This is a genomic window from Chitinophaga tropicalis, assembly GCF_009758205.1.
Taxonomy (GTDB): Bacteria; Bacteroidota; Bacteroidia; order Chitinophagales; family Chitinophagaceae; genus Chitinophaga; species Chitinophaga tropicalis.
Map to the genome: position 1 here is coordinate 288,358 of NZ_WRXN01000004.1, position 57,671 is coordinate 346,028.

A 57,671-nucleotide genomic window follows, 5' to 3' on the forward strand; every position below is an offset into this window, starting at 1 on the left:
CTTTAATTCCGGCCAGATTGCATCATGCCGTTTACGGTATTCCTCTTTGCACCCTGGTTTCAGGCGCATTTTAAAAGCTATTTTCATAACATGGGCTTATTAACTGAGACTGGGTTATCCTATTAAAAAAACGGTAAGGCTTTTAGCGCCATGTGCACCCAGTACCAGCGATTGCTCAATATCTGCCGTCTTGGACGGACCGGCAATGAACACGCCGAAACCGGCTGATGGTGACCAGATACGGGCATAAGCATCATGCATGGTAGGCAGTATCTCTGTCCGCGGTAATACAATAGCCAGATGCTGGGTGATGAAAGGCAATACGCGCACTTCTATTTCCTGTTCGGTGATCCAGATGGCGCCATTCTCTGCCACTCCCAGCTGGCCTGGAATAATGGCCAGATCTACCTGTTCCAGCTGCCTGCCGTCTCCCTCCTGCCACCCGGTAATTGCGCCGGGAAAATATTCAGGTCTGATAGATACCACACGGGTAACATCTGTATAATGTTCTGCTACCAGCGGTTGTATTTCTGTGTATGATGTGATCTCGTATACCTGTCCGCCAAGTGTTTCCACTACTTTCCTGAAAGCGGCAGGATCGCCGGCTTCTGTATGCCTGAAGCTGTCCAGTACGGGCAGTTCCTGCTGTTCCGGCTGATTCCTTTTTATAGCGGCTAATATCTGTTCCCTGCTACTCATTATTTACTCCTGTTTTTCTTATACCAATCTGCAAAAGACTGTTTCGGTGCTTCCGGCATTTCCCTCTGTTTATACCAGGGGTTCAGCTTGTTATTGACCACTGCCGGCATAGCCCTCATTACCCAGCGGCCGGCGCCACCGGCGGCTTTGTAGAGACCCGGCCTGGACAGTACCATGTTCATAGCATGCATGCTGGCAGCTTTAGCCGGTTTGCTATGTCCTTCCTGTACTATTACCTGCCTCCATTTATACAGCTGCTGATGAATGTCGATCTTCACGGGGCATACGTTGGAACAGGAGCCGCATAAAGTAGAAGCAAACGGCAGGTCAGCATATTCTTTCATATCCAGGTTAGGCGCAAGGATAGCTCCTATAGGGCCTGCAATGGCGTTATGATAGCTATGTCCGCCGCTACGGCGATAAACCGGGCAGGTATTCATACATGCACCACAACGGATACATTTGAGAGAATTGCGGAAGTCGTCCCTATCCAGCTGTCTGCTGCGGCCATTATCTACCAGTACAATATGTAGCTGCTGTCCTGCTTTAGGCTTACGGAAATGGCTGCTGTAAGTGGTGATAGGTTGTCCGGTAGCGCTTCTTGCCAGTAAACGCAGGAAGACGCCCAGGTGATGGCGTTTGGGGATGATCTTCTCAATACCCATACAGGCGATGTGTACATCTGCCAGGTGAGCGCCCATATCGGCATTACCTTCATTGGTGCAGACCACCATCTCTCCTGTTTCAGCAACGGCGAAATTAACGCCCGTGATAGCTACGCGCGATTGTATAAATTCTTTTCGGAGATGCTGCCTGGCTGCTGCTGTCAGGAACTGGGGGTCGGCATTGCCGGCCGGTGTGCCCAGGTGTTCATGGAACAGCTCTCCAATTTCTTCTTTTTTCTTATGGATACAAGGCAGAACGATGTGACTTGGCGGTTCTTTTGCCAGCTGTACGATACGTTCTCCAAGATCTGTATCGATCACTTCAATACCGTTCTCTGCAAGGAAAGGGTTTAAATGACATTCTTCCGTGAGCATGGATTTACTTTTGACCATGCGTTTCACGCCCTGTTCTCTGAGCAGCTGCAGTACGATACGGTTATGCTCTTCTGCATTGGCAGCCCAGTGTACAACGGCACCGTTCTGTTGTGCGTTACGTTCAAACTCCACAAGGTAATCGTGCAGGTTGCCCAGTACATTATGTTTGATGCAGGAAGCGGCTTCACGAAGGGCTTCCCATTCGGGAAGGGTCCACGCCATCCTGTCCCGTTTCTGACGAACCCACCACAGTGTTTCATCATGCCAGTTCACACGGGGCTCGTTCCTGTTAAAATCTGCCGCAAGCAGTGAATGTTCTTTATGTTGGTGCTCGTTCATTATTCGTGGTTCAGGATCTCTGCAATGTGTAATACTTTTACGTTGCTGTTCTGACGGCGTAAAATACCTTCCAGGTGCATCAGGCAGCTCACATCATTCCCGGTAATATATTCGGCTCCATTATTCACGTGGTCGTCTATACGGTCCTTTCCCATCTTGACAGACACTGCTTCTTCAAATACGCAGAAAGTTCCGCCAAAGCCACAGCATTCATCTTTGCGCTTCAGTTCTACCAGTTCCAGTCCTTCTACCATATGCAGCAGCTGTTCCGGTTTGGAGAAGGGGGCAGCTACCAGTTCTGTCATCTGGGAGAGGTGCAAGCCCCGTTGTCCGTGGCAGCTTTGGTGTATACCTACTTTATGCGGGAATTTTGCCCGGAGGTTGTTTACTTTCAATACGTCTGTCAGGAACTCGGAGAGCTCATAGATACGCTGGCGTATATGTGTGGCTGCATCTTCCTTACCATCTACATGCAGATGGTCTTTGATATGCAGCACACAGCTTCCTGAGGGAGCTACTATATAGTCGTAATCCTGGAAATTCTTAACGAAAAGCTCATTGCAGCCGTGGGTCAGGTGTTCAAATCCAGAGTTGGCCATGGGTTGTCCGCAACAGGTTTGTCCCTGGGGATATACCACTTCACAGCCCAGTTTTTCCAGCAGTGATAATGTGGCGATGCCTACGTTAGGATAAAACTGGTCTATGTAACATGGTATGAAGAGTCCTACTTTCATCTTGTTCAAATATAAATCGAGCCGCAGCTATAATGTCTCATTTCCACAAGATCGGCCGGTAAGGGCTGGTTGTTCCAGTGCCGGTGAATGGCCAGGGCGGCGCCTACTGCTGTAGCCTGGGCTACAGAGGCTGCATAGACTTCCATTTGAGGGAAGGTTGCGGCCAGCAGGTGCATATACACCGTGTTCCTGCCAAATCCACCGTCTACGAAGATACGTTTAACGGCAGTGCCGGCAATCACCCGTTCTGAAGAGTGCTTTTGTGCGTCCATGATATCCATCATCAGGCGGTGATAGGCTATTTCATAGGTTTCAAAAGCACTCAGCGATCTTGCTGCAAAGCGGGAGGCTTCCGGGCTCACCGCCAGCAATTGAGCAAATATAGCAGGGTCGAAAACTACTTGCTGGTAGTAATTTACCGGTGTCTGATAATATTCTGCCAGCCTCTTTACTTCCTGTTCATGCTCATAACCGGCAAAGAGGCGGGCAGCTTTTACGGGCCGGCCATCGTAGGTAAGATAGCAGAGGCAGTCTTCCGCCAGCTCTTCCGGTGTAAGCGGCTGGCTGTTAAAAGGGTTCATGGTGATACACCAGGTACCGGTGGAAATGAGTACAAAGGGTTCCGTAAAACTTGCCAGGTAGGGTATCAGTGCGGCAGAGCTGTCATGCAGCCCTGCTCCGGAGAGACAGGTTTGTTTGCCGATCTGTGCGGGCAGAACACTGTTCCCCGGAAAAAGCGGCGGGAACTTCTCCGCCAGCCCCTCCAGGTGTACCCAGCTATGGTAGTTATTTTCCCTGAAGTTCCACAACATAGTATGGCAGCCTATACTGGTAATATCTGCCAGCGGCTTGCCGGTAACGAGATAGCTGATATACTGGGGCAGGTGCAGGGCGTATTTCACGCGGCTGTACAGGGCAGGCTGCTGGTGTTTGAGCCGGTAGAACTGCAGCCCGGAGTTGAGGCTACCCAGCGCCGGCGATGCTGTTTCGCTACACAGTTGTGATTGCTGGCCGTACTGGCTGTAAAAGCCGGCCGACAGGTCTTCAGGATAGGATTTCAGGTAATTGTATAAGGGAGTGAGCACCTGTCCGTCTGCATCAAGATATACCAGACTGGCGCCGTAAGTGCTGAAGTTCAGCGCCTTCACAGTATAACCGGGCAGATGAGTCAGCTCGTCCAGGCTTTCGCGCACCCAGCGCGTGAGCAGATGAATATCTTCGCAGGCATCGCCGTCTTCATCTGCCGTTTCTTCAAAACAGGCGCCTCTTTCCCAGACGATGCGGTAATGCTCGTCTACCAGGAACAGCTTCTTGTTTGTCTTGCCAATATCGAGAATAGCAATGCAGTCCATAGTATAGCAGATGATTTACAATCCAGTTGCAACGGTTTTCAATCCCCTTTCCTTAATCAGCTGCTCTCTTACCTTGAACTGCCTGTAGAAGGCTACAGGATCGGCTACGCCGCCGGACAACAAACGGGCCTGCGCTACCAGCGGACGTACATCTGTACGGAAGGCATGCTGCAATATTTCCTGTGCTGCTACAGCGTCGTTATTCAGCTGTGCCTGCTGTAAAGCTTTTGTGTCTACCAGTAATGCCTGCGCGTATGCGATCATGATGGCTTCTACTGATTGCAGCAGGTCTTCCAGCGGATCTTTCACGTTGTGAGATGCATCTATCATCCAGCCAAGATCGTTGGCATGGTTCATTCCGCGGGCGTCCATACCTTCTACCAGCTCATTGAAGATGAGGAAGAGCTGATATGGGTTGATGCTGCCTACAGTGAGATCGTCATCACCATACTTGGAATCATTGAAATGGAATCCTGCCAGCTTGCCTTCCATCAGCAACAGCGCTACTATCTGTTCTATGTTGGCATTAGGCAGGTGGTGCCCCAGGTCAACCAGGGTATAAGCCTTAGGGCCTAATTTGCTGGCAAAAAGGAGGGATTGGCCCCAGTCGCCTATAGTGGTGGAATAAAAATTAGGTTCGTAAGCTTTGTATTCGATGTACAGTTTCCATGCGTCCGGCAGGGCGGCATAGATTTCCTGCAGGCTTTCAAGCGTACGTTTGAAAGCCCCTCTGAAATTCAGCTGTCCGGGGAAGCAGGAACCGTCAGATAACCAGACGGTAAGTGATTCAGAGCCCAGTTCCATGCCATAGCGGATCACTTCGATGTTATGTTCTATGGCTTGTTTTCTGACTGCCTTATCTGTATGGTGCAGGGAGCCGAATTTATAGCTGAGCGCCTGATCCGGCTGGTCCTGGAATGTGTTGGAATTGACAGCATCGAAACGTATGTCGTGCTGCGCGGCCAATGCTTTGATAGCAGCTGCGTTTTCCGGGATATCCCAGGGGATGTGCAGGGAGATGGCGCCGCTGCTTTTGTTGAGGGCGTGCAGGAGGCCGATGTCTGCGATCTTTTCTTCCAGGTTGCGGGGTTCTCCGCTGCCGGAGAAGCGGCCGAAACGGGTACCGCCGGTGCCGAGGGCCCAGCTGGGAATGGCTACCTGGAAGTCCTGTAGTTTCTGAAGGATATCGTTGAGGTTGGGTATTTTTTCTGCTGTGTATTCAAAGCTGCGCTGGTGGTCTGACTGACGGGCGTTGTTGAATTCGGCTATCTGGAATTTTTCGATGTTCATAACGGGAGTTGTTTTGGAAGTTAGTGCTTTTTGTGATGGAAACGTCAGTATAGTTAAAAATGGGCTGAATCTATTTGGCTGGATTTCTATTTAGCTTTTTCAAATGTTTGAACGTGGTAGCTATATTTAGCGGTATCAAACGTTTGTCAAACAGATAAGGCCCATTTTTAACTATACTGACGTTTCGGTACTTCAGGCCGGCCGAGCAAAGCCGGGGTTATTGTTGTTGGTTGTTACTGAATATTATCGGACAAAAGCGGTGGCTACTCCTCCGTCGACGTTGATGACGTTTCCGGTGGATTTGTTGAGTAAGCCGCCGGTGATGACGAAGCAGGCGTTGGCAATGTCTTCCGGTAAGATGATCTGGTTAAGGAGGGTGCGTTTTGCGTAGTAGCCGGGCAGTTCTTCTACTGTGATGCCGTATGCTTTTGCACGTCCTGCGGCCCAGTCGCCCTCCCATATTTTGCTGTCTGCGATAACGGCGTCAGGGTTCACTACGTTTACACGGATACCGTCTTTGCCCAGTTCTGCAGCGTTGAGACGGCTGAGGTGTAACTGTGCGGCTTTTGCAGAGCCATAACCGGCGTTATTAGGTCCGCTCATGAGGGCGTTCTTGCTGACAATATTGATCACATCGCCTCCCAGTTCCTGTTTGCGCATTACTTCTACACCTTGCTGGGTAACGAGGAACTGGCCTTTTACCAGTACATCATATAAGAGGTCCCAATCTTTTTCGGTGTGTGCTTCGAGGGGCTTGGAGATGGAAAGGCCGGCGCAGTTCACTACCAGGTCTACTCCGCCGAAGGCGAGGCTGGCTACGTTAAACGCTTCATGTATATCGCCTGTTTTGGTAACGTCCAGGATGGCGGTGGCAAAAACGTCTTTACCGTATTGTTTTAAAAATTCTTCCCTGGCAGATTCCAGGCGGGAAGCGTCATTATCATTGATGATCACGCAGGCGCCTTCGTTGGCGAATTTTTTGGCGATAGCCTTGCCGATACCACCGGCGCTGCCAGTGATCAGGGCAATGCGGCCGGAAAGCGCTTTGGGCTTAGGCATACGCTGCAATTTTGCTTCTTCCAGCAGCCAGTATTCTATGTCAAAAGCTTCCTGTCTGGGTAAAGCTGTATATTCTGAAATGGCCTCCGCTCCTTTCATTACGTTGATAGCGTTGGTATAGAATTCTGCAGCTACCCTGGCGGTCTGTTTATCTTTTGAGAAAGCAAACATACCGATACCGGGATAGAGGATCACAACAGGGTTCGGGTCTCTGAGAGCCGGGCTGTTGGGATGGCGGCAGGTGTTGTAATAGTCGGTATACATCTGCCTGTATGCGGCGAATAATGGTTCCAGCTGTTGTTTCAGCGCCGGTACATCATCCAGGGATGCCTGAGGGTCCAGCGGCAATACCAGCGGGCTGATCTTGGTGCGCAGGAAGTGGTCGGGGCAGCTGGTGCCAAGGGGGGCCAGCCTGTCGAGATCGTTGGAGTTGATGAATTCCAGTACGCGGGGATCGTCAGTGAAATGTCCTACCATGCGGGTATGACCTGAACATAAGCCACGTAATACGGGAGCCAGGGCAGCGGCCTGTTTCTTTCTTACTTCGGCGGGAGGAGAAGTGATGCGTGTACCTCCGAATACGGGGCCTTTTTTGCCATAATGAGATTCGAGGTAAGCAGCGCAACGTTCTATTACTTCGAGGGTATTGATATAGCTTTCATAAGCTGTATCTCCCCAGGTGAAGAGGCCGTGAGAGCCCAGCATGATGCCCCTGATACCGGGGTTATCCTGCAGGCATTGTCTAAGCTGCAGTCCGAGATCGAAGCCCGGACGTTGCCAGGGCACCCATCCTATGGTACCGCCGAAGAGCTCTTCGGTGATGCGTTTGCCGTCTTTTGCAGCGGCGATGGCGATGGCGGCATCGGGATGCAGGTGGTCTATATGTTTGAATGGTAAGAAGCCGTGCAGAGGAGTGTCTATAGAAGGAGCTTTGGAGCTGAGGTCGAAGATGCAGTGGTTGAACAGTTCCACCATTTCATCTTCGTGTTCGATACCCCTGTAAATGTTTTCAAGGCTATGCAGTCTCTCTACATACAAAGCTGCCAGGCCGCTGCGCTTCAGTGTGCCAAGATCGCCGCCGGAGCCTTTTACCCACATCACTTCTGTATCCTTTCCTGTCAGCGGATCTTTGGAGATCACCTTACAGGAGGTGTTGCCACCGCCGTAGTTGGTGAGTCTCAGATCGGCGCCCAGCAGGTTGGAGCGGTAGATCAGGAGGGCTACTTCGTCTCCTGCCAGCTCAGCTGCTTTCTTTTCATCCCACAGATAACTTACGTGCTTGAAATTGATTGTTGCAGACATATTCTTGCTTTATTTATTATTGTTTTTATAGTTCGTTAGTCAGTCAGCGAATTACCGAATCCAACCAGCAGCACTGACATCATAATGGTGATGACACCGAGGAGGATGGTAGTGAATGTTCTGGTGCTGACGCCTTTCCATTCCCGCAGGGTGATACCCCATAAGCTGGAGATCATAATGATAAATGCCATATGCAGGATCCAGGAGCTGGCGCCATTTCCCAGCTTGCTTTCTCCCATACCGTAGAAGAAGAACTGGAAGAACCAGGTGGTACCCGCCAGAGCAGCAAAGAAATAGTTGCCGGCCAGCGGAGTTTCTTTGTTGATGTAATCGCCAAAGGATTTGTTGCGGATGTTGAGCAGCAGGCACCAGAAAAGATTAGTGGTAAGCCCACCCCATAACAACACTACAAAGATCACGTTGTTCTGGAAAAGCGGGTTGCTGCCCTGTTCTACCGCTATGGCTGCCATTGGTTTGCCGGCTTCGATACCGAAGTTGAAGCAGGCGCTGAGAATGCCGGATACAGTAGCTACTATAAGTCCTTTGCGCAGGTTAAATTCCTGTATGCTTTGTTTTTTCTGATCTTCTGAAAGTTCTCTTTCTTTCATGACACCTGCTGCACCGCAGATGGCAATGCCGAGAAGGCAAACCACTACGCCGGCCAGGACAAGGAGTCCACCGTTGCTGCGCAGCATAGCTGAGAAAGTATGTGTTGTATCGCTGGTGAAAAGATCCCGGTATACGGGAGGTATTAAAGAGCCAAAGGCCGAGGTATAGCCCAGGGCTACGGACATGCCGAGTGACATGCCGAGGTATCTCATGGCGAGGCCGAATGTCAGACCACCTATCCCCCATAATACTCCCATAAAATAGGTCCAGAAGAGCGTATTGGAATCAGTGGCGCGGATGATACTGAGGAAATCAGGTACTGTGATCCAGGCGGCGAGGAAAGGGACTATTAACCAGGAGAAGAAGCCTCCTACTATCCAGTAACTTTCCCAGGCCCAGTTTCTTACTTTCTTGAAAGGGATATAGAAACTGCCTGAGGCAAAGCCTCCGATAAAATGAAAGAAAACGCCTAAAATAGCTTGCATAATTGTGGAATTGTTTGGTTTAAACCGTGGATTAAATCAAATATAGGGAAAGGGGTATGTGCAACTGTCCTATACCTACCTATTTGGGAAGATGTAGTATCTCAATTATGATTTTGGGTTGAGGTATAATTTGAAAGAATTGCTCAAAAACGGGGTTTCGCCTTCGGCAAAACCCCGTTTTTGAGAAGGATTTTTTGCGCTGCGCACAGCTGTTTTTTTTGATAGAGGGGGGAGGCTGTGTGTGGTGATTTTTTTAATGAGGGGGATATAGTGAGATGAGTAAAAAACGTATATTCGCAGTCCTTTCTCATAACTATACTTCAGAGCAAGGTTAACCCCTTCAATGTTTCAGGAATTTTTATCATTTAACTTAAACACATTGTTTATGCGTGGAAGTATCAGGCGTAAGAAATCGAAACCAGTCATTTTAGATCCATTGGATGTACCTACAAGATTAAAAGAACTATCTAAGCTACAGGATGGCTGGCTGAACGGCCGGGGTATTGCATTAAACCGCAGTCATCTTCTCTGGTTCTCCGATATATTTGAAGAAAATTATGATCATTCGCTACCACGGCCTTTTTTATTTCCGACGGCAGAAGGCGGGCTTCAGGCGGAATGGCTGATAGATGTTTATTCAGCAAGTATGAATATTGATCTATTCAAAAAGATAGGGGTCTACACATGTCCTGATCCTCTTAGCCAGGATATTGATGAGGCAATACTTGATCTCAATGAGATACAGGGATGGAAAACGCTGAATCAAAAATTAACTGTGCTCACTAACAAAAACAACAATGAAAGTTCTTAAAAAATAAAGGGACCGGCTTCAAAAGAAGGCCGGCCCCTGTTCTCTGCATAAAATATCTTATCAGTATACTACTTTAATATCTGCTGTAATAGTTTCCAATCCCATTGATTTCACTTTGATCACACCTTTCTTGCCATAACCATTCTGGAACAGGATCAGCACAGGCAGGTCTGTTGAAGCAAAGCTGCCATCATCTGTAGCGATAGTCTGTTTGTTAAGCGTAGCGGCATGTGACAGTGTATCAAACGCGCTGACAGCCAGGACACTATCCGGTACGGTGTTACGTACAAGCGTAGTGGTGACACCGGGGAGTTTCAGATCGAAAGAAGGATCGTTCACACTGGCAAAGAACATAGAAGAAGAGCCAAAGTTTATAAAGGCCAGGTCCAGGTATTTACCTATGCTATCCGGTACATTGTCAGTATATACCTTCCCTTTAATAGTAGAAAATACACGGCCATATGTTTCACTACCAGGCAGTAATGCAAACTGTACACTACTATAGCTGACAATACTATCTTTCTTTGTATTGGGAGGTGTTGAAGTAGAATCTTCCGGATCTGTGTTACCATCGATACCGGATTCCTTTGAACAGGCGGTGTAAGCGAGGGCAAAGGCTGCCATCAGCAGCAGTAGATATCTTTTCATAGGATAGGATTCTGTTATTTGGGGCAAATATATAGAAAAATTATCATTTTTAGGAGCGGTTGAGTTTTTGCGAAGGATGGTTGAGGGGAATTGCTCAAAAAACATTCATGAACATGGTTCACAAAGGAGGATGAAAATCTTAATTCCCGACAGAAGAACATTCTATTAACACCAAATTGTAAACTTCAAACAGGATTGTCTAACAGAAGTGTAAATCTATATTAGGACTATACCGGGCAATACCCGTGGCGCTAAAGTGCTACCGCAATACATACACTAAACATGCTTAAAACATGCCTGAAAGATACTTGAAACATACTTGAAAGGTGGAGTTGAGGGGAAGCGGCTGAAATTTAAGTGGCCAGAGGCAAGATCACAACGAAAGTAGCCCCCTGCCCTTCTTCAGATTCAGCGTAGATCACGCCGTGATGGGCAATCACTATTTTCTGGCAAAGCGCCAACCCGATACCACTACCTTCATACTCTCCTCTGCCATGTAACCGCTGGAAGATCACGAAGATCTTTTTAGCGTAGGCAGGGGCGAAACCGATACCATTATCCTTTATCCTGATCTCACAATAAGCTGTACCATTCTGCAATTGCGGGTGGCTATCAATCTCTCCCTGTTCCAGTAAACGGGAGCTGATCTCTATTACCGGCGGTACCTCCTTCCTGGAGAACTTCAGCGCATTACTCAACAGGTTCTGGAACAACTGGTTCATATGCAAGGGAATACCGATTATCATGCAAAGTCCGTCTGTTATGATACTGGCATTTTTCTGCTGTATAAGAACATCCACATCCACCAATACCTGTTGTAAAACCTTCTGCAGATCTATCTTTTCAAACAGATGGTCCTGGCGGGACACGCGGGAGAAAGCCAGCAGGTCCTGGATCAGCGTGGTCATACGCGTAGCTGCATTCCTGATAATATCAAGGTTACGCACGCCATTTTCATTCAGCTGGTCCCTGTATTTATCCTGTAATAATGCGGAGAACATATTGATCTTCCGTAATGGCTCCTGCAGATCATGACTGGCTACATAGGCAAACTGCTCCAGGTTCTGGTTAACTATATTGAGATCTATATTCGCTTTTTTCAGCTCACTGGTCCGGATTTCCACTAACCGTTCCAGTTCCTGCTCATTATCCATCAGGAGGGCAAGCAGTTTCTGTTGTTCTTTCTGTGCATTGACTTCTACGCGAAGATCGTGGAGGGAAGCGCCGCGACCTATCACTTTCCCGCTTACAGGATCTGCAATCTCTGCAAAGTGAGCGCGGAAGGGTATTCTTTCTTTTGTGGTAAGATGCTGTAAATGCAGGATACCTGACCATTTACCGTTTTTTGCCAGTTCCTGGTAAGCCACTTCGGCTGTTTTAAAATCTTCGGGAGAATACACAGCACTGGTGGGCAGTTGAGTAATATCTGTATCCGGCGAAATTCCCAGCAGTTCTCTGCCATGGGGATTGATATAATAGAATTTATTTGAAGTATCTGCAGTACCCATGAAGTCCTGGCTGTTCTCTACGAGGGAAAAGAGTACCTGCTGGAGTTCCTGGGCTTTCATTTCGGGGGTAATGTCCTGCAGGGCGCCGGCAAAGCGGTAGGCGACTCCTTCTGCATTGAAATAGGCGGTACCCATGCAATGCAGCCAGCGCAGTTTGCCATCGTCAGCGCCAATGGTACGGAAGCGGGCCTGGTACTTACCGGTGCTTTTCTTCCTGAGGGTGGCGGCTATTGCTTCGATGACTGATGGCCTGTCGTCCGGATGAACGTATTGCAGTAACTCTTCGTAAGTGATATCTCCTCCGCTGGCAAAGCCGCATAGTTCACGGCAACGGTCATCCCAGGATATCGTTCCTTTGACGGGGTCCATGTCCCAGATACCAAGACCAGCCGAAAGTAACGCAAAGCGCATCCATTCATTATCTTCCTTGTAAAATGCCGGATCCTGAGCCGGCTCTCTCCTTTCTTTCATCGGGTTATTGCTGACAATTTTGACTCTGTTCCAATATAAAAGAACGACAATTATCTGCAAATAATATATTGAATGGCGGTAAATAATTTATGCCATTACCCGGGGCGCCAGGTCAAAAGCTTCGGCCAGGAGCTCATAAGAGCGGAAACGGTCTTCTGCCTTATCTGCCATGGTTGCAATCACTATTTCATCTACGCCATAATCATCCGCCAGTTTCTGTAACCTTTCCTTCACCCTGTCAGGTGTACCTGCTACCATCCTGCCCCTGTTCTGCATAACACGCTGCCATTCCATATCTGTGTATTCATAATCACGTACTTCTTCATACGTGGGATATACATCAAAATTACCTTTCTCAAAGCTTAACAGGCGATAGTCCATCATTGCCTGCAGCTCATCTGCTTTTTCCTGAGTATCGGCACAGAAAACGAAAATGCCTACACTTGCTTCCGGCTGAGGAAGGAAGCGGGAAGGCCTGAATTTCTCCTTATATGCTTTTACTGCCTGCGGGCCACCAACAGGATAAATGAAATGGGCAAAGGATAGGGCCCAGCCCTGACGGGCGGCCAGCAATCCACTTTCTCCGCTGGAAGTCAGCATCCAGAGGCCGGGATAAGTATCTATATGAGGAATGGCTTTTACCTTTTCGTGTACGGTGCCGGGCTCAGAGGAATCTGAGAGGTAAGCTTCCAGATCGTTGATCTGCTGGACAAACTCACGCGGTTCAAAATTGTTGGAGGGGTTGAGTATATGCGCGGTGAGGCGGTCGCCACCGGGAGCCCGGCCAATACCAAGGTCTATACGCCCGGGATACAACGCCTCCAGTAAGCGGAAGTTCTCTGCTACTTTCAGGGTGCTGTGGTTGGGGAGCATCACTCCTCCTGATCCGAGCCTGATATGTTTAGTAGCGGCGCCGAGACGGGCTATCAGTATTTCCGGGGAAGCGCCGGCGAGCGATCTTGTATTGTGATGCTCGGAAAGCCAGTAGCGGGTGAAGCCCAGCTTATCTGCCAGCTGAGCCAGTTTTACGCTTTCTTCCAGGGCTTCTACTGCGTTGCTGCCACGGCGAATGGGGGATTGATCTAAAACGCTGAGTCGTATTTTCCTGTTGGTCATGATAGTTCTATTGATTAATTCCAGAATATTCGTTCCAAAATTAAGGAATTAAATCGGGATTTATCGATAAGTCTGGTTGGTTTTAGTTTTTTGTGGGAGGGAGTTAGCTGGTGGAAGGATTAGGGAGAAGGTTGATTGAAAATAGTTTAGGAAAGAAGAAGAAGTTTTAGGGAGAAGAGTTGGCCGGCCTGCTGCCGGTTGGAGGGAATAGCAAAAGCGATTTTTTGCGAGGGCGATTTTTTTTGAGAAGGGGCAACCGGCCTTCGGCCGGTTGGAGATATTTTCTGAAGTTTTTTATTTTTTTTCTATCAGCCTTCTGTAGTAACCCTGTACAGCTTTCACTTCTGACCAGGTAACCGCATCACCCAGCCGGGCTTTTATGGGAGTAGAAGCTGTAATTCCCAGTTCTTTTATGTGTGGCAGGATCAGGGCGATCTTTTCAGGCGACATAAAACGTTCTATTTCAAGTTCACCCAAGCCTATACATTCTGCCAGGTGGCTTTCAATAGTGCTTATTGCCAGTTTACGTTCCTGGGATATTTCCAGCAGTGTTTTCCCTGCCAGGAAGAGCTCCAGACTATCCCTCCTGCTGCCGCCAGCTTCACGGCTTTTTTTTGCGGCCTTTTCCTGCTGTTCCTTTTCTTTTTCACGGGCGGCATTCCTGATGGCTTCATAATCAGGGAGGCCGTCATTGAATTTCACTTCTCCGTAGCTGGCATTCAGGAAAATCATCAGCTGGTTCCAGAAGAAATCTTCCAGGTCGTTAAGCTGGGTCACGTATTTCTTTATCTTGGGAACATCCTTTACAATATCTGTTTCCCGTTTTATGGGCTGGATAAATCCTTCATAGAGATCCTGCGTGAAATAGGCTACAGCTTTGCTGACGCGTTCTTTCAGCGCGACAGTATTCCCGGTTTGCAGTACTTCCTGCAATAAAGGGTCCAGCTGCTGGCGGAATTTCAGACCTACCTGGTGCAACTGGGCAGCGCGTTGCTGGAGGGTGCGGCTGAGGGTGACAGCGCTTTCCATACCTGCCATTTTCTTATCGCGCAGCCAGGAGGCATGCAGATGTAGTTCTGAGAGGACCTTTTCAGCGCCAAAGAGTCTGAGCAGCTGTGATGCCCAGAAAACAAGCTTCTCCCCTTCCAGTAATTGTTCCAGCTCTTCTTCCCGGTGATAGCGGGTAGAGAAATCCAGGATCTGCTGATCTGTACGGATGGCGCCGGGATGAATGCGGGAGTGAAGTACCAGTCCTTCCAGAGAGGTACAACGGCTCAGTGCCACATATACCTGCCCGGGAGCAAAGGCATTGCCGGCATCGATAATGGCCTTTTCAAAAGTGAGACCCTGGCTTTTATGAATGGTGATGGCCCATGCCAGGCGAATGGGGTATTGAGTAAAGCTGCCCAGCTCTTCTTCATCTACCTTACCTTCTGCCTTGTTCCAGGTATAGCGGATATTACGCCAGGTCTCTTTTTCAAGTACCAGCGTTTCTTCACTGCCTGCGAGCGTCACTACTATTTTGTCAGTATCGATGATATTCTTTACAGTAGCCAGCTTACCGTTGAAATAGCGGCGGGGCTCTGCGAGGTCGTTCTTGATGAACATTACCTGTGCGCCGGGTTTGATGCACAGCTCCATATCTGTAGGCAGGGCTTTGTCGCTGAATTCACCTTTGATCTCGCCCGCAAAGCGATGGAGATTTCCCGGCATGGCGGCAAGACGGGCGTTGTTGATCTCGTCTGCACGGCGGTTGTGAGTAGTGAGTACAATGTACTGTTCCCCATCTCCGGTGAAATGCGGCAGATAGCGCTGGTTCAGGGTTTCAAGGTCATCCCAGTCCAACGTGCTGTTGCGGACAGCGTTGAGCAGATGGATGAAGGAGGCCTCATTCTGCCTGTATATTTTGTTCAACTCTATGAATAAAGGGGGCGCCTGCTGTATCACTTTGGCGTGAAAGAAAAATACACTTTCGTAATGTTCTTTTAACAGCAGCCACTGCTCGTCAGGCATAACGGGAGGCAGCTGGAAAAGGTCGCCTATATAAAGTACCTGTACACCTCCAAAGGGCAGTGATGGCTCGTTGCGGAAGTGACGGAGAATAGCATCTATAGCATCCAGCGTATCTGCGCGTACCATACTCACCTCATCAATAATGAGCAGGTCCATTTCACGCAGCAGTTCTTTTTTCTCGTAGTTGAAGCGAATGTTACGGAACAGCGCATGAGAATCTGTTACATCTTTACTGGCTCCAAAGAGATTAATGCCTGCCGGTACATATGGCCCGAAAGGCAGCTGGAAAAAAGAGTGCATGGTTACTCCGCCGGCATTGATAGCTGCTACACCTGTAGGTGCAACCACGACTGTTTTTTTGGAAGTATGCTCGCGTATGTATTTCAGGAATGTAGTTTTTCCTGTACCGGCTTTACCGGTCAGGAAAATATGGCGGTTGGTATTGTTGATATAGTCTGCCGCCAGATGAAACATCGTATTTGTAGTATCCGGTTGTGGCATCTGTGAAAAGTAAAGTTGTGAATAAGAAAAACAAGCGGCAAAATTAAGGAAAAAAACTCTTACTGCCGGCTTACAGTAACTTTCCATTCAGGCCCGCTTTCCACTTTATGCCGGGCAGAGAAATTGCCCATATTGACTGCAAAAGAAAGGTTCAGTAAGCTGTTCAGGTATGCCAGCTCTTTACCTTCGGGTACTGCAGAGAAAGTAGTTACATAAGGCATGCTGCCTTTATAAATCTGCTGCTTCCCTTTATAGATAGTAATGCTGATCTTCTCTCCTTCTTTCAGCTGTAAGCGGCTGAATGTGGCGGCGTCTATATTTGTCCAGATATTGCCGTACTGGATATCCAGCACCGGGATATTGCCCTGCAGAATGCCATTCTCAAATACCGGTTGCTGGAAAGGAATGTTAACTACGGTATCCGGCAACCGCGGGCCTACTTCTTCAAAGGTGATTACTCCGGCTACCAGCCGTGCGGCGGTATAGGCATAGACATCCCTGCCGTGAAAGGTATAGGAAGCACCGGAGTTCTTACGGCGGTTCACAGCTTCATTGATCTCCCTGATCTCTGCAATGCCCAGTTGTTTTGCAACAAGTGTAAGGGTACCATTGTCTGGTGTTACAAAGTAATGCCCGCTCTTTGTTTTGAGTACTACTGACTTACGGGAAGAACCTACTCCGGGATCTACAACGGATACGAATACAGTACCTTCCGGCCAGTAAGGGGCTGTTTGCCGGAGACGGTATGCTGCTTCCCAGATGTTGTAAGCGGGTATCTCGTGTGTGAGATCGAACATTGGTATTTTGGGAGATACGGTAAAGGCAACGCCTTTCATCTCGGCTACTGCGCCGTCTTTTAAGCCGAAGTCTGTTTGGAATACCAGCGCGTGTTGCTGGGCGTATCCTGTAAAGAGAGTAAATAGCAAACAATGGAATATGAGGATGTGTTTCATAATGGGAAATTAGGATTTACTATTGAATTGTAAAAATGATGTGGTTTCCTTTTGAGGGATGGGGAAGGGAATTGCTCAAAAAAGTTTGAGAACGGTTTCTGAGAAAGGGCTTTGAGAAAGGATTTTTTGCGTTTCAAGCGATTTAAACGGATTTTAAGCGATCTTTAATCTACCTCTCAATTCCATGGCACACCTTTAGTAGTTACATCGACAGCCCAGGTGGCACAACAACAACAATTCTACAATGTAGATTCTGCAGCATTGAAAGACCTGATACAGCTGCAGGCACAATTGGCAAATGATAAATACACACTTGTTACTGCGCAGCGGAACCTTTACCAGGTATTATGAACATCATGTATGTTTCTGTTACAGAGCGGACGAAGGAAATAGGGTTGCGTATGTCTATAGGAGCGCGGGGTATTGATATTCTTATGCAGTTCCTTATTGAAGCTATTCTGATCAGTATTACGGGAGGGATTATAGGAGTGTGCCGGGGGTTACTTCGGCTAAGCTGATCACGTTCTTTCTTTCGTGGCCTACGCTGGTATCAGAGTCTTCTATTGTGCTGTCTTTTATGGTTTGTGCCCTTACCGGGGTTTTCTTTGGTTATTACCCGGCGCAGAAAGCCTCCCGGCTGGATCCGATAGAAGCGTTGAGGTACGAATAGATTATTTGCAAAAAAGCTTTCGCCGTAGGCGAGGGCACTGAAAAAGTAGTTTTCTTTAAAGAAATATTCGGGTAGGGGGTGGAGAATATTTTCGAATAGACGATTCTCAGAGCCTACGTAAGGACTTTTTCAGTGCCCTCGCCTACGGCGAAAGCTTTTTTGCAAATGTTTGTTTGGGTCTACGGCCGGCTAAAAATTAACCTGGCAGACTTATTTATATGGTATTACTATTACGTTCAGTGAATTGGCGGCCAGTTCTACATTCACTCCATTCTTCTCTGCTTTGAGCTGACGTTCTACCGGTTTCACTACTCCGGGTTGTTCTAATGTGTTGTAATCTGTCTTATTTGCGGATGTGAGCACCTGTTGCACTGGTGTTCCTTTTGCCGGGGCGCCGCCCTGTAAAGCTACTTTATAGTTCAGCGGCTTATCTGAGGCGTTAACTATTTTCAGCAACAGCCTGTGGGTGTTCTGATCTATAGTAGCGCTGGCGTATACGTTGTCCTGCCCGGTAAGAACGGTATTGTTCATTGTTACCGGTACTGTATGTGTACCCAGGTTATTGGCAAAGAGTTTCTGAACATAGTAGTTAGGTGTACCTACGGCGCGCAGGTTGTCAAACCAGATGAGGTCAGGGCGCCATTGCCAGGCATCTACGTGGGCCAGCAGGGGTGCGTAGGAAGCCATATGTACTATATCTGCATTTCGCTCCAGGCCGGTCATAAATGCTGCTTCTGCCAGTGCGCTTCCCCAGGTGTTGCGTGTTTCTGCTCCATCTATTTCTTTATCTCTTACGTGTGCGGCATATTCCCCGGCAAAGATCTTAGGGCCTTTACGGTCATAGTTATCATAGCGGGCGGCATTTTTCAGGAACCATTCCGGCCCCATGTAATAGTGTTCATCTATCAGATCGGCACGGGAGTTCTTCAGTTTTGACCAGAGGTAGTTAAAGCGGTCGCCAGATTCGGAGGGGCCGGAGGTAGATACCAGTTTGATCTCCGGGTGTTTTTCTTTCAGCACTTTCTCAAAACGCTGGTAGCGGGCAATGTACTGGCTATCCCACTGTTCGTTACCAACTCCCATCATGCGCAGGTTGAAAGGCGTTGGATGTCCCATTTCTGCGCGGAGCTTTCCCCATTTGGTGGCGGCATCTCCGTTGGCAAATTCTATGAGGTCGAGGGCGTCCTGGATGTAAGTCTCCACGTCATCATCGTCTGCCAATTCGCCGGTATTATACTGGCATGCCATACCGCAGTTGAGGATGGGCAGCGGCTGGGCTCCCAGATCTTCAGAGAGGAGGAAATACTCATAGAATCCCAGTCCGTAGCTCTGGTAGTAATCGCCCGGAGCGCGGTGAGCAAATTCTGTATTCCAGCGGTTCACGATGAGGGTCCTGTCTTCTATTTTACCTACTGTTTTTTTCCATTGGTAGCGGTTAGCCAGGTCACGGCCTTCTACAATACAACCGCCGGGGAAGCGTACAAAGCCGGGGTGCAGATCTGCCAGGAGCTGTACCAGGTCTTTTCTTAAACCGCCGGGGCGTTGTTTCCAGGTATCTTCAGGGAAGAGTGATACCATATCAATATCCAGTGCGCCGTTTCCGGAAAAGACAAGCTGTAAGCTGCCTTTGGCAACGGTACGGTCTGCTTTAAGGGATACGGTATAGCGCTGCCAGTCTTTACCTGCAGCGGGGATGGCGGCTTCGCCTATAGGCTGACCTTTGTCGTCCAGAAGGACCACTTTACCGGAAAGGCTGCCTTCTTTGGCTTTGGCGAGGTATGAGAACTGGTATGCAGCTTCCTGTTGTAAGCCTATCCCCCGGAAGCCTTCATTTGCCAGTCCGTAAACGCCGTTCACGCTGATGCTGGCATACCTGGGATTAGCTGCATTTTCCGGACCACGGTTGACTATCAATACGTTACCTTTCCCTTCTTTCTTTACTTCTTTCCATCCCATGAGGGGTTTTTCAAACTCGAATGACCGGTTCTTGACCAGTTCTGCATAGATACCTCCATCAGCAGAAAAGTTAATGTCTTCAAAAAAGATCCCCCACATGGTAGGCTGTACAGGCGCCTGTGGTGTGTTCACCTTTACGGTGATGGTCTGTGCAAGGGAAACGGTACCTGCTGACAGCAGGAAAAATGCTGTGGCAAATGTCTTTATCACTTTCATAACGAGAGATTATTCCAGCGGTAAGATACATTCAAAATATAATATACAAAAGAACTTCAGGCACTTTTTGTGTATGATTGACATTTATAATTATATCATATGGTTATTGGAGTGCCATGAATTGTGAAAACGTATACCCGGTATTGTTACTTCCTATCCACAGGTAAAAGTCTGTGCTGTTTACTGTTTTCAGTAAAGTTTAATTGGCGGGGAAAAAACTACTCACAAAAGGAAAGTATGCTATTATTTGAAAATCAATCAATTAAAGAATAATAAAATCACTTTAACATTTTGTTAGAGGAATCTCGCAGGGTTTTGGTTACATGTAGTCCAACCATCATTTATTGAATCTTTATTTATTTAACCATTTAAATTGAAAAACCATGAAGAAGCAATTATTGAGTTTTGGCCTCATGGCTGGCCTGGGAGTTTTTGCATTTACAAACACTAACGCAGCAAACATTACTTCCAAAGACACTGCCAGCTTTGCTTTAGACACTGCAGCATTCAAGTCCGATACTGCAGCATTCTCAGCAGATACAGCATTGTTTGCTTTAGACACCGCGGCATTTAAGTCTGATACAGCGTTTGCTTCAGACACCGCAGCGTTCAAGGCTGATACTGCCTCATTTGCTTTAGACACTGCCAGCTTTAAAAAAGATTCATCTTTCTTTAAAGACACTGCCAGCTTCGTATTTAAAGCTGATACAGCAACATCTGTAAAAGCGGATACAGCAGCAGCTTTACGTGCAGATACAGCGGCTTTTAAAAGAGATACCGCTACTGTATTGCTGAATAGTAAAGATACTACTACTAAGCCACCGGCAGATACTACTGCTCCTAAGAAAATAGCAGGGACAGGTAAAAAGAAATAATTCTTTTATTCTCTGCTTAAAGAAACGGCCCGCCTTTATAAGGCGGGCCGTTTTAGTTTAGATTTTTCTGATGTAAAAACGCTCTCAACAAAAAAGGGAATTTGAGAGATTTTTTTCGTGCTATGCGCGGCTGATTCTTTTTGAATAAACCGCTTAGAAGTTATAACCTGCTTTCAGGCCAACAAAGCTGAGGCTTTCACCACCTTTATTCCAGACTTCATATTTTGCCTGTACGTCCAGTCCGAGGAAACGGATACCCAAACCAGGAGAAAAAGCGAACCCGGTACCATCATAGTTATCATTACCTACAAAAGTAACCGGACCGCCTTCCACTTTCACGTATAACAGCGGGAAGGGGAATTTGTATTTCACACCTACTTTTACTGGCAACGCTTTCAGGGCTTCTACTTTCATTTCTTCAGTAGTACCTTCAGCAAGTGTTTTGCCGGGGAAATACATGAAACCTGCTGAACCGGTAACGCCCAGTCCTGCAATCAGTTTAATATCAGCATTAAGACCACCGCCAAAGCCGGTCTTGTGCGTATCCTTAAAATCACCTACCGGAGAACCGACTTCAACATAGGGGCCGATGCTGAATCTTTTTAATTGAGCCTGGGCAAAGTTGCTGATTGAACACAAGCCAACAGCCAGCAGGCATGTGGTGTAAACGGTTTTTAACATAGAGGATATTTTAAAATTCTCACAAATGTAAGTAATTCATATAAAATAAGACACAGGGAAAACAGGGGTGTAATTTTTTTTGCATGAAGGGGACAAATCAGACCTGCAACCGGCCTAAAACGACATTATTGGGGACGCACTTTAAATACAGTGTCCATAACTGGTTCTGCTGCGGGAGTGTTTTTTGCCTTAACAGAGTCTGTCATGGCAGATCCGGTGCCGGGAGCGCCTTTTACAGGGGTTTCCGGCGGGGCAGCGTTAGGCTCGCCTGTTGGTAGTCCCATTTTAGCCAGGTCTTTCCTGGTTTTCTTGTCAAAAAGATACTGAGGATGCTTCTCTTTACGCAGGCCGTCTTCAAAACGGTATTCTGCACCCATGCGAAGAGGTTTCTGAGGATACCCTTTATCAGATGAACATCCGGTTCCTATAGCAACGATACCTGCCAACATGCAGAGGTTAGTTAGCATGCTGGCAGGTAGTTGCAAATTTTTCCAGGTTGGGTCTGGCATGTTGCCTGGGTTTACTGTCCATGTTTTATAACGTTGAGTAAGAGGCAATTATTATACCAGAATGTTATGTAGTGAGGAGGGAATTGCTCAAAAAAGTTGATTTCGCCTTCGGCAAAATCAACTTTTTTGAGTGTTTTGGTTCAACCGGCCTTCGGCCGGTTGAACTATTTTTTGAGAGAGACTTTAACGGCCGAAGGCAGGTTGAAGCAGCTTTTTGAGAGAGAGGGTAACCACCTTCGGCCGGTTGAATCAGAATAGTTTGTTGGTCAGCAGCTCGCTGTTGGGTGAGGGGAAAATATAGTTTGCCGCAGAAGGAGCTACAGCAGCGGCCTGCAGGCTGCTGCTGCCTTTGGCAGGGATAGTCTGTAATGTCCTGAGCAGGTCATTTGAACGGAAGCCCTCTCCTATCAGCTCTATTCTCCTTTCTTTCCAGATCGTATTTACAAGATTGGCCTCTGTGCCCAGTGCATCTTCTGCAAATGTATAAGTGGCGTCAGAGCGTGAATGCACTGCTTTCAGCAGCGCTACAGACAGATCAGTATTGCCGGTACGGGCGGCAGCTTCTGCATAGTTGAGCAGTACTTCCGCATACCTGATCACCGGTATATAATCCAGGAAAGGGGATGGTTTTGCATATTTCTGGAAATAATACCTGCCGGAGCTCAATCGCAGGAAACTACGGCGGGTATCTGATGATCCCCATTGAGCATCGCCGAAGATACCAGAAGGATTCAGGTAGTATTCAGCATTGGTGTTGTAGATATATGCAATGGAAGACTGTCCTGTATAGGAATCCAGATCAGTCATTGGCATGGAAAGAATAGATTCTGTAGTAGTATAATCGGAGCTGAAAACGGTAACAATATTCTGCAGCTTATGCTGAACACCAAAGGTAGTGGAGAATGGCGCCGTGGTTTGCGGCACTAGCTTTTTAGACTCTTCTATCACCCTGGCATAATTACCCTGGTTAAGATACACTCTTGTCTTCAGGGCAATAGCGGTGCTTTTATGCGCTCTTGTTGTATTCAGTAAAGCGCTGCCATGTGCATCCGGCAAACCGGCTTCTGCATCGTCCAGATCGGCCAGGATACGGGTGTATACCTCCGCCACAGTACTGCGGGCAAGATCATTGCTGGCAGAAGTGGTCTCTGCCTGCAAACGTAAGGGCAAACCTTTGGAAGCGCCCTGATCTTCTACGTACGGACGTGCAAAGATGGTAACCAGGCTGTAGTAGGAAAGTGCGCGGATAAACTTTGCCTCTGCCACGTATTGTTTATTCAGGGAATCGGAGATCACCCCGGTAGATTTTGAAAGCCCGTCTATCAGGATATTGGAGAGGTTAATGGCTGTATAGGCCGCGCCCCACAGATTGTTGATATCGTTAGAGCCGGAAGAATAGGAGTTGCTCCAGCTTTCAAAACCGGTGAAGGAATTGGCGGTGATATTGATGAAGTCCTCTCCTCTCACATCAAGATATAAGAGATAACGGCCGCCATAAAAGCTGGCGTTTTTAACACCATCGTAAGCACCATTCACTAATCCGAGGATCCTGGAAGGTGTAGTGAAAGCGTTGCCGGCGGTAATGGATGTATCCGGTTCTGTATTGAGCAGTTCATCCTGGCTGCAGGCGGTAAAGCTGAGCAGGAGGATAAGCGATAATTTACTGATAGCTGATCTCATAGTTGTGTTCATTTAAAAGCCTACGTTAATACCCAGTGTGTAAGTCCTGCCCTGTCCTACTGCGTTCTTTTCCACACCGGGCGTAGTGTTGGCGTTACCATTGGAAGAAGACTCCGGATCAGTGCCGGTATATCCCGTTACCAGGAACAGGTTGGAGGCCTGTGCATATACCCTGATGGAGCTGATGCCGGAATTACCCAGCAGGCTGGCTGGCACGCGGTATCCCAGCAATACGTTCTGCAGGCGGAGGAAATCTCCTTTTTCCACGTTGTCTGAAATGGGATAGGAAGTACCGTTTGAAATAACATCATTGTATACTACGCGGGGAACGTCGGTCTTTTGTCCGGCGGTAGTCCACCGGTTCAGTATCCCGGTATGATTGTTATAAAAGCGCTGGTCTCTCAGCGTTGATCTTGTACCATTCATTACATAGTTGCCACCGGCGTAGGTAAAGTTGACGCCCAGGTCAAATCCTTTATACCTGAAGTTATTGGAGAGACCTCCGTACCATTTTGGCAGGGCGTTGCCCAGCAGGTAATAATCTGATGCAGAGATAGCGGAAGCCGGGGTGCCGTCGAGATAGGTCCAGTTGGTTTCGCCGCTTTTCACTACGGCGCTGTACTGTACTTTTTCGCCGTTCTTATTGATAAAAATACGGCGGCCGTTCTCCGGGTTCACTCCGGCTGTTTTAGCTCCGTAGAGGCTTCCTATGGATTCTCCCACGCGGGTAATATTGCTGGTCTCTGAAGAGGTATGAGTGTAGCCGATAATATCTGCATTACCATCTGCCAGTGCCGTCACTTTATTTTTTACGTGAGTGTAGTTAAATGAAGCGTCCCAGCTGAAATCTGCTTTCCTGATAATGCCGGCATTTACGCTGAATTCAATACCACGGTTGTACATGGAGCCTACATTGAGCAGGATGGAATTGTTGGGAATACCTTTGGAGGGTGATTGCGGTGTGCTGAGTATGAGCCCGTTCACGTCGTTATTAAAGTAGGTAGCTTCCACCTGGATGCGATTGTCGAGCAGGCCCAGGTCAACGCCGAAGTTGGTCTGTTCACTTGTTTCCCAACCCAGGTTTGAATTACCCGCCTGGCTGATGTACCAGGTAGCAGCAGTGCCGTACAGAGCGGCACTGTAGAGGTTCAGCGCGGCATATTCACCGGGCAGGTTGCCGTTTCCAACCCTACCCCAGCTGGCGCGTAGCTTCAGGTTATTGATAGTGTTGCTGTGAAAGAACTTCTCTTCCGACAATACCCATCCTGCAGAAACGCCGCCGAAGTTACCGAACTTGGTATCGTTACCCAGGGCGGAGTTACCGTCCCTTCTGAAGTTGGCGGTGATAAAGTACTTGTTGTCCAGGTCGTATGTAAGACGGGAGAAGTACGAAATAAATGCTTTTTCGGCCAGCCCGTTGCCAGAGGTGGTTATAGCCCCCCAGCTGCCCTGGTATTCTTCAAAGAAATCGTCTGAAGCTTTTGACTGAGCGGCGCCCCAGGAGGAGTTCTCAAATTTCTGTACATCATACCCTGCCAGAGCTGTGACATGATGCCTGCCAAAGGTCTGATTGAAAGACAGGGTGCTTGTCCAGTTCCAGTTATTGCGCAGTGCTGTGACATTGGTTACGCTACCGCCGGTTGAATAGGCCGTTGAGCCGAGCTTAGCGCTCTGAAAAGCCACTGTTTCCGTGCGGAGCCTGTCCAGTGAATAGGTAGTGGTCAGCTCCAGTGGTTTGAGCAGTTTAATAGTAGCGCCTACGTTACCCAGGAAGTGCTCATTCTCTGAGGTATAGCGGCTCAGGTCAAAGAGTGCTGCGGCGTTAAAGAGGGTGTTGGTGACCAGGTTGTTTCCCATTCCCAGTGTGCCGGAGGTCTGATTAAGGTTATAACTGCCGTCAGCGTTATAGACCGGCACATTGGGAGAAAGTGCTGTTGCCATACGGGCGGCGCCTATGATCAGGAAAGTGCTGTTGGGCAGGGAGCCGGTATTCTGTGACTGGTTGAAAGTGGTGTTATACGCTCCGCCGGCTTTCAGCTTCAGCCATTTTGTAGCTTCATGATCTACATTGAAGCGTACGGCTTTTCTCTTGAAGCTATTGTCTACTACAAATCCCTGCTGATCGGAATAGTTGGCTGAGAAATAATAGCTGGTTGCTTTTGTGCCTCCGGAAAGGCTTACGGTATGATTGTGGGAGATGGCAGTGCGATAAATATAATCGTACCATTTTGTATCTACCAGGGAGCCGTCTTCGCGGTAAGATGGGAAATACAATGCAGATGCTACGGCAGGGTTGTTTTCATTACCTCCGAGGATCCTGGCATTCAGTACACCTTCGTTCTTGATGTCCATATATTGCTGTGCGTTGAGCAGTTCCGGCAACCGGGCCGCTTTGGTAACGCCTGTCCAACCATCATAGCTCACTTTCGATTTCCCGGCTTTTCCACGTTTGGTGGTAATGAGCAATACGCCTGCTGCTGCACGGGAGCCGTAGATGGAAGTGGAGGCGGCATCTTTCAGTACGTCTACCGATTCAATATCTGCAGGATCTATATCGCTCAGCGGATTATTGGGTACTGCTGTGCTGGTAGAGATATTGCCTGTGTTGGTAGGGATACCGTCAATAACTACCAGTGGATAAGAGCTGAGTGAAATGGAATTGATGCCGCGGATGCGGATAACCGGCGGGTTATTCAATACCCCGTTGGGAGAGGCAATGCTCACACCTGCCGCTCTGCCGGAAAGCGCCTGATCAAAGCTCTGCACCGGGGCATCTTTGATCACAGCGCTGGATATACGTGCAGCGGAGCCGGTAAATTCCCGTTTGGACTGTGTGCCATATCCGACAACTACTACCTCGTTGAGGCCACTGGCGGCAGATTCCAGTTGTATATTAATTGCAGATGCCCCGTTGAGTGGCGCCGACTGTTTCTGATAGCCGATAAAGCTGAATTCCAGGGAAGTAACTCCTTCCGGCACTTCAATGCTGAAATGCCCTTGTGCATCGGTTTGCGCAAAAGCCGCCTTTCCTGCGGCTTTAACCGATACGCCGGGAACAGGATTATTGTTCTCCTTATCTGTAACGGTACCGGTGATACGGCGTTTTTGAGCCAGTACGTTCAGAAACAGGAGCAATAAAATGGTTAAGAATGTTAAATGCTTCATGTGTAGTGTGTTTATGCCCGGGCATGGTGATCCCGCGCCCTGTGGGCATTTGTTTGGTTGATGAAATGTTTGGGCAAGGGGTCTCCTGCCCTCCTAAAAGGGTGATATCTGATGGACTGTAAAACTCCGGGAGCGGTTACGGTTAACCGGCCAGCTGGCTTTTGATAACAGCTACCATTTCAGCAAATTCTTTCTCATCATAGAGCCTTGTCAGGAAGATGATCTTTCCCTGCCGGTCTATCACGACATTCCGTGTCACCCCGGCTTTTTTATCTGCAAAGCGACCGAAGATGCCGGCTGCAGGGTCTAATGCCAGCGGGTAAGTAACGCCTATATCTTTTTTGAAAGCTGTTACTTTTTCAAGGGGCTCGTCCCTGTCAACGCCTATGAGTACGAAATCTTTGTCTTTGTGCTGTTGCCATACCTGCTGTTCCAGATGAGGCATTTCTTTTCTGCAGACACTGCACCAGCTGGCAGTGAACTGTAATACTACTACTTTACCCCTCAGGGCCTTAAGGTTTGTTTTTGTACCGTCGGTAAGCACCAGTTCAAAATCGTCGGGGGCAGGATCTCCCACCTTTACAATGTAGCCTCTCAGATCGGCCGCAGGGTTCTCGTACCTGATTTCTTTGGTTTTTTCCTGGTTAGTGGTGGCTGCAAGCTGGCCGTAGGTGGTGGGAACTACGCCAAAGAGCAAGCTACTCAAAAGAAGCTTCTTCATTGTATAATTGTTTATAGATTCCGCTATATAGGAAGGTTTTCATTGATCGCAATAAGTCAATAATGTTCCCGCTGATTAGTTGGCTGGGGTAAAGATAGTTATTAGTCTATAAAATAAGTAGGATATTTGAAAGTTTTTTTGGAGATAGAGAATTTTTCTAAAAAGGCCTCTGTAATTGCTTTACGGCGATTACAGAGGCTGATCAGTCAAATTATAGCTTTTACAGTTTTGTGTATTTCAACCGGAGGCTGTTGCTGACCACAGAGACGGAGCTGAGGGCCATTGCGGCGCCTGCGATCATGGGATTGAGCAGGAAACCATTTACGGGGTAGAGGACGCCTGCGGCAAGGGGGATACCTATTACATTATAGATAAATGCCCAGAAAAGGTTCTGACGTATAGTGCTGACTGTTTTACGGGACAGTTTCAGCGCCTGTGGAATGCTGTTCAGATCGGAGGTAATGAGGGTCATTTTTGCAACATCCATCGCAATATCTGCTCCTTTTCCCATGGCAATGCTTACATCTGCCTGGGCAAGTGCGTGGCTGTCATTGATACCATCTCCTACCATTGCCACAACTTTTCCCTGCTGCTGCAGCTTTTCTACGAAGGCGGCTTTATCTGCCGGCAGTACGCCTGCCTGATAGTTGCTGATGCCGGTTGCTGTAGCAACGGCAGCGGCTGTTTGCTGATTGTCGCCTGTCAGCATGTGTACAGTAATTCCTTGTGACTGTAAGTTTTTAATAGCCTGTACGGATGTTTCCTTTATCCTGTCTTCTATGGCTAGGATGGCTACTACTGTACCATCGGCGGAATAGGTAATGACTGTCCTGGCGTTGGATTGCCATTCGGACATTTTACGGGAAACTTCTGCCGGCGCCTGTATACCGTGATCTGTGAGCAGAGCGGTGTTACCGGCAAGATAGGTAATGCCATTTCTTACGGCCCGTATGCCCTTGCCTGTTATACCTGTGACCTGTTGAAGTTCATCTGCCGGAAGAGGTTGTATACCGTTTTCCAAGAGATATTTTACTACTGCGGCGGCCAGCGGGTGTTCTGACTGCATCTCCATAGTAAGGAGAATACGTTGTTGTATATCGTTGTTGTTACCGGTAAAGTATATATCGGTTACGGATGGTTTACCTTCTGTGATGGTGCCGGTCTTATCCAAAATAACAGCGTTCACTTTATGCGCCAGCTCCAGGCTTTCTGCATCCCTGATGAGGATATTGTTTTCCGCCCCCCTTCCTACTCCTACCATGATGGCTGTAGGTGTGGCCAGTCCCAGGGCACAGGGACAGGCTATTACCAGTACGGTTACGGCGGAAAGCAATCCGTAGGTAAGTGCGTTATTGCCTCCGGCCAGCATCCATACAATGAATGTCAGGGCTGCGATACCGATCACTACCGGTACAAAAATACCTGCCACTTTATCTACCAGCTGTTGTACCGGCGCGCGGCTGCCCTGAGCTTCCCTTACCATTTTAATGATACGGGCCAGCACGGTATCGGCACCTACTTTTTCTGCTTTGAAACGGAAGCTGCCCTGCTGATTGATAGTTCCTGCGAATACAGCGGCACCTTCTTCTTTCAACGCCGGTAGGGGTTCTCCTGTGATCATGCTTTCATCTATCCAGGAAGAACCGTTTGTTACTGTACCATCTACCGGTACCTGGGCGCCTGGTTTTACCAGCAGGATATCACCGGTCTGTACATCGCCAAGTGGTATTTCTTTGGTGTTGCTGCCATCGGGCAATACCAGGATAGCTGTAGCAGGTTGCAGTCCCATGAGTTTTTTGAGAGCAGCGGAAGTATTTGATTTTGCTCTTTCTTCCAGTAATCTTCCCAGTGAGATGAAAGCTACTACTACAGCAGCTGCTTCGAAGTAAACGTGGGCATGCAGTCCGCGGGAATGCCAGTATTCAGGATATACTGTATTGAATACGCTGAAGGCCCATGCAATACCTGTGCTCAGCGCTACCAGTGTATCCATATTGGCTTTGCCGTGCAGCGCCTGCTTCCAGGCGTTGTTAAAGAAGTAACGGCCCAGCAGGAAGATGACGGGGGTAGAAAGAGCCAGCATGATCCAGTTGGCGTAAGGCAGGTCCATCCAGAACATACCAATAGCTACTACGGGAGCAGATAAAAGTAAGGCGGCTATTGTTCTGTTCTTTAATGATCTGTAATGTTTCAGCTGTGCCTGTTCCTGTACTTCTTCCCTATTATGTTTATCTATAACAAGATCATAACCTATGCTGCGGATAACGTTGCGTAGTGATTCCGGAGTAACAGCATCCTCATCGTAAGTAACGAGGGCGGTCTGATCTGCGAAGTTAACGGCTGCTTCTTTTACTCCGGGTACGGTGTTTAGCATAGAGCTCACGCTGATGGCACAGGAGGCGCAGCTCATTTCGAGAACTGGGAATGTTTCCTTTATGATATGTCCGGTAGTCATTGTCTGAACTTTTTACAAAGCTACCGCCGGTACAGAGAAAGGGTGTTATACAATGATGGGAAAGATGTATAAAATTCTTACACTTTATCCAGCGGTTTACGGTCGTTGCCTTGTAATTGCCTGTAACCGGAAGGCGTGAGCCCGGTAATCTTTTTGAACTGCTGAGATAAATGCTGGACGCTGCTGTAGCCGAGGCTGTCGGCTATTTCACTGAGGTTCATTTCGTCATATTGCAGGAGTTCTTTCACACGTTCTATGCGCTGGAGGATCACGTACTTTTCTATGGTTAATCCTTCTGTTGAGGAGAATACAGTAGAGAGGTAATGATAATCAACCTGTAATGCGTCCTGTAACATTACTGATAATTTCGTATTCAGCATTTCGCCTTCATTACTGTGAATGAAACGTATAATAGTTGTTTTTATCTTCTCTACCAGGGTGTTCTTTTTATCGTCCAGCAGTTCAAACCCGAGTGTATGAAGCTGTTTGCCGAGTTGTTGCAGTTTTTCGGGAGATGGTGCGGTTTCCATTTCAACATCTCCCAGCTCTATCGTTGAATAAGGTATTTCCAATTTATCAAGTTCCTGCTGTACCACCATGATACAGCGGTTGCAGACCATATTTTTAATGAATATATGCATATTGGCAAAGGTATAAAATTGATGAGGAAATAGTATTGGACTTTGAGTAAGGCTTCATTAGGGGAATTATTTTTAGAGTTTTGGCGCGATTTAGAAAGCCATATTACGCCAAAACGTATGTTTTTAACCGGGTTTTGGCGCGATATAGGGAGTTATATTACGCCAAAACTCTAAAAGAAGATCATAATGGAAGGTGGTATCTGATTCATAATTGAAATCAGATTAAGCGATTATAAAACACAGGATGAACTTTTTGCTTCAGGTATTTCCCTTAATTTAGCCTATCATGCAAAAATACACCTACTTATTAGCAGCGCTTCTACTGGCCGGCTGTGCGGAGAATAGAGCGCCTAAACAGCCGGAAGAACAGGACTCAATACAACAGGTAGAAAACGGGAGGAAAGAGGCCCCATCACCAGAAAAACGGATTTCAAAGCCTTTACCGGAGAAGATTTTGGGGGAAAGAGCTGATGGCAGCATAACTCTGCAGGATACTGTAGATGGTAAAGAGATAGCTGTGCTGAATGATAATGCCTTGTTGCTGACTGGTGTACCTGTAAATGGCTGGGCAGCTGTAATGGTGGAAACGGAGGTCAATGCAGTACAGGAAAAAAGTGAGCAGCTGGAAAAAGGGCAAACACTTCTGAAAGATAAGAAGACTGTTGGAAGGATGCTTGCAGATGTTACGATTGAGAACAGTTATACATTGCACGATGGGGGAAAAATTGCTGTATTGTATGGGTATATACCTGTAAGTAAGATCAAAAACGGGTCTGTTATTGAAACTGCTCTCAGTCAGTACCTGGCTGCACATCCGGGAAGAATGCTGCCGGATATACAGCCTTTTATCAGGCAGTTTCAGCTGGAGCCTACGCATATGAACGGGCCTTACCAGGAATATATGAATTATGAAAGCGGTGTGGAAGATCCTTCTCCGGGGTATCGTATTGTGCTTGTTTTTTATAAGAATAAACTGACTGGTGTTGTTTCTTCAAGGGGGTTACAGTTGAAGGGCGCAAGGCATTATGCGCTGGATAGGGAGTATCATGGTTATTTCTATGATGATACGGATGCGGCTATCAGGCAGGCTTATATTAAGATGTTTAATGAGTTTATAAATGCGGCGGATTGAGAGTGCGGAGATGTGGTGCGGATAGAATTGCGCAAAAAAAACGCTTTCACCTTCGGTGAAAGCGTTTTTTTTGCGAGCGCTTTTTTTAAGATTTAAAAAAGGTCTTTTCAATGAATGTGATTAATCAAGGGAGAAGACGTAGTGTTTATTGTCTTTCAGGAATGTTCTTACCTGTTCTCTTGTACCGGTGAATGGGCCGGAGCCTTCTATTTTCAGCGTAGCCATGGCTGCTGCAAATTCTCCTGCGTCCTGTAAGCCGGCGCCTTTAACACGCTGGTACAGATAACCAGCCATGTAGGTGTCACCACAACCGGTAGCATCTACAACGGCAGTAGCAGGCACATAGGCAGGTATATCATAGAAGATCCCGTTGCTCAGGATGACGGAACCTTTACTACCTAAAGTAATAATCACTTCCTTTACGCCCCATTCTGCCAGTATCCGGGCACCCTGGCGCACTTCCCTGCAACCGGTAAGTACTTCCATTTCAGATTCATTGGCTTTGAGTATGCTTACGTAATGCAATCCTTCTTTTTTCTCTTTCCAGTCGACCGGAAGGACGCTTTCATTTTCTACTTTCCGCAGATATCCCTGTACATCCAGGGAGACCTTTCCTTTTCCGGAAAGGGCTTTAATGAGGGCTACAGACATATCGCCCGCCAGCAGGGGGCCAAGATGATAATACCTTGCCTGTACTGCGCTGAAATCTTCAGCTACAAAAGGGTCTGCAATCTGAGACACCCTTTGTATGCGATGATCCTGGTTTTCAGACGGATAGATATTCTCGAAGCAAACGGTGTGTTTGCTATGTAATGCTGTAACTTCTGTTCCTTTGCTGCGAAGGTCAGATACGATGTACTGTTCTTCCGCCCCCAGTGCTGTAACCAGGGTGTAACGCACATCCATGTTGCGGATAGCGCTGGAGAAATAGAAAGAGGTGCCTCCGGGCATGTGGACCACATCCTTTGGAGTGACCACTTTGTCTAATGTAATATGTCCTACGCAACAGATATCATACATATATCCAGTCAGATTATCGGTTATTGCTGTTGATAAAAAATTCGCAGCAAAGCTCGTTAATCCTGCCGGATTTCCACGGATTTTCTTCAGAGAAACCTACTTCCCTGCCGGAACCTTCTCTACATAAGCTTTCAGGAGGTTTCCGATCAGTTCAGTCCAGCCTTTGGCAAAGCTTTCTTTTGCAAAATCAGGATTATCGGTCACAAAGGTTTCCAGTCCCGCGTGGGTGAGCCTGAGCCGTGTCTTGTCCCCTTCCCCGAATAATTCGAAGGTAACGAAGGAGTTGCCTGGCAGGTTTTCATAGCGCCAGCTGTAGGTCAGCTTCTTTCCCGGGTCTACTTCGGTGATTTTGCAGAGGTGGATGTATTTCTCTCCTTTTGTGCCCTGGCCTGGAAACGTAAATTCAAAGCCTACTTCGGGTTTGAAATCGTCCAGCGTGAAGTACCATTCCTTCATCTGCTCTTTGTCTGTAATGGCCTGCCATACCTTCTCTACAGGCGCGCTGTAGGTCCGTTCAATTACAAAAGGTTCATTTTTCATAAAAAAAATGGTTTTAGAATGATGGGATCATTTAACCGATCGGTTACAAATATAAGAAACCATTCGGTTACACAAATATTTATTTTGGGGTTGGTGCTACGCAAAGCACAAAAGAAGTACCAAAAGGGGGATTTAAAGCAGTGATTTAAAGGGTTGGCTGCGAAGGGCTTCTGTTATGCCCTTTCTTAGCTCCTGTTCCGTCGCCGCGGTCATATTGACTAGGGAGTAGGGATGCGCTCCGCAGAGCACATCCCAGCGCCACTCCATCTGGCTGATGGTAGTTACTAACCCGTTATCGTACCACCAGGCGGTATATAGCTGTTTATTGCCTTGCTGCAGTAAGGCGGTATAGATCGTTCTTCCGTTGGCCAGCCTTGTTTCCTGTACTTTATAAAAGCTGTAGCCACTCCCTTTCCAGCACATCATGGGATGGTGTTCGGAATAATAACCAGAGGGGATATGTTTGATATATACCAGCAGGCTGTCGTTCTCCAGCTTGATCACATACCCCGGAAGGACCTCCTGTGTGTAACCTGGTATGGCGGCAACATGCGGCAGTACTTTCTTATTCAGATCGTTTGTCTGGCTGATGTGTGCGCCTGTGAGCATAAGCCCGGCCAGCAACATATTGAGCAGGAATGAAAGCCCGGCAGAGCGGAGTGTGTACCGTTTACGGTGCGTAACTGTTTTCTTTCCGTACCTGTTCATGGCCAGCTGTATAAGCGGCAGCATAGGGGCCAGGACATATACGCCCAGGCATATGATGCCTATCAGATCGTGCGCGATAGTACCTGGCAGTATGTTAAGCCAGACGAGACAGATAATGCGCAGCAGGTTGGAGAGGATGTTCAGCAGCACGATACATAGTAATAACCCAACTACAGGCCGTATAGCCAGTGTTTTCCCTGATCTTTTCTGATAAATACCTATGAGGACGAGGCCGCAGAGCAATGATGTGACCATCATCTGCAATCCCATACAGGCAGGATCTACAGTGAATTCATTCCCGTTGAACAGGATAGTATTGCCCTGTACGCCGGCAGGCAATCCTAAAAACATCATGAGTCTGCCTGCAACAGCGCTGAGCTGCAGTCTGACAGGGAAACTGAAGATGTTCATCCCCGCATCGAACAGAGGCGACATTATGCATAGTACTATCAGTGGTAGAAAACTGATACGGCCGTAAAAGGTCTCGCACAGGAACAGGCAGGCCCCTGCAAGAGATAAGTAGAGCAGGGTCCTGGCAGGAAGACAGATATATAAGAGGAAGAGCAGGCAGGTGAGTATAAAGAACCGTAGTCCTCCTTTTTCGGCTGTGTTGAAAGTGGCTGTGCTGTATAGTGCAACTATTCCCAGCAGGAAGCCTGCGGATGAGAGGACAATATATTCCTGTAATCCGAGAAGGAAAGTAATTGCATAACAGGATACAATTAATAGCGGCCAGAACCTGCCGGCGTTTAAAAGCATGATCAATTTTTTATTCATGCGGATAGCTTTTTGTCAGAAGTAGTTTGGCCGCCAATAGTGGCCAAACTGAGATATTATACGGCTGTTCTGCTTTTTACAGGTGTACGGTATTTGACATAGATCAGCACCAGCATTACCAGGATGATCAGGGCCCATTCATGAGGTTCGGGCACTGCGCCCTGGGAATGCAGGGAAGCGTTCTTCAGGCTGTTCTCACTGTCCTTTATGTTGAAACGGTTATAGTCTGCCTGTGTTTCCAGTACTATAAGACTGGACAATGGCGTGACTACATAAGCTTCTCTGGCTTCGTTCACCAGGCTGTCTCCCTCCTCTCCTTTTGTAAGCAGCTTAGGTCCCATTTGCTGCATGATATGATTATAGGCAAAGAGGCGCATCAGGTGATCGGGGGCGTTGGAAGCGTCAGTACCAGGTACTGAGCGGATCATTATTCCTGCCGGTTCAACTACTACCTGTTCATCATTTTCGACAGCGGCGGGGAATTGTTTTGTTGTCAGCAGTTGTTGAAGCATATGCCTATCCCCCTTTGCATAACGGAAAGTGCGGCATTCCTTTAAAGTACGCAGGTAGGGAGATAACTCACCTCCCAGGTTGAAGAGCATTACCCCGGATGAATTGCCCAGCCAGGCCTTCAGGGATGTCATAAACTCTGTATCCTGCAATTCGTCAGCAATGGGAGATACAGTGGTACCTTTGGTGATCACCATTGCGGAAGCGGGCGCTGTAATTTTAAAGAAGGGAAAGAGAGAGAAGCGATAATCTTCCAGCTGATCAAAGAGTGTGTACTTGTTCTGTGCTGTTACCTGCTGCATTTCATTATCTGCATACATCCATATACGTTGCCCTTCAAGCATGGTTAATACATGATCGAACTCGGAGCGGGTCCACATACTGTTTACGTCCAGGTAAACATCCTGCAAATGGGCCACTGCCATCTCGGGTTTATAGGTTACAATGGAGAAAAGCCGGCCGTTAAAACTGAATACGTTGGAAGTAATGCCTTCGTCTTTAAAAGAGAGGCTCCATGCGGCATTATACCTGCCGCTGTTATAGAGCTTATTGTTCTCGCGGTCAAACATGCCGGGCGTATAAAGGCTGGCAGGCGGGGTCTGGAAGGTTACAGCAACATCTTCCCGGCAGCTACCTGTTGAGGGACCATCAAAATAAATATTGCTGTATTCAAGGCTGCCGTTACCAGCTACCAGAGGAGAGGTAACCCCTATCTTAAACTGCCTGCTCTGACCATGCATGATGGGGAATACGCGAACGGTGACCGTATTACCTTCCTGCCAGTGTATTACGGAAGGGTCACGGCGTTCTGCACCTACAATTGTTTTATATGCAGTGTCTGCCTTAGCTTTTGTAGTGAGGATGCCTTTTTCTTCCTTGTTGTTGATCCACAGTGATAATGAGGTTACTACGGACCCTTCGGGGAGATGGAATGTGTATAGCGCTTCCTGCTGCGCCGGCCAGGACTTCTGTTGCCTGTCTGTCACCGTTATGGTTTTCTCTGTATATGCCATGTGCAGGCGCGGCCAGATATGCGCTTCTGTCTTTACATGGGAGGTAAAAAGATCATCGCCTGACCAGAGGCGTTCTTCCGCCTGGTGGCGGGAATCGTACATGGATTCCAGTATGTGTATCCTGTCAATTGTATTCATAGCTGGCACTCCACTCAATACAGAGGCGGTCATTACCAGCGGGTCATGTTTTAATTTCTCCTCCCAGAGCATTGAGGGTTCATTCCAGAACCAGCTCCTGTCCCAGTTTGGGTTTACTGTATATACAAAGCCGGACTTCAGTATCTTCTGTGCCACATCGTTTACCGGCATCCTCTGGGATACTGCCACCCATTCCGGCAGGCCAGCATGTTCAGCATGCCTTCCATCTTTTTCCATCTGAACTATGATAGTCCGCCAGTAAACTGAAAAAGCGACAGTGATCAGTGCCACTACACCTATACTGCTCCAGAAGGTAATGCGGAAAAGCCTGTTCTTTCCGAAAGTACGGCGAAAAAGCACTATTGAATAAATGACAAAGAACGCGGGAACGAATGTGTGCAATGGAACACCCAGCACCCAGAATGTCATGATACTAAAGGCCATGACGGACACCAGGTAGATTGTCAGGTAAATGAAGCAGCATATGGCAATGCCGAGGATAAAGAACATGACAGCCTTAACAGGTAAAGGCATTGCGTAGAAAAAGGCAAATGCGAGGTAGTTGAGGCTTACGATGACGAGTACAATAGAGAACCAGGTAGTTGATTCATCGAAGATATTCATTACCCGGTTCAGTGAGTATGCGCTTACAAGGCAAAGGAGCAGCCATATGAAAATGTGATGGATTCCGTTCCCTCCTCTTTTGAGCCAGCCGCCGGCCCATATCATGATGAAATAAAACACGGCGAGGGCATAGTTCAGAAAGAAAGGCACCGGGGTGTCCCATTCCTGCACGCTTCCGGCTATGCAGAAGATCAGTAGGGATATTGCGAGAAAAACGAGTCCTGTGCGATAGCTGATGTCGTGCAACCTGGCTTTGATAATTCCAATAGGCTGGAGGGTCTGATGGTCCATAATTATCTTACTTTGAATAATATTTTACTTTGAAACACAAAGCACAAAGACCTAAAAAAATCAGCTGGAGCTGATTTGAGTGCTTTTCATTCACTTTGCAGAACAAAGTAAGTGAAAGATTTTGAATCTGACAAATTTGATATTTGGTAGTGCGGAGTTTGGGGAGGAGTTATACTCAATGTAAAGGAATTGCTTAGAAAATCGATTTTTTGAGAGGGCTTTTTTGGCCTGCGCTCATTTTAAATGTCTTTTTTTAAAGAAGGGATTTTTGAAAAGGAATTTTTAGTATTATTATTTATGGTAACTTCCTGCTCTTCCTTATTATACCTGCTGGTATAATATTTGGGCCCATATTTATAACACATTAAACGGCAAAACGCTATGAAAGCGATCTGGCACAACGCGGTGATTGCAGAGAGCGATAAAACAGTGGTAGTTGAAAGCAATCATTACTTTCCTCCGTCAGCAGTACATGTTGATCTGTTAAAAAATTCGGGGACGCATACTTTTTGTCCCTGGAAAGGAGAAGCTTCCTATTATGATGTGATAGTGAATGGACAGGTAAACAGAGATGCAGCCTGGTATTATCCGGACCCTAAAACTGAAGCATCGCAGATAAAAGGATATATAGCCTTCTGGAAGGGAGTTAAGATAGTAGAGTAGCCGGCGTTTAAGGAACCCTGTAAATTCAGTCTTATGAGAAAAATCGATGCAATCATCATTGGTTCGGGTCAGGGTGGAATGCCACTGGCAAAGAAACTGGCAAAAGCGGGATGGCAGACTGCGATCATTGAAAAAAGACTGATAGGCGGAACCTGTATCAATGACGGATGTACACCGACAAAATCAATGATCTCCTGCGCTGCTGCGGCATATACAATAGCCAACAGCAAGGAATGGGGCATCACGGTAGACAGTTACAGGATAAACCTTGAAAAGATAACAGACCGGAAGGACAAAGTAGTGAGCAAGTTCAGGGACGGCGCTACCAAAGGGCTGGAGGAAACAGAAGGATTGAGCATTATCTATGGCGAAGCAGCTTTCAGCGGCCCTGAAACGGTTACTGTAAGGCTGCATAACAACGATGAAACGGAAGAAATACTCACGGCAAAACATATCTTTATTAATGCCGGCACATCCCCTAAAATACCTCCTATACCGGGACTGGACAAAGTCTCTTATCTTACCAATACTACGTTACTGGATATAAAAAAACTGCCTTCTCATTTAGTGATCATAGGCGGAAGCTATATTGCGCTTGAATTTGGACAGATGTTCCGGCGACTGGGCAGCCAGGTTACCCTACTGGAGGCCAGTGCGCAACTACTAAAAAGAGAAGATGAAGATGTGGCAGCAGCAGTCAGGAAAGTGATGGAGACGGCCGGTATTACTGTGCATACCAACGCCAATATCCATAAAGTAGAACAGACAGGAGATACTGTGAGGCTTTCAGTTGCATCGGGAGGACAAACCATGGCTATCACAGGTTCGCACCTGCTGGTAGCAACGGGCCGCACTCCGCAAACCAAAGCGCTGCAACCGGAAAAGGCAGGTATTGCCCTGGATGAAAAAGGCTATATCATTGTGAATGACAGGCTTGAAACCAGTGTAACCGGTATCTATGCTATAGGCGATATAAAAGGCGGGCCGGCATTCACTCATATCTCCTATAATGATCATTTCATTGTATACAAGAACCTGGTGGAAAAAGGCAATGCTTCTATAAAAGACAGACCTGTACCCTATTGTATGTTTACTGACCCGCAGCTGGGCAGGGTGGGCATGACAGAGAAAGCAGCCAGGGAGGCTGGCTTTAAAGTGAAGGTAGCCTGTCTGAACTATGAAAATGTGGCCCGCGCTATAGAAACGGGACATACTGAGGGCTTTATGAAAGCAGTCGTGGATGCGGATACTGATAAGATACTGGGCGCTGCCATCCTGGGGGCTGAAGGAGGAGAGGTAATGTCTGTTGTACAAATGGCCATTTCAGGCGGCTTTACCGCCACACAGATGCACGAAATGGTATTTGCCCATCCGCTGTATGCAGAATCACTGAACAATCTTTTTACGACCCTGAAGAAATAACAGGAACAACAATATGAGTACGAAAATCCTCAACCTATCCCGGATATGATCAGACTGGAGCATGTGAATAAATCATTTCAACAGGGCAAACCGGCGGTCAGTGATATTTCCTTTGAAGTGAGCAAAGGAGAAACACTGGTGCTACTGGGTACCAGCGGGAGCGGTAAAACCACTACCCTACGGATGATAAACCGGCTGGTTATACCGGACAGCGGGCTGATCTTCATTAATGGCCAGCCAACTGATCAGCTATCACCGGAAATCTTACGCCGCAACACTGGTTATGTATTACAGCATAACGGGCTTTTTCCACATTATACGGTAGCGGAAAACATTGGTATTGTTCCGTCCCTGCTGGGCTGGGACAAGCAAAAGATATTACAGCGTACCACTTACCTGATGGAACAGCTGCACCTCAATCCTTCCAGGTATCTGCATAGTTATCCGCAGGAGCTGAGCGGCGGTCAGCAGCAACGTGTAGGACTGGCCAGGGCGTTAGCCGCAGACCCGCCTCTGTTGTTAATGGACGAGCCTTTCGGGGCGCTTGACCCCATTACCAGGGCCAGCGTTAAAAAGGAATTCCGCCTGCTGGAGGACCTGAAAAACAAAGCTGTTATCCTGGTAACGCATGATGTGCAGGAGGCATTTGAACTGGGTACGAGGATCTGTCTTATGGACCAGGGCGTTATACAACAGCTGGGGACGCCGGAGGAACTGCTGTTTACCCCTGCCAACAGTTTTGTGAGCCGGTTCTTTGACAATCAGCGCCTGTTGCTGGAGCTGAAAGCATTAAAGCTGGAGGCAGTAAAGCCGTGGCTGGAGATACCTGTTAGCATGGATGGCGGTATTTCCTGCTGGGAGGCCCTGGAAAAGATGACGGCCACACAAACGGACAGCAGCAGTTTAATGCGGGCCTTTACTCTTTACAAACAAACACATGGAAGAACAACAGAGCTTTCCTGAGCTGGTGCAGCAACAAGCCGGCAAATTGCTGGAACAGACGCTGCAACATATAGGGCTGACATTTATTTCTTTACTGATAGCCGTTGTGATAGGTGTGCCCCTGGGCATACTGATTACGCGCAAACAAGGCCTGTCCCGCGTGGTACTGGGCATTGCAGGCGTATTACAGACCATTCCAAGCATAGCCCTGCTGGGTTTCATGATACCTTTACTGGGCATAGGGGTGGTTCCTGCCATTGCGGCACTGTTCCTTTATGCCCTGCTGCCTATTATCCGGAATACCTATACCGGCATTCTGCAGGTAGATCCGGCTGTGACGGATGCTGCTACAGGCATGGGCATGAATAAGCGGCAACTGCTGTTCAAAGTACAGCTACCCCTTGCCATGCCGGTATTGCTGGCGGGTATACGCACGGCGACCGTGATAAATGTGGGTGTGGCCACGCTGGCTGCTTATATTGCTGCCGGCGGACTGGGGGAATTCATTTTCGGGGGGATAGCCCTCAATAACACCAATATGATCCTGGCCGGCGCCATTCCGGCTGCCTTACTGGCAATATTATCTGACTGGCTGATTGGCAGACTGCAAAAATTGCGGATGCGGAAGACAAAAAAGCTATTGTACATTTTACCGTTCCTCTTGCTGATATTATCTTCCTTTTACCTGTTACCGGCTGCCTATGGCACCAAACTGCTGGCGGGGTTTACTGCTGAATTTATGGGACGGCAGGATGGTAATCTGGGCCTGAAAAAAGTATACGGACTGAGCATTCGCACTGTGGTAATCAGCGATATGGTAATGTATAAGGCCGCTTATGAGAAAAAAGTGGACGTGATAAGCGGGAGCAGTACGGATGGCAGGGTAAGGGCTTTTGACCTGCAGGTACTGGCTGACGACAGGCATATTTTCCCGCCTTATTATGCGGCCCCTATAGTGCGGCAGGCTACACTTGATAAGTATCCCGAACTGGAAACTGCTTTAAATAAACTGTCTGGTATAATTAATGATAGTATCATGACAGAGCTTAACTATAGCGTGGACCATCTTAAGCAGGACCCCGCAGTTGTGGCACGCAACTTCCTGGAAGCAAAAGGCTTGTTACAGCAGGAAGGGAAAGGTGATAAGGGTACAGTGGTGATAGGCGCCAAAATATTCGGAGACGGATATATACTGGCCAATATCTACAAACTGCTGGTAAATGGGTACACAGATCTGAAGGCTGTGACAAAAACGGGATTAGGCGGTACACAGATCTGTTTTGAAGCATTGATCAACGGACAGATAGATCTTTATCCCGAATATACCGGAACAGGGCTGCTGGCAATACTGCATGCAGAGAAGACTGTTGTTGATTCCCTTATTACCGATAAGCAAAAAGTATATGATCATGTAGCCCGGGAGTTTAAGCAGCGGTACAATATCAAATGGCTGCCGCCGATCGGGTTCAATAATACTTATGCGTTAATGATGCGCAGGAAACAGGCATCGGACCTGCACATTACATCTATATCTGAGCTAAAGGAATATTTAGAGCGCCACTAACGGTTTGCGAATATGCAATTGAAAAATAATTATGAAAATGTGCGGAAACGCTCCATGCAGATCTGCGCACCACTGAAAACTGAAGACTATGTAGTACAGCCTGTGGTAGATGTGAGTCCGCCGAAATGGCATCTCGGACATACCACCTGGTTTTTCGAAACATTTCTCCTGAAGCCATACTATCCCGGCTATACGGAGTTTGATCCTGACTACAACTTCGTGTTCAACAGTTATTACGAATCTGTAGGTACACGTGTGATACGTACTGACAGGGGTAATCTGAGCCGTCCGGCAGTGGAAGATATCATGCAATACCGGGAGTATGTGGATACTGCTATGCAGGGTTTCCTGGATACACCACTATCACCGGAAATAAAAGCATTGGTAGTACTGGGGTTGAATCATGAAGAGCAGCACCAGGAACTATTATATACTGATATCAAATATATTCTTGGGCATAACCCGCTGATGCCGGCATACGACAAGCAGAAAAGCGATCATGGAGCATTGGTGGCACCGGCGTCTTTTATAGAAATGGCCGCCGGTATTTACCAGATAGGTTATGATGGTACGGGCTTCTGTTTTGACAATGAGCTGGGCAGGCATTCCGTATACCTGCAGCAATATGAGATCTGCACACAGCTGGTGAGCAACCGGGAATATCTTGATTTCATGGAAGCGGGCGGTTATGCTGATTTCAGGCACTGGCATGCAGAGGGTTGGGACTGGGTAAAGAATAACCAGGTGAAGGCGCCATTGTACTGGCATTTTGCAGACGGGCAATGGATGCAGTATACCTGGCAGGGATTACAGCCGGTAGTAGCAGATGCGCCGGTATGTCATATCAGCTATTATGAAGCAGCGGCTTATGCCGCATGGAAAGGTATGCGGCTGCCTACTGAATTTGAGTGGGAAGCAGCGGCACCTGCACTGGCATGGGGACAGAGATGGGAATGGACCGAGAGCGCTTACCTGCCCTACCCTGGGTTCACGAAAGCACCTGGAGCTATAGGCGAATATAACGGTAAGTTCATGGTCAGCCAGATGGTGTTGCGGGGAGGTTCAGAGGTAACGCCTCCTGATCATAGCCGTATTACTTACCGTAACTTCTTCCACCCTGGTCTGAGATGGCAGTTTACCGGCATCAGGCTGGCACGATAAGGCACCTTATTCAATGACTACTAATAAGAACATTATGGCAACCACCACTGTAATGCACACGTTATTGGTCCCCGAGAAATCTCAGGATCAACAGGGAGTTTTTTACCAGGATGTGATCCGGGGACTGAGTGCAAAGAACAAATTCCTGGAAGCAAAATATTTCTATGATGCTGAGGGCGACCGGTTATTCCAGCAGATCATGCAGTTGCAGGAATACTATCCTACTGCATGCGAAATGGAGATATTACAGGGGCAGTCTGCCGCTATTTGTAAAACCATACTTGACAGTACCACTCATTTTGATGTTGTGGAACTGGGCGCCGGCGATGCTACCAAATCCATTCACCTGCTGAGAGAATTATTAAAGGGGAAAACTGATTTTACTTATTACCCGGTAGATATATCAGGCAATGTGATAGCGCAGCTGGAACGATCGCTGCCCCAGCAATTGCCGGGCCTGCGCGTGCAGGGTATGCATGGCGAATACTTTGAAATGCTGAGAGAGGTGAGCATTCTTTCCGGCAGGAATAAGGTGGTATTATGCCTGGGTGGTAACATAGGTAACTTTACTCCTACAGAAGCGAGACAATTCTGCCGGCAGCTGCGTAATTACCTGCAGCCGGGAGATCTTGTGATCATAGGTTTTGATCTGAAGAAGCATCCGCAGGTGATCCTGAATGCCTATAATGACCGGAGCGGTGTTACGAAAGAATTCAACCTCAATCTGCTGAGGCGTATTAACCGTGAGCTGGGTGGTAATTTCGATACCAGCAAATTTGATCATTATGCTACTTATGATCCGGGCACAGGCGCCTGTAAAAGCTATCTTGTAAGCCTGGAAGTACAGCAGGTGAAGGTAGGGAACAAACTGTTCGAGTTTGGGCTGCATGAAACCATGTACATGGAGATTTCACAGAAATACAGTATTGAAGAAACAGATTGCCTTGCCACACAATCCGGCTTTGGGCCGCTGGCTGATTTTTATGACAGCCGCAGCTGGTTTGCGGATTGTGTATGGCATTGCATCTGATCTTATTTTTTTAATATCTCCGCTAAAGCGGATAATAACAGCTGCGTCTCTTCTTCCGTGTTATAATAATGCGGGGAAAGGCGCAGCGCCGATTTTACCCCTTTGCTATCGAAGTCTATCAATGCGCCGACACGGCTGCTTACGGAAGTATTGATATCCCGTTCGCGGAGGGTCATCATTAACCATTGAGGGTCTGCGTCTTCAATGCTCATTGTAATAATGCTGGACTGTTTAGCTCCTTTATCCAGCAGATGGATACGCGGAATCTGCTGTAATCCGTCACGCAGGCTTTTGCATAACGCTTTATTACGGGCTGCAATTTTATCCAGTCCTATATCCAAGGCATACTGTATAGCTTCATAGCTGCCTGCCAGCAAAGCGTAGGATTGTTCCCAGTCCTGGAACCGTTTAGCGCCTGCTTCCGGCTGGAAGCTGTCTTTCTCTGTCCATGTTGCGCCATACATATCGATGTACAGCGGGAACCAGTTACGTTCCAGTATACGGTCGGATACATAGAGGAACCCTGCTCCACGGGGGCCGCGCAGGAATTTGCGCATAGTTGCGCAAAGGAAATCGCAACCTATTTCTTCTACATCCAGTGGCATTTGTCCTACGGACTGACAGGCATCCAGCAGATAAAGGATATCCAGTTCTCTGCATATCTTACCAATGGCAGCTACAGGCTGTATGAGACCTGTATTGGTGGGTATGTGGGTGAGTGATACCAGCCGGGGGCGATGCTGCCTGATCAGCTTTTCCATATCAGCTACGTCCACTCCTCCTGCCGGTAAGCTGGCAGCGCGTAACAGCTGTATACCAAAACGCTGTTGCAAAGACAGGAATGCCAGCTGGTTGCTGGAATAGTCTTCATTGGCAATTACCACAACATCTCCCTGTTGAAAGGGGATACAGGATAATGCGCGTGCAAAGGAATTAGTGGCGCTGGAAGTGAAGGCTATGTTGGCAGCTTTGGTGTTCAGCATGGCGGCAGCGGCTCCGTAGAAGCAATCTACATATTCTGCATTGCGTGCAGCTGTTTCATATCCGCCGTTGAGGGCTTCCTCCTGCAGGTAGTGCTGCATGGCTTTCAGGACCGGGGCAGGCGGCAGTGCTGCGCCTGCGTTATTAAAATGGGTCTTCTCTTTACATCCGGGCGTATCTTCCCGCAGTTGTGCTATGTTCATTTCTTCAGTTTATTTCCAGGCTCCGAGCAACCTTCTGACTACGATGATCTGTCCGGTGTGGTAGCTGGTATGATCAGCTATTAACAGGGCTTCGCGTAATAAATGCTGTCCTTCTCCGTGTGGGAATGGGGCATATAGATCTGCATCGGGTTGCCGGAGCAAAGTAATAAATTCTTTACAATCATGGTTGATCTGTTCAAGGCTTTTCTTCCAGGCGGCTTCTGAAGCGGGTGCTGTTTCTTCCGGCCAGTAGCCTTCGGGCCATGATGGGGATATGTGTTGAGGATCGCGGGAAAATTCCAGTATATCCCATTGGGTGATGCGGATGTGCTCTACCAGCTGCCAGATGCTGTAGGGAAGATCTTTGGGTACTGCGCCTCTCAGTTTTTCAGGGAGGTTGTGTACGGCGTCGTTGAAGGTGATGTGTGCGTGACCGCCGGTGAGGAGTTGTTCCAGGGTGTGGATGAGTTCTTTTTTTTCGGGCATTGTTTTGTGTTTGGGGATAGGCTTCAAGAAAGATGCCATAGATGAGGGTAGTTTTTTTTGAGAAGGGGAATTTTTTTATAGAGAAGAAAAAGTTTTGAGAAGGGGATTCTTTTTGAAGAATGAGGATTTTATTGAGAGAGAAGAAGAAGGATTTTTTGAGAGGGAAGGATTTTCTTTAAAGAAGGGAAAGATCTTTGAAAAGAGGAAGATATGAAAGTTATTTTTTTACTTACTTACAAGTAAGTAACTTTGCCTCCCTATGCAGGATACTAAAGAAAGAATTATAACACTTGCGGAGGAGCTGATAAAAACGAAAGGATTTAATGCCTTCAGTTATAAAGACATATCAGACCCGCTGGAAATAAAAAATGCTGCTATTCATTATTATTTCCCTACCAAAACCGACCTTGGAGTGGCAGTGCTTGAACAGTATCTAAAAAGCTTTACCTTTCACACAGCTAAGTGGGCAGAATTGCCGGAAGATAAGCAACTGAAGCAGTTGTTCGATACTTTCAGCAGGGCAAGCAAGGATAAGTTCATCTGCCTGATGGGATCTTTATCCCCTGATTATGATACGTTACAGCCCGCTATGCAGGAGCAGGTGAGCAATATGGCCTCTGCTATAGTTCAATGGGTAGCTTCCTGCCTGGAACGCGGCCGCAGCAAAGGGCTTTTCCGGTTTGAAGGAGAAGCTTATGACCGGGCTTTACTGGTACAATCTAACTTACTGGCCTCCCTCTTGCTGTCACGTGTAATGGGGAACAAAGTATTCGGAAAAATGAGCAGCCGGTTAATGAAAGACCTGCTGGTGGATAATACAAAAAAATAAATGCCAATTCCACAAGTCTTAAAATATTACAATGCAAACATTTAAAAGAGCAGTTATTACGGGTTTGGGTGCGTTGACACCGATCGGTAACAATGTAACCGATTTCTGGAATAGCCTTGTAACGGGCAAAAGCGGCGCTGCCCGCATCACAAAGTTTGATCCTTCCCTGTTCAGAACACAGTTTGCCTGTGAACTGAAGGACTATGACCCTTCAAAATTGCTGGACAGGAATGATATACGCAAAACAGATCCTTTTACACAATATGCACTGGTAGCAGCACAGCAGGCAGTGGATGACGCTGGGATAGATTTCAAAACAATGGACCCGTTTGATGCCGGAGTGATCTGGGGCTCAGGTCAGGGCGGCATGCAGACATTTGAAGAACAGGTAAGGGAATATACGACCGGTGGTTATCAACCGCGATTCAATCCGTTCTTTGTTCCCAAGCTGATCTCCAATATGGCATCGGGGATGATCTCTATCCGTTTTGGATTGATGGGGATCAACTACACTACTGTTTCAGCCTGCTCTACTTCCAATACCGCTATTATGGATGCGTTGAACTATATCAGGCTGGGTAAGGCAAAAGTTATCATCACAGGCGGTTCTGAGGCCCCTGTTACAGAAGCTTCTGTAGGCGGGTTCTGCGCTATGAAGGCCATGTCAACCAGGAACAATGATCCTGCAACAGCATCAAGACCATTTGACAAGGAAAGGGATGGTTTTGTAATGGGAGAAGGCGCCGGTGCACTGGTAGTGGAAGAATATGAACATGCAGTGGCAAGGGGTGCAAAGATCTATGCAGAGCTTGCAGGAGCTGCAATGACAGCAGATGCTTATCATATGACTGCCACACATCCTGAAGGACTGGGCGCCTATGAGGCTATGAAACGCGCGCTGGAAGATGCAGATCTGACGCCTGACCAGGTAGATTATCTGAATGCTCATGCTACTTCAACGCCGGTAGGTGATATCAGTGAAATAGCTGCTATCACAAAACTCTTTGGCGATCGTCCTGCACATTTATCAGTGAGCGCTACCAAATCTATGACAGGACATTTACTGGGAGCTGCCGGAGCTATAGAAGCAATTGCTTCTATTTTAAGCATCACTAATGGCAAAGTACCCCCTACTATCAATACCACTCAGCTGGATGATACCATACCTGCAGGATTGGATATTGTGCTGGGGAAAGCAAAGGAAAAGAAAGTAAATGTTGCGATGAGTAATACCTTCGGTTTTGGAGGACATAATGGGATCGTAGTATTCAAGGCGGCCAAATAAACCGCCTATTTTTCTTTCAGAGGAGTGAGCAGGCCTGTGAGCCCGTTCAGCTTGATCTCGTACAGCGTTGCCAGCAGCATGCCGAGCTTTCCCTGGGGAAAGCCTTTGCGCTGGAACCATTCGAGGTAAGATATGGGAAGATCGCAAAGAGGGACGTCTTTGTATTTGCCAAAAGGCATTTTCATGGTTACCAGTTGTTTGAATATTTCCCGGTCTGGTTGAGCGAATTCCATTTTTCTGAGTTTGCGGGGTGCAACATAAGTAAAAAAATATTGTGAAAGGTTTTTTGTTGGGGATGGGGAGGGAATTGCTCAGAAAAAAGATCTTGCCTTCGGCAAGATCTTTTTTCTGAGATAGATGGAGCGCAAGAGCATTATTTTAAGAATAAGTGCACTGCGCGGCTTAAAAATTTTAAAATTTTCTGTCTTATACAAATCCAAAAAGCAAGCCCGTCCGTATATAAGTGCATTATTACAATATTTTTACATCTGTAGCATTGAATATCAATTTGTTATTTGGGACAATATTAAGCCGTCACATACATGACGCAGTTATTTCCTTATCCGTTCGGGACAAAATGAACCGGTTCTCATTTTGCAATTTTTGTAAACTTTCTCTTTAATCATCCCCCCAGAAGAGTGGTTTTTTCAGAAGACACGGCTACGGGTAAAACTGTAGCCGTTGTTTTTTATAACCATCCCCTCTCCTTCCATGCAGTAATCACTTTGGGATCAGTTCCGCATTCCCGCAGGATATCCTCAAATTCTTCCACATCGGTTTCCCAATCTACAGCATAGGCAGCAAACTCTTTTCCTACGGGTATACGTTGCAGAAGCTTCGTGGTGGTGAGGGTATGTGCTACTTTCCTTATCATAGCATTTGCCATATCCCATTTCCCTTCTCTGCGCACTACCTGCATGAACTGTGTAAGCGAACGTTCAAAACGTGCAGGGTTTATCTCTAAATAAGGCTGGTCCAGCTCTGTTGCCAGGAAGATCAGGTCAAATACATCTTCATCTTCGTACTTGCGGTTAATCTCGTCTGTAAAAGCGAGTGAACGGGGAGATAGCAAGGGAATGTACCTGCTTGCGGAGCGGTAAGTCAGTTCCAGCAATGTAAGCGGTACATCTACCTGTTTTGCTTCCAGCTCATCTACAATGGCAATGGCCATTTCATCTGCCAGGTCTGCGATCAGCTGCCGGATATCTATCGCTTTATCCATACGGACATAGGAAAGCTGGCTCTGCCCGTTCTCATGGACAGTTCTTATTTCGGCAAGCTCTCCACCGGTATCATATTTATAAAGTTTCTGGTAGTGATATTCTTCCAGGCCGGGATGCATGGCCAGGCCTTCTGCTTTTGTGATCTCTCCTTCTTTTCTGTGAAAAACCTCTACATCGTAGGAAAGGAAATAGGCTGCATTGAGAATATATTCTATTGCTTCTTCCCTTGACAGGTCTTCTCTGAGCGGAACAGACCCTCTCGAATCTATGGAGAGCGACTGATAACTGATCTTCTCTCCATCCCTGTACTGAATGCGTTTTATACAGGAGGGAATACCGGTGTTAATGCAGTATTCCACATATTCCACCAGGCTATCGCTGTAATCATAATATCCTGCCCAGTTGATATTATTGTAGGTATGCCGGAAAGAAGTATAACAAGGCAACCCATCTGTGGTAAATCCATAATAGTGATAGTCTCCGATCTCTCTTACTGTGGCCTGAGGGAATATTTTATCTCCTTGCTGCAGAAAGTATGGTGTTCCGTAATCTTCAAGACTGTAACCGTAACCGGGTATGTATTTTTCACTGACAATATTCTCTTTATGGTTTTCCAGGAGGGATAGTTCATCAAAAGCACGTTTCCATCTGTTTAAAAGATCTAGCTTCAGGTTTTCCAGGTACATCTTCATGATTTTGAATAAAAATAATATTTTATATTTTAAAACAAAATGCCAGATCAAATTCCTGCTTATAGATGCAAAAAGGCCGCTGACAGTCAGCGGCCATTCATATAAAGATATTACCCATATATCTATTCTATCTTCACAGGCAGCGAATAAATGCTCTCTGCGACGCCGGCGGTCTTTACTCCTACCCTTGCGAAGAAATAGTTCTGTGTAACGAGCCCTGCCGGTATATTCATCTTTATTGTAACCGGTTGCGACTGATCTGGGATATCAGCAGCATTAACTGTGACGGAGCCCTGGTTATTAACCTGGTCAACGATATTGGTCTTACCGGCGTACAAAGAGATTGACTCCAGCGACTGTGCAGCGCTGATCTTTTCAATGCTTACAGTAGCGGTGATCTCTGTTCCGTTCTTTGTTACAGGAGCAGAACGGATGATGAAATAGGGCTGTACTGTTACGTCTACGGTTGTACTTCCTCTTACGGTAACGTCTATCGAGTCGGTATTATTTACCCAGGGCCCGTTTCCGGGAAGCAGTACCAGTTTATAGTTGCCGTCGAAGAGCATTGCCGAGAAGCTACCATCCTGCGATACGGATACGGGGATCTTTGTGAACAGCTGAAAGCCGTGCTGCCAGAGCTCCAGCTGCACGCCCCTGGAACGGAGGCCTATAGGTTCTTTATTGTACACTACTTTACCGGTAAGAGTAGAAGCAGGTTTTTCGTAGTTGTCTTTTTTACATCCTGCCAGAAGGAAAAACAAGATGGCGAAGGATGATAATATTGTTCGTGTCATACTATCTGTATTTAATGGAAAGGATTCTTGATGATCTTTGGATTATTGTTGAGCACTTTCTGGTTTATTGCTGAATAATAGTTACCCAGCTGGAAGAACCTTGGTGCACGGATACGTGGCGCTGTCATTTTAACGAATACATATTTACCATCGCGGGCAGCATCGCCGGGACGTACCACCCTGTAAGGATAAAGAGCGTAGATCATGGCATCAGGGCCGGAGGGATTACCGTTCCAGACCTTGTCTGCCAGTCGCCAGCGTTTGAGGTCCCACAGGCGGTGATCTTCAAAGGCAAGCTCTACGCGGCGTTCATTACGTATCCTGTCTATCGTTAGTGTGGAAAGGCTGCTGGCGCCGAAGCCAGCTCTTTCACGGAGGGTATTGATGTAAGTCAGCGCATCTCCCGTTAATCCCAGTTCAAATGCAGCTTCTGCAGCATTGAGGTAGACCTCTCCCAGGCGGAACCATATCCACCACATATCGCTTTGTATACCGCGGGTACTTGTTTTATCGTTCGGGTCGATGTATTTGCGCAGGTAAAAGCCGGTATTGGAAACCTCCTGTATTGAGCGGTGCGGGCCTGAGGTACCTGTGAGCAGTTTACCATCTGTGTAAGTGGTGCCAAGGTCGCTGCCTTCTACTACGTCATACCTTGTACCGTTCCAGACCATTACACCGGCCTGGATGGATACGGACAATCCTTTAAAAGATGCGCCGGGGTAGATGATGGTGCCATACAGGCGGGCATCTTTGTTGGCGAAGATATCTGCCGGGGTGTTGTAGTAGATAAAATCTGTGTTATCGGCAGTGCGTGTTTTCAATGCGCCATTGGAGCCATCCAGGTATTCGAAGCTTTCCACCAGGTTGAGGGAAGGAACTACGGAAGATGATCCGAGGTTATCTTCTCTTATACCGCGCGCGATATTATCGTAAGAGAACACATGTTTCCTTGTGGGCAGCAGGAAATCTTTTACGAGGATGACTTCTTTGTTGGATGCTTTTTTAGATACTGCTTCATAGAAATTCTCGCCGGGGTTGGGATTGCTCCTGTAAAGCGTATATGCACCGCTGCTGATGACCTCCCGGGCGGCATCCAGTGCTTTCTGGTAATAGCCGTTGGCAAGGCTGGCGGGGATACCTACTTCTCCGCCGGGTGTAGAAATGGGAGCTGCCATCAGGCTGTTGTATTTTGCCAGTGAACCGGCGTACAGCATAGCTCTGCTTTTCAGTGCAAGGGCGGTGTATTTGTTTGCCCTGGTGGCGCTGCCATCATTTCCCAGCTGGTCTTTAACAGCGTCTAATTCTGTGCCTATAAAGTCATAGACCTCGGCTTCTTTGGCTCTTGGCAGCTGCAGGTTGGTTACATTACCGGAATAGTCATAGACCAGCCGTGTGGTAACAAGCGGCACTCCGCCCATTCTTTTTACCAGGTTGAAGTAATTGAATGCCCGGAGGAAGCGGAGCTCTGCCGTGTATTGTGTTTTCTGGGCAGTGCTGAGATTGAGACCGTATTTCTCTATATTTTCCAGCGCAAGATTGATATCCCGTATGTAGGTATAGTTCCACAGATACCAGCTGTCATAACCATAGGAGGTGATGTTATTGCGCCAATCTTCGTTAGACTGTCCGCTCCACATACCTTCGTCATAATTAGCCATATTACGCCACTGGAAAAGCCTGCCGTCTCCGTCATCATTCACGTCTGTAAGACCGTTCTCTGCCGGGATTCTGTCATAGAAGTTAGCGAGCAGCGCTACTATCTGTTTAGGGTCGTTCCAGACCTGCTCATCAGAGATGATAGTGCGTGGTTCTCTGTCCAGCCAGTCTTTCTGACAGGCTGCCATAAGGAGAATAATGCAAGAAAGGATATATAACCGTTTCATGATAATAAGTATTAGAATGATGCGTTAAAGCCAAAATTGCAGAGGCGTTGCTGTGGGTATACCAGGCCGTTTGAGGAGCTGATCTCGGGGTCTATCTGCATGGCGCCTACGTTGTCTACAGAGAACAGGTTAGTACCGTTCACATATACACGCAATGCGCTGATGCCGGCCCTGTTTACCAGTTTACCGGGGAAGCTGTATCCCAGTTCAAGGTTTTTCAGGCGCAGGTAGCGGACGTTGGTCACCCAGAAATCGTTCACTGCATAGTTGACGTGTGTGGTATTGTCTTTCCTGATGGCCGGGTAGGTACCGCTGATCCAGCGGCTGGAGGGATTGTAAGGGTCTTCTCTATGCCAGCGGTCTGCCAGCATGTATGCCGGAGAAGAGCCGTTGTTCTGGAAGGGATAGCGGAGTTCCCAGTTACGCAGGAAGGTCTGCATGGTAGCTCCTGCAAAATCGAAGCGCAGGGTGATACCCTTATAGGCTATGCTACCGTTGATGCCGAAGCTGACATAGGGCTGTGCGCCCTGAGCATAGCCGATGGGGCGTTCATCGAGGTTATTGATGATCTTATCTCCGTTCATGTCCTGGTAGCGGAAGTCGCCCGGCAGCTGTGTACGGTTTCCCTGCCCGTCGTTATCTATTTCGTAGTTCCTGATCTGTTCTTCCGACTCGAAGCGGCCGGCTACATGGTATCCCCATGTTACATTGGACCAGCGGTCTTCTATTGAAAGACGGTATTTATCCCAGGCGTTGCCAAACCGGGGTTTATAGGTATTGATGCTGCGCAGCCTGGCGTAAGTGGCGTTTACGGCGATGGAATAGTTCACTTTTCCCGCCTGACCGGTATATGATATCATGCCTTCTATGCCGCGGGTAGCATCTACATTGAGGTTGGCGTTAGGCAGTGTGTCGCCCACTTCGCTGGGGATGAGCACGTCGTAACGGGCGGCAGGCAGGCCTGTCCGCCGCCGTTCGAAGACGTCCAGCTGGCCCGAGAGCCTGTTATCCAGGATGGTAAAATCGATCCCGGCGTTCATGGTACGGTTCTTCACCCAGGAAAGTTCTGTAACGGGCAGAGCCCGGGGGCGGATGCCTATTACATAGCTGCCGTTCAGTACTGCGCTGCCCCTGTTAAAATCGTAACCTGGGAGGTAACTAAAAGGCCTTGGAGCATCGCCGTTGGCAAAGCCTATCTCGCTACCGGTTTCACCGTAGGAAACCCTTAGTTTCAGGTCATTCAGCTGGTTGCCGAACCTGTTCTTCAGGAAGGGCTCTTCGGATATTCTCCATCCCAGAGATACACCCGGGAAAAATCCCCAGCGTTTGCCGCGGACGTAGAGGTAGGAACCGTCATAACGCCCCAGTACTTCCAGCAGGTATCTGGACCGGTAATCGTAGTTGATACGGCCGATATAACCGGCTCTTGCTTCCAGGCTCCATTCGTCAGAAAGGTAATCCTGCTCTACCAGGTATTGCGTGGGTACGTAGTTGTTAGTGGGGATGGTGTGGACCACGTAGTAGGAGTTATCGTAGTCGGACAGTTCATATGCCGTTACCGCAGAGATATTATGGTTGCCGAACTTGCGGTTATAGCTGAGCTGGAACTGGCCATAGCGGGAAATGACGTTACGTTTATGCCGTTCCCTCCAGGGGTTCTGGTTGCCAAAGCCCGGCTCTGTTTTATAGGTATCTGTGACCGGATCGTATTTATAGGCATTCCAGGTGTATTCAAAGCCGTCAAAATCCTCGTTGAGGTAATTGTATGAATAGATGCCTTTCACGCTTAATCCGAAGTTAAAATCATATTGTGCGTTCAGGTTAACGTTCATTCCTCTCCACCATTCATCCACATACCCGGTGATATCGTCTCTGTAGGTAGCAGGATTGACGTTCACGTTATGGGTCTGGTTGATGTATTCAGGATTATCGTTTGCATAGGGGCTTTCTGTGGGCCACATGCTAAAGATACTGAGGAAGGGGTTGAAGTAATCGTCCAGTCCGGGTACTCCTACGTTATGTCTTTTCTCCAGTCTTGCGCTGATCTGTGTACCTACCTTCAATCCTTTGGCCAGGCTGGTTTCCATATTGGCCTGGAGGTTGGTGCGTTCGAAGCTGTAGTCTTTTATGACCGCTTCCTGTTTCAGGCGGCTGACGGACATATAGTAGCTGGCGCGCTGGGAGCCTCCGGAGGCGTTGGCGCTGATATAGTACTGTGGTACATTGGGGCGGAGCACTTCTTTGTAATAGTCGTAGCTCTTATATCCTTTCTCTGTACCTGCTTCCCATTTGGCCAGCTCTGCCGGAGTATAGAGCAATGAGGGATCGCGGCCCAGGTTCTGTTCTGATTCCACCAGTGCGCGGACGTATTGTCCGGCGTTGGCGGGACGTGGGTAACGGGTGAAATTCTGGAAGCCGTAATAACCAGAGAGGTTGATGCCGGGCTTTTCGTTCTTCTTTCCTTTTTTGGTGGTGACCAGTACTACGCCGTTGGATGCTCTCAGACCGTAAATAGAGACAGAGGCATCTTTGAGAATGGTGATGTTCTCGATATCGTCCAGTCCGAGGTTATTGAAGATATCCTGACCGGAACCTGTAGTGAAACCGAATGCTGTGGGATTTGTACTACCGGTGTAGGGTACACCGTCTATTACAAACAGCGGGTTACCGAGGTTGCGGATCTGGATGCTGGTACCGTTGCCGGGGCGGGAGTCTGCCGCTCTTGCTGTAATACCGGGCATTTTGCCTACTAATGCAGCGGAAGTGGTAGTGGAGGGCGTGCGCACCAGATCGTCCGATTTAAGGGTGCTTACAGCTCCTGTTACGGAGGCTTTACGTTGCGTACCATAACCTACTACAACGATGTCTGTGAGGTTGCTGGCCTGGGAGGTAATGGTGACCTGCAGGCGGGGTTCTGTTCCAAGCACAACATCTCTTGGTTGGAAGCCTACGCTGGTGACCACTACAATTGTGCCGGGCGTGGCTTGAAGAGTGAAGGAGCCGTCGTTCTTTGTGACCACTCCCTTGCTTCCGTTCCTGACGGCGATAGTGGCGCCGGGGATGGGGAGGCCGGTGGAATCTGTTACTGTGCCCTGATAGGTCCTGAGTTCTGGCTGCTGCGCAGAGGTATGCATACAGGCAAGCAGCAGTAACGCCCAAAAGGCGTACAACTTTTTCATAACGTTTGGGTTTAAAGTCTGGAAATCGGGTTTTCTTTTTTGCTACAGTTTTTCTTTCCGGCAGGTTTTACCGGTTCATGGCTAACGTTTTAAATCCGTATTGAATATAGATAATTTAATTGTCATTGTTACATTTATTTATAGGAATGGGGAGGGGGAAAATTGCTCAAAAAAGCGGTTTTGCCTTCGGCAAAACTGCTTTTTTGAGAGGGGGGATTCTTTTGCGCTGTGAGTGGTTTTAATGCGGTTTGTTGAGAGGGAGGATTTTTGCGCTGTGAGTGGTTTTAATATGCGCTGCGTACGGCTTTAAAACGTTTTATAGAAGATATAAAAAAGCGCTCCTACCAAAAGGTAGAAGCGCCTGACTAGTAATTATTGCAGCTATGCGAAGAACTGCCTTAGTTGATATCCCAGAATACCTTTGTATCCCTGGTGTCTTTTGCAGAAACGGCTGAGTAGTTAGCCGAGTTGTACAGTTTCTCCGTAGATGGGTATAGCAACCTTACAGGAGGTTGAGCAGCATCTGAACGGTTGGCTGTAGCAAAGTGCAGCACGGGATAACCTGTTCTTCTAATTTCAGCCCATGCCTGACCTGCCTGCAATACAAAGAAGTGTTCCCATTTCTGGGTATAGATCTTTGCCAGCTTTTCTGTAGTGGTACCAGAGTAAGCTATATCAGACATAGCGAGGTAAGCAGCTATAGCAGCGGCATCCGGTGTAGCCAGGGAACTGCGGCTGATAGGCGCATTATCTTTCAGGATGATGGACTGATTCAGGCCATAATAGAAACTGATAGACTGGGTAATACCTGTCTCGTATGCAGTCTGCGCACTACCCAGGCTCCATCTTTCATATGCTTCCGCTTTCAGGAAGCTTACTTCTGATGCAGTCATGATCACACCTGGCAGGTTATAGTTGTACATAAAGGTAGCAGAGTCATATACGGCGTAACCACGGTTCTCGTAGTCAGCAGTAGTACCGCCTACAGGGAAACCTTTATAGCCGTTGGTAGCATCAGGGTCCCAGAACACTTCTGTACGCGGATCATTATTAGCCGCCATCACAGTATCCAGCAGGTAAGCAGGTGCGAAAGGGAAATCTTTGAAAACATCTGCCAGGTCGCTTTTAACAGTAGTAGGGCTTTCGTTGAACAATACGTTCTGTGAGTTGCTTTCTACCAGCGGATAAGTGGAAGGATCGTTCAGCATGGTGGTCACCTCTGTCTTTGCTGTTGCTTCGTTCACGTTGGAGATACGCATGAGCAGGCGCAGACGCAGGGAGTTTGCATAACGCTGCCAGCCGGTCAGGTTGCCACTCAGTACTACGTCCTGCTTTTTCAGCTCTGAAGAAACAACGGTAGAAACGGAAGCCGTATCGAAATAAGTGTTCAGGTCTTTCAGGTGAGTAATCATTGTATCATAGAGGCCCTTTGCATCGTCGAAAGGCGCATAGTAAGTATTGCGGCTTTCAGTATTCAGCGCACCGGCCTGGAAGAAGGGAACATCGCCCCAGAGATCTACCAGCTGGGCTGTCTGATCATACAACACTACTTCAGCACATTTCATGAACACTTTGTATTCTGCCTGCTGTGCTTCTGTCATGGCATTGTAGGTAGTCTGCATTTCACGGTAGTTGCTCAGGATGCCGGGACCATTGTAGTTATAATCTGTACCGGTAGACCCAGTATAGAAGTCTGTCCATCTGCCTTCGGAATAATCCAGGGATGGCACGTACATGGATGTGGAAGGCGCTGTAGCAACTGTCTGTGAATAGGCTGCCAGTGTAGGCATTACGAAGGTGTAATAATCCCAGTAGGAAGGGTGTATCCTTTTATTCAGGTACATACCACTGAGCAGTTTACCAAGCGAACCATCGGCTGTTTTCTCCGGGTCCTGGTAGTCGTCTTCTATTCTTTTCTTACAGGAGCTGAAGGTACCTGCAAGTAGGAAGAGGACGGTAATATTTATCAAAAGTCTTTTCATTTTTTCTCTTTTTGTTGGATTACGAATACAGATTAGAAACGTGCACGCAGGCTTGCACCCAGGCTCCTGGTAGGACCAGCGGTACCACCATCCACACCCT

At 47.7% G+C, this 57,671-nt stretch carries 47 protein-coding genes (2 of these 47 only partly in view); 13 read left to right on the plus strand and 34 right to left on the minus strand.

Features of this window, described 5'->3' with window-relative positions; genetic code table 11:
* From rhaM to rhaT, 8 genes are all read right to left on the minus strand, one after another.
* Positions 1 to 87 carry the beginning of an L-rhamnose mutarotase gene (rhaM, locus tag GO493_RS11575; protein WP_157306320.1) on the minus strand. It extends 225 nt beyond the left edge of the window, so only the first 87 of its 312 coding nucleotides appear in the window; its start codon is at positions 85 to 87; its stop codon lies beyond the left edge, outside the window.
* Between the two features lie 27 nt (positions 88 to 114).
* Positions 115 to 699, minus strand: coding sequence for a LutC/YkgG family protein (locus GO493_RS11580; RefSeq protein ID WP_157306321.1), 585 nt, complete (start codon positions 697 to 699; stop codon positions 115 to 117).
* Complete coding sequence (locus GO493_RS11585; RefSeq protein ID WP_157306322.1) at positions 699 to 2,078, minus strand: lactate utilization protein B; 1,380 nt, start codon at positions 2,076 to 2,078, stop codon at positions 699 to 701. Before GO493_RS11585 ends, GO493_RS11580 begins: the two co-directional genes overlap by 1 nt.
* Positions 2,078 to 2,812: a (Fe-S)-binding protein gene (locus tag GO493_RS11590; protein ID WP_157306323.1), complete on the minus strand. Its 735-nt coding sequence runs from the start codon at positions 2,810 to 2,812 to the stop codon at positions 2,078 to 2,080. The genes GO493_RS11585 and GO493_RS11590 overlap by 1 nt, the downstream gene beginning before the upstream one ends.
* Positions 2,813 to 2,817: 5 nt before the next feature.
* The gene (locus GO493_RS11595) at positions 2,818 to 4,164 is read right to left on the minus strand and encodes an FGGY-family carbohydrate kinase (RefSeq protein ID WP_157306324.1); all 1,347 of its coding nucleotides are present in this window, start codon (positions 4,162 to 4,164) and stop codon (positions 2,818 to 2,820) included.
* Positions 4,165 to 4,179: 15 nt separating this feature from the next.
* Positions 4,180 to 5,454 (minus strand): TIM barrel protein, encoded by a 1,275-nt coding sequence (locus GO493_RS11600; RefSeq protein WP_157306325.1) that lies wholly within the window; start codon positions 5,452 to 5,454, stop codon positions 4,180 to 4,182.
* 243 nt (positions 5,455 to 5,697) lie between these two features.
* The gene (locus GO493_RS11605) at positions 5,698 to 7,815 is read right to left on the minus strand and encodes a bifunctional aldolase/short-chain dehydrogenase (protein ID WP_157306326.1); all 2,118 of its coding nucleotides are present in this window, start codon (positions 7,813 to 7,815) and stop codon (positions 5,698 to 5,700) included.
* 35 nt (positions 7,816 to 7,850) lie between these two features.
* On the minus strand, positions 7,851 to 8,909 hold the full coding sequence (gene rhaT, locus GO493_RS11610) for an L-rhamnose/proton symporter RhaT (RefSeq protein WP_157306327.1): 1,059 nt from the start codon (positions 8,907 to 8,909) through the stop codon (positions 7,851 to 7,853).
* Between the two features lie 385 nt (positions 8,910 to 9,294).
* Here rhaT and GO493_RS11615 point away from each other — a divergent pair, with 385 nt between their 5' ends.
* Complete coding sequence (locus GO493_RS11615; RefSeq protein ID WP_157306328.1) at positions 9,295 to 9,720, plus strand: hypothetical protein; 426 nt, start codon at positions 9,295 to 9,297, stop codon at positions 9,718 to 9,720.
* Positions 9,721 to 9,780: 60 nt separating this feature from the next.
* Here the strand turns inward: GO493_RS11615 and GO493_RS11620 are convergent, their stop codons facing one another.
* The 5 genes from GO493_RS11620 to GO493_RS11640 form a co-directional block, all read right to left on the minus strand.
* On the minus strand, positions 9,781 to 10,368 hold the full coding sequence (locus GO493_RS11620) for a hypothetical protein (RefSeq protein WP_157306329.1): 588 nt from the start codon (positions 10,366 to 10,368) through the stop codon (positions 9,781 to 9,783).
* Between the two features lie 353 nt (positions 10,369 to 10,721).
* The gene (locus GO493_RS11625) at positions 10,722 to 12,347 is read right to left on the minus strand and encodes a PAS domain-containing sensor histidine kinase (RefSeq protein WP_157306330.1); all 1,626 of its coding nucleotides are present in this window, start codon (positions 12,345 to 12,347) and stop codon (positions 10,722 to 10,724) included.
* A gap of 87 nt (positions 12,348 to 12,434) precedes the next feature.
* Positions 12,435 to 13,463: an LLM class flavin-dependent oxidoreductase gene (locus GO493_RS11630; RefSeq protein WP_157306331.1), complete on the minus strand. Its 1,029-nt coding sequence runs from the start codon at positions 13,461 to 13,463 to the stop codon at positions 12,435 to 12,437.
* 294 nt (positions 13,464 to 13,757) lie between these two features.
* Positions 13,758 to 15,977 (minus strand): helix-turn-helix domain-containing protein, encoded by a 2,220-nt coding sequence (locus GO493_RS11635; RefSeq protein WP_198315688.1) that lies wholly within the window; start codon positions 15,975 to 15,977, stop codon positions 13,758 to 13,760.
* 59 nt (positions 15,978 to 16,036) lie between these two features.
* Positions 16,037 to 16,930 (minus strand): SAM hydrolase/SAM-dependent halogenase family protein, encoded by an 894-nt coding sequence (locus tag GO493_RS11640; RefSeq protein WP_157306333.1) that lies wholly within the window; start codon positions 16,928 to 16,930, stop codon positions 16,037 to 16,039.
* Positions 16,931 to 17,149: 219 nt separating this feature from the next.
* Between GO493_RS11640 and GO493_RS31240 the strand changes: the two genes are divergently transcribed.
* Both GO493_RS31240 and GO493_RS31340 read left to right on the plus strand, forming a co-directional pair.
* A complete protein-coding gene (locus GO493_RS31240) occupies positions 17,150 to 17,281 on the plus strand; it encodes a hypothetical protein (RefSeq protein ID WP_262885959.1) in 132 nt (43 codons plus the stop codon).
* Positions 17,282 to 17,331: 50 nt separating this feature from the next.
* Positions 17,332 to 17,448 (plus strand): hypothetical protein, encoded by a 117-nt coding sequence (locus GO493_RS31340; RefSeq protein ID WP_317165424.1) that lies wholly within the window; start codon positions 17,332 to 17,334, stop codon positions 17,446 to 17,448.
* Positions 17,449 to 17,810: 362 nt separating this feature from the next.
* Here GO493_RS31340 and GO493_RS11655 read toward each other — a convergent pair whose 3' ends face one another.
* A complete protein-coding gene (locus tag GO493_RS11655) occupies positions 17,811 to 19,772 on the minus strand; it encodes an alpha-L-arabinofuranosidase C-terminal domain-containing protein (RefSeq protein WP_157306334.1) in 1,962 nt (653 codons plus the stop codon).
* 383 nt (positions 19,773 to 20,155) lie between these two features.
* Between GO493_RS11655 and GO493_RS11660 the strand changes: the two genes are divergently transcribed.
* Complete coding sequence (locus GO493_RS11660; RefSeq protein ID WP_157306335.1) at positions 20,156 to 20,647, plus strand: hypothetical protein; 492 nt, start codon at positions 20,156 to 20,158, stop codon at positions 20,645 to 20,647.
* A gap of 153 nt (positions 20,648 to 20,800) precedes the next feature.
* On the opposite strand, the gene GO493_RS11665 is transcribed toward GO493_RS11660, so the two are convergent.
* The 7 genes from GO493_RS11665 to GO493_RS11695 form a co-directional block, all read right to left on the minus strand.
* Positions 20,801 to 21,328, minus strand: a complete 528-nt coding sequence (locus GO493_RS11665) for an outer membrane beta-barrel protein (RefSeq protein WP_157306336.1) — start codon at positions 21,326 to 21,328, stop codon at positions 20,801 to 20,803.
* Positions 21,329 to 21,453: 125 nt separating this feature from the next.
* Entirely contained in the window at positions 21,454 to 21,837 is a 384-nt protein-coding gene (locus GO493_RS11670) for a hypothetical protein (RefSeq protein ID WP_157306337.1), read from the minus strand.
* Positions 21,838 to 22,086: 249 nt separating this feature from the next.
* Positions 22,087 to 23,517 (minus strand): RagB/SusD family nutrient uptake outer membrane protein, encoded by a 1,431-nt coding sequence (locus tag GO493_RS11675; protein WP_157306338.1) that lies wholly within the window; start codon positions 23,515 to 23,517, stop codon positions 22,087 to 22,089.
* A 12-nt stretch (positions 23,518 to 23,529) separates the two neighbouring features.
* Complete coding sequence (locus GO493_RS11680; protein ID WP_157306339.1) at positions 23,530 to 26,682, minus strand: SusC/RagA family TonB-linked outer membrane protein; 3,153 nt, start codon at positions 26,680 to 26,682, stop codon at positions 23,530 to 23,532.
* 142 nt (positions 26,683 to 26,824) lie between these two features.
* Positions 26,825 to 27,403 carry a TlpA family protein disulfide reductase gene (locus GO493_RS11685; RefSeq protein ID WP_157306340.1) on the minus strand — a complete coding sequence of 193 codons (579 nt, stop codon included), beginning with the start codon at positions 27,401 to 27,403 and terminating at the stop codon, positions 26,825 to 26,827.
* A 220-nt stretch (positions 27,404 to 27,623) separates the two neighbouring features.
* Complete coding sequence (locus GO493_RS11690) at positions 27,624 to 29,858, minus strand: heavy metal translocating P-type ATPase (RefSeq protein ID WP_157306341.1); 2,235 nt, start codon at positions 29,856 to 29,858, stop codon at positions 27,624 to 27,626.
* Between the two features lie 77 nt (positions 29,859 to 29,935).
* Positions 29,936 to 30,499, minus strand: a complete 564-nt coding sequence (locus GO493_RS11695) for a helix-turn-helix domain-containing protein (protein WP_157306342.1) — start codon at positions 30,497 to 30,499, stop codon at positions 29,936 to 29,938.
* Positions 30,500 to 30,785: 286 nt separating this feature from the next.
* On the opposite strand from GO493_RS11695, the gene GO493_RS11700 reads away from it, so the two are divergent.
* Positions 30,786 to 31,631 carry a hypothetical protein gene (locus GO493_RS11700; protein WP_157306343.1) on the plus strand — a complete coding sequence of 282 codons (846 nt, stop codon included), beginning with the start codon at positions 30,786 to 30,788 and terminating at the stop codon, positions 31,629 to 31,631.
* A 120-nt stretch (positions 31,632 to 31,751) separates the two neighbouring features.
* On the opposite strand, the gene GO493_RS11705 is transcribed toward GO493_RS11700, so the two are convergent.
* The 4 genes from GO493_RS11705 to GO493_RS11720 all read right to left on the minus strand — a co-directional run bounded on the left by GO493_RS11705 (position 31,752) and on the right by GO493_RS11720 (position 37,252).
* Entirely contained in the window at positions 31,752 to 32,651 is a 900-nt protein-coding gene (locus GO493_RS11705) for a PfkB family carbohydrate kinase (protein ID WP_198315689.1), read from the minus strand.
* 96 nt (positions 32,652 to 32,747) lie between these two features.
* Positions 32,748 to 33,191, minus strand: coding sequence for an SRPBCC family protein (locus tag GO493_RS11710; RefSeq protein WP_157306344.1), 444 nt, complete (start codon positions 33,189 to 33,191; stop codon positions 32,748 to 32,750).
* Between the two features lie 132 nt (positions 33,192 to 33,323).
* Positions 33,324 to 34,676 (minus strand): exosortase N, encoded by a 1,353-nt coding sequence (gene xrtN / locus GO493_RS11715; protein ID WP_157306345.1) that lies wholly within the window; start codon positions 34,674 to 34,676, stop codon positions 33,324 to 33,326.
* Positions 34,677 to 34,732: 56 nt separating this feature from the next.
* Positions 34,733 to 37,252 carry an XrtN system VIT domain-containing protein gene (locus GO493_RS11720; protein ID WP_157306346.1) on the minus strand — a complete coding sequence of 840 codons (2,520 nt, stop codon included), beginning with the start codon at positions 37,250 to 37,252 and terminating at the stop codon, positions 34,733 to 34,735.
* A 381-nt stretch (positions 37,253 to 37,633) separates the two neighbouring features.
* Between GO493_RS11720 and GO493_RS11725 the strand changes: the two genes are divergently transcribed.
* The 6 genes from GO493_RS11725 to GO493_RS11750 are packed head-to-tail and all read left to right on the plus strand — an operon-like array spanning position 37,634 to position 44,034.
* Positions 37,634 to 37,915 carry a DUF427 domain-containing protein gene (locus tag GO493_RS11725; protein ID WP_157306347.1) on the plus strand — a complete coding sequence of 94 codons (282 nt, stop codon included), beginning with the start codon at positions 37,634 to 37,636 and terminating at the stop codon, positions 37,913 to 37,915.
* 33 nt (positions 37,916 to 37,948) lie between these two features.
* On the plus strand, positions 37,949 to 39,337 hold the full coding sequence (locus tag GO493_RS11730) for a mercuric reductase (RefSeq protein ID WP_157306348.1): 1,389 nt from the start codon (positions 37,949 to 37,951) through the stop codon (positions 39,335 to 39,337).
* 45 nt (positions 39,338 to 39,382) lie between these two features.
* A complete protein-coding gene (locus tag GO493_RS11735; RefSeq protein WP_157306349.1) occupies positions 39,383 to 40,300 on the plus strand; it encodes an ABC transporter ATP-binding protein in 918 nt (305 codons plus the stop codon).
* Positions 40,275 to 41,843 (plus strand): ABC transporter permease/substrate-binding protein, encoded by a 1,569-nt coding sequence (locus GO493_RS11740; protein ID WP_157306350.1) that lies wholly within the window; start codon positions 40,275 to 40,277, stop codon positions 41,841 to 41,843. The genes GO493_RS11735 and GO493_RS11740 overlap by 26 nt, the downstream gene beginning before the upstream one ends.
* A gap of 12 nt (positions 41,844 to 41,855) precedes the next feature.
* Positions 41,856 to 43,004 carry an ergothioneine biosynthesis protein EgtB gene (egtB, locus tag GO493_RS11745; protein ID WP_157306351.1) on the plus strand — a complete coding sequence of 383 codons (1,149 nt, stop codon included), beginning with the start codon at positions 41,856 to 41,858 and terminating at the stop codon, positions 43,002 to 43,004.
* Between the two features lie 34 nt (positions 43,005 to 43,038).
* Positions 43,039 to 44,034: an L-histidine N(alpha)-methyltransferase gene (locus GO493_RS11750; RefSeq protein WP_157306352.1), complete on the plus strand. Its 996-nt coding sequence runs from the start codon at positions 43,039 to 43,041 to the stop codon at positions 44,032 to 44,034.
* A 2-nt stretch (positions 44,035 to 44,036) separates the two neighbouring features.
* Here the strand turns inward: GO493_RS11750 and GO493_RS11755 are convergent, their stop codons facing one another.
* Both GO493_RS11755 and GO493_RS11760 read right to left on the minus strand, forming a co-directional pair.
* A complete protein-coding gene (locus tag GO493_RS11755) occupies positions 44,037 to 45,218 on the minus strand; it encodes an aminotransferase class V-fold PLP-dependent enzyme (protein WP_157306353.1) in 1,182 nt (393 codons plus the stop codon).
* Positions 45,219 to 45,227: 9 nt separating this feature from the next.
* Entirely contained in the window at positions 45,228 to 45,704 is a 477-nt protein-coding gene (locus GO493_RS11760) for a DinB family protein (protein ID WP_157306354.1), read from the minus strand.
* A gap of 259 nt (positions 45,705 to 45,963) precedes the next feature.
* On the opposite strand from GO493_RS11760, the gene GO493_RS11765 reads away from it, so the two are divergent.
* On the plus strand, positions 45,964 to 46,533 hold the full coding sequence (locus GO493_RS11765; RefSeq protein WP_157306355.1) for a TetR/AcrR family transcriptional regulator: 570 nt from the start codon (positions 45,964 to 45,966) through the stop codon (positions 46,531 to 46,533).
* Between the two features lie 31 nt (positions 46,534 to 46,564).
* Positions 46,565 to 47,818 (plus strand): beta-ketoacyl-ACP synthase II, encoded by a 1,254-nt coding sequence (fabF, locus tag GO493_RS11770; RefSeq protein ID WP_157306356.1) that lies wholly within the window; start codon positions 46,565 to 46,567, stop codon positions 47,816 to 47,818.
* Positions 47,819 to 47,823: 5 nt separating this feature from the next.
* Here the strand turns inward: fabF and GO493_RS11775 are convergent, their stop codons facing one another.
* The 7 genes from GO493_RS11775 to GO493_RS11805 all read right to left on the minus strand — a co-directional run.
* Positions 47,824 to 48,051 (minus strand): DUF3820 family protein, encoded by a 228-nt coding sequence (locus GO493_RS11775; protein ID WP_157306357.1) that lies wholly within the window; start codon positions 48,049 to 48,051, stop codon positions 47,824 to 47,826.
* A gap of 455 nt (positions 48,052 to 48,506) precedes the next feature.
* Positions 48,507 to 49,733 carry a hypothetical protein gene (locus GO493_RS11780; RefSeq protein ID WP_157306358.1) on the minus strand — a complete coding sequence of 409 codons (1,227 nt, stop codon included), beginning with the start codon at positions 49,731 to 49,733 and terminating at the stop codon, positions 48,507 to 48,509.
* A gap of 122 nt (positions 49,734 to 49,855) precedes the next feature.
* Positions 49,856 to 50,527, minus strand: a complete 672-nt coding sequence (locus tag GO493_RS11785) for a DUF3823 domain-containing protein (protein ID WP_157306359.1) — start codon at positions 50,525 to 50,527, stop codon at positions 49,856 to 49,858.
* Positions 50,528 to 50,538: 11 nt separating this feature from the next.
* Positions 50,539 to 52,410, minus strand: coding sequence for a RagB/SusD family nutrient uptake outer membrane protein (locus tag GO493_RS11790; protein ID WP_157306360.1), 1,872 nt, complete (start codon positions 52,408 to 52,410; stop codon positions 50,539 to 50,541).
* Positions 52,411 to 52,421: 11 nt separating this feature from the next.
* Positions 52,422 to 55,589 (minus strand): SusC/RagA family TonB-linked outer membrane protein, encoded by a 3,168-nt coding sequence (locus GO493_RS11795; RefSeq protein WP_157306361.1) that lies wholly within the window; start codon positions 55,587 to 55,589, stop codon positions 52,422 to 52,424.
* 398 nt (positions 55,590 to 55,987) lie between these two features.
* Positions 55,988 to 57,571: a SusD/RagB family nutrient-binding outer membrane lipoprotein gene (locus GO493_RS11800; protein WP_157306362.1), complete on the minus strand. Its 1,584-nt coding sequence runs from the start codon at positions 57,569 to 57,571 to the stop codon at positions 55,988 to 55,990.
* Positions 57,572 to 57,603: 32 nt separating this feature from the next.
* On the minus strand, positions 57,604 to 57,671 hold the 3' portion of the coding sequence (locus tag GO493_RS11805; protein WP_157306363.1) for a SusC/RagA family TonB-linked outer membrane protein. The gene runs 3,211 nt beyond the window's last position; only the last 68 of its 3,279 coding nucleotides appear in the window; the start codon falls outside the window, past its right edge — the gene reads right to left on this strand; its stop codon occupies positions 57,604 to 57,606.

Excerpts from the sequence above, each read along its gene's own strand:
- GO493_RS11695 (WP_157306342.1), bottom strand. The coding sequence starts at position 30,499 with ATGCATATATTCATTAAAAATATGGTCTGCAACCGCTGTATCATGGTG.
- egtB (WP_157306351.1), top strand. The coding sequence starts at position 41,856 with ATGCAATTGAAAAATAATTATGAAAATGTGCGGAAACGCTCCATGCAG.
- GO493_RS11800 (WP_157306362.1), bottom strand. The coding sequence starts at position 57,571 with ATGAAAAGACTTTTGATAAATATTACCGTCCTCTTCCTACTTGCAGGT.
- GO493_RS11700 (WP_157306343.1), top strand. The coding sequence starts at position 30,786 with ATGCAAAAATACACCTACTTATTAGCAGCGCTTCTACTGGCCGGCTGT.
- GO493_RS11685 (WP_157306340.1), bottom strand. The coding sequence starts at position 27,403 with ATGAAGAAGCTTCTTTTGAGTAGCTTGCTCTTTGGCGTAGTTCCCACC.
- GO493_RS11665 (WP_157306336.1), bottom strand. The coding sequence starts at position 21,328 with ATGTTAAAAACCGTTTACACCACATGCCTGCTGGCTGTTGGCTTGTGT.
- GO493_RS11580 (WP_157306321.1), bottom strand. The coding sequence starts at position 699 with ATGAGTAGCAGGGAACAGATATTAGCCGCTATAAAAAGGAATCAGCCG.
- GO493_RS11730 (WP_157306348.1), top strand. The coding sequence starts at position 37,949 with ATGAGAAAAATCGATGCAATCATCATTGGTTCGGGTCAGGGTGGAATG.
- GO493_RS11625 (WP_157306330.1), bottom strand. The coding sequence starts at position 12,347 with ATGAAAGAAAGGAGAGAGCCGGCTCAGGATCCGGCATTTTACAAGGAA.
- GO493_RS11765 (WP_157306355.1), top strand. The coding sequence starts at position 45,964 with ATGCAGGATACTAAAGAAAGAATTATAACACTTGCGGAGGAGCTGATA.
- GO493_RS31340 (WP_317165424.1), top strand. The coding sequence starts at position 17,332 with ATGTCTATAGGAGCGCGGGGTATTGATATTCTTATGCAGTTCCTTATT.
- xrtN (WP_157306345.1), bottom strand. The coding sequence starts at position 34,676 with ATGAATAAAAAATTGATCATGCTTTTAAACGCCGGCAGGTTCTGGCCG.
- GO493_RS11710 (WP_157306344.1), bottom strand. The coding sequence starts at position 33,191 with ATGAAAAATGAACCTTTTGTAATTGAACGGACCTACAGCGCGCCTGTA.
- GO493_RS11635 (WP_198315688.1), bottom strand. The coding sequence starts at position 15,977 with ATGCCACAACCGGATACTACAAATACGATGTTTCATCTGGCGGCAGAC.
- GO493_RS11740 (WP_157306350.1), top strand. The coding sequence starts at position 40,275 with ATGGAAGAACAACAGAGCTTTCCTGAGCTGGTGCAGCAACAAGCCGGC.
- GO493_RS11600 (WP_157306325.1), bottom strand. The coding sequence starts at position 5,454 with ATGAACATCGAAAAATTCCAGATAGCCGAATTCAACAACGCCCGTCAG.
- GO493_RS11630 (WP_157306331.1), bottom strand. The coding sequence starts at position 13,463 with ATGACCAACAGGAAAATACGACTCAGCGTTTTAGATCAATCCCCCATT.
- GO493_RS11790 (WP_157306360.1), bottom strand. The coding sequence starts at position 52,410 with ATGAAACGGTTATATATCCTTTCTTGCATTATTCTCCTTATGGCAGCC.
- GO493_RS11595 (WP_157306324.1), bottom strand. The coding sequence starts at position 4,164 with ATGGACTGCATTGCTATTCTCGATATTGGCAAGACAAACAAGAAGCTG.
- GO493_RS11690 (WP_157306341.1), bottom strand. The coding sequence starts at position 29,858 with ATGACTACCGGACATATCATAAAGGAAACATTCCCAGTTCTCGAAATG.
- GO493_RS11785 (WP_157306359.1), bottom strand. The coding sequence starts at position 50,527 with ATGACACGAACAATATTATCATCCTTCGCCATCTTGTTTTTCCTTCTG.
- GO493_RS11775 (WP_157306357.1), bottom strand. The coding sequence starts at position 48,051 with ATGGAATTCGCTCAACCAGACCGGGAAATATTCAAACAACTGGTAACC.
- GO493_RS11755 (WP_157306353.1), bottom strand. The coding sequence starts at position 45,218 with ATGAACATAGCACAACTGCGGGAAGATACGCCCGGATGTAAAGAGAAG.
- GO493_RS11585 (WP_157306322.1), bottom strand. The coding sequence starts at position 2,078 with ATGAACGAGCACCAACATAAAGAACATTCACTGCTTGCGGCAGATTTT.
- GO493_RS11720 (WP_157306346.1), bottom strand. The coding sequence starts at position 37,252 with ATGGACCATCAGACCCTCCAGCCTATTGGAATTATCAAAGCCAGGTTG.
- GO493_RS11760 (WP_157306354.1), bottom strand. The coding sequence starts at position 45,704 with ATGCCCGAAAAAAAAGAACTCATCCACACCCTGGAACAACTCCTCACC.
- GO493_RS11680 (WP_157306339.1), bottom strand. The coding sequence starts at position 26,682 with ATGAAGCATTTAACATTCTTAACCATTTTATTGCTCCTGTTTCTGAAC.
- GO493_RS11670 (WP_157306337.1), bottom strand. The coding sequence starts at position 21,837 with ATGCCAGACCCAACCTGGAAAAATTTGCAACTACCTGCCAGCATGCTA.
- GO493_RS11605 (WP_157306326.1), bottom strand. The coding sequence starts at position 7,815 with ATGTCTGCAACAATCAATTTCAAGCACGTAAGTTATCTGTGGGATGAA.
- GO493_RS11590 (WP_157306323.1), bottom strand. The coding sequence starts at position 2,812 with ATGAAAGTAGGACTCTTCATACCATGTTACATAGACCAGTTTTATCCT.
- GO493_RS11615 (WP_157306328.1), top strand. The coding sequence starts at position 9,295 with ATGCGTGGAAGTATCAGGCGTAAGAAATCGAAACCAGTCATTTTAGAT.
- GO493_RS11660 (WP_157306335.1), top strand. The coding sequence starts at position 20,156 with ATGAAGAAGCAATTATTGAGTTTTGGCCTCATGGCTGGCCTGGGAGTT.
- GO493_RS11675 (WP_157306338.1), bottom strand. The coding sequence starts at position 23,517 with ATGAGATCAGCTATCAGTAAATTATCGCTTATCCTCCTGCTCAGCTTT.
- GO493_RS11735 (WP_157306349.1), top strand. The coding sequence starts at position 39,383 with ATGATCAGACTGGAGCATGTGAATAAATCATTTCAACAGGGCAAACCG.
- GO493_RS11780 (WP_157306358.1), bottom strand. The coding sequence starts at position 49,733 with ATGAAGATGTACCTGGAAAACCTGAAGCTAGATCTTTTAAACAGATGG.
- GO493_RS11620 (WP_157306329.1), bottom strand. The coding sequence starts at position 10,368 with ATGAAAAGATATCTACTGCTGCTGATGGCAGCCTTTGCCCTCGCTTAC.
- GO493_RS11750 (WP_157306352.1), top strand. The coding sequence starts at position 43,039 with ATGGCAACCACCACTGTAATGCACACGTTATTGGTCCCCGAGAAATCT.
- GO493_RS11725 (WP_157306347.1), top strand. The coding sequence starts at position 37,634 with ATGAAAGCGATCTGGCACAACGCGGTGATTGCAGAGAGCGATAAAACA.
- rhaT (WP_157306327.1), bottom strand. The coding sequence starts at position 8,909 with ATGCAAGCTATTTTAGGCGTTTTCTTTCATTTTATCGGAGGCTTTGCC.
- GO493_RS11640 (WP_157306333.1), bottom strand. The coding sequence starts at position 16,930 with ATGAAACACATCCTCATATTCCATTGTTTGCTATTTACTCTCTTTACA.
- GO493_RS11795 (WP_157306361.1), bottom strand. The coding sequence starts at position 55,589 with ATGAAAAAGTTGTACGCCTTTTGGGCGTTACTGCTGCTTGCCTGTATG.
- GO493_RS11655 (WP_157306334.1), bottom strand. The coding sequence starts at position 19,772 with ATGAAAGTGATAAAGACATTTGCCACAGCATTTTTCCTGCTGTCAGCA.
- GO493_RS11705 (WP_198315689.1), bottom strand. The coding sequence starts at position 32,651 with ATGTATGATATCTGTTGCGTAGGACATATTACATTAGACAAAGTGGTC.
- fabF (WP_157306356.1), top strand. The coding sequence starts at position 46,565 with ATGCAAACATTTAAAAGAGCAGTTATTACGGGTTTGGGTGCGTTGACA.